General features: G+C 45.8%; 44 protein-coding genes and 1 riboswitch (2 of these 45 running past the window's edge). Of the genes, 5 read left to right on the forward strand and 39 right to left on the reverse strand.

Annotated features, from left to right (window positions below):
* From GJB61_RS18650 to GJB61_RS18675, 6 genes are all read right to left on the reverse strand, one after another.
* On the reverse strand, positions 1–1589 hold the 5' portion of the coding sequence (locus tag GJB61_RS18650; protein ID WP_154120529.1) for a thiamine pyrophosphate-dependent enzyme. The gene continues 703 nt to the left of window position 1, outside the view; only the first 1589 of its 2292 coding nucleotides appear in the window; its start codon is at positions 1587–1589; its stop codon lies off the left edge, out of view.
* A gap of 20 nt (positions 1590–1609) precedes the next feature.
* Positions 1610–2602 carry a 2-oxoacid:acceptor oxidoreductase family protein gene (locus GJB61_RS18655; protein ID WP_154120530.1) on the reverse strand — a complete coding sequence of 331 codons (993 nt, stop codon included), beginning with the start codon at positions 2600–2602 and terminating at the stop codon, positions 1610–1612.
* A 74-nt stretch (positions 2603–2676) separates the two neighbouring features.
* A complete protein-coding gene (gene hydE, locus GJB61_RS18660) occupies positions 2677–3726 on the reverse strand; it encodes a [FeFe] hydrogenase H-cluster radical SAM maturase HydE (protein WP_154120759.1) in 1050 nt (349 codons plus the stop codon).
* A 250-nt stretch (positions 3727–3976) separates the two neighbouring features.
* Positions 3977–4762 (reverse strand): EFR1 family ferrodoxin, encoded by a 786-nt coding sequence (locus GJB61_RS18665; protein ID WP_154120531.1) that lies wholly within the window; start codon positions 4760–4762, stop codon positions 3977–3979.
* 26 nt (positions 4763–4788) lie between these two features.
* Positions 4789–5208 carry an FMN-binding protein gene (locus GJB61_RS18670; RefSeq protein ID WP_154120532.1) on the reverse strand — a complete coding sequence of 140 codons (420 nt, stop codon included), beginning with the start codon at positions 5206–5208 and terminating at the stop codon, positions 4789–4791.
* Positions 5209–5227: 19 nt separating this feature from the next.
* On the reverse strand, positions 5228–6208 hold the full coding sequence (locus GJB61_RS18675) for an FAD:protein FMN transferase (protein ID WP_338115968.1): 981 nt from the start codon (positions 6206–6208) through the stop codon (positions 5228–5230).
* 177 nt (positions 6209–6385) lie between these two features.
* On the opposite strand from GJB61_RS18675, the gene GJB61_RS31270 reads away from it, so the two are divergent.
* The gene (locus GJB61_RS31270; protein WP_195724409.1) at positions 6386–6523 is read left to right on the forward strand and encodes a hypothetical protein; all 138 of its coding nucleotides are present in this window, start codon (positions 6386–6388) and stop codon (positions 6521–6523) included.
* Positions 6524–6610: 87 nt separating this feature from the next.
* Here GJB61_RS31270 and GJB61_RS18680 read toward each other — a convergent pair whose 3' ends face one another.
* The 3 genes from GJB61_RS18680 to GJB61_RS18690 all read right to left on the reverse strand — a co-directional run bounded on the left by GJB61_RS18680 (position 6611) and on the right by GJB61_RS18690 (position 8330).
* A complete protein-coding gene (locus tag GJB61_RS18680; protein ID WP_338115941.1) occupies positions 6611–7192 on the reverse strand; it encodes a TetR/AcrR family transcriptional regulator in 582 nt (193 codons plus the stop codon).
* Positions 7193–7231: 39 nt separating this feature from the next.
* Positions 7232–8002, reverse strand: a complete 771-nt coding sequence (locus GJB61_RS18685; RefSeq protein WP_154120534.1) for a flavodoxin family protein — start codon at positions 8000–8002, stop codon at positions 7232–7234.
* A 181-nt stretch (positions 8003–8183) separates the two neighbouring features.
* A complete protein-coding gene (locus GJB61_RS18690) occupies positions 8184–8330 on the reverse strand; it encodes a hypothetical protein (protein ID WP_154120535.1) in 147 nt (48 codons plus the stop codon).
* A 31-nt stretch (positions 8331–8361) separates the two neighbouring features.
* A riboswitch (cyclic di-GMP riboswitch) is annotated at positions 8362–8462 on the forward strand.
* Positions 8463–8649: 187 nt separating this feature from the next.
* Here GJB61_RS18690 and GJB61_RS18695 point away from each other — a divergent pair.
* On the forward strand, positions 8650–11781 hold the full coding sequence (locus GJB61_RS18695) for a polysaccharide lyase family protein (protein ID WP_154120536.1): 3132 nt from the start codon (positions 8650–8652) through the stop codon (positions 11779–11781).
* Between the two features lie 82 nt (positions 11782–11863).
* On the opposite strand, the gene GJB61_RS31805 is transcribed toward GJB61_RS18695, so the two are convergent.
* The 11 genes from GJB61_RS31805 to GJB61_RS18750 form a co-directional block, all read right to left on the reverse strand.
* Positions 11864–11959 carry a hypothetical protein gene (locus GJB61_RS31805; RefSeq protein ID WP_229522005.1) on the reverse strand — a complete coding sequence of 32 codons (96 nt, stop codon included), beginning with the start codon at positions 11957–11959 and terminating at the stop codon, positions 11864–11866.
* Positions 11960–12229: 270 nt separating this feature from the next.
* Positions 12230–13027 carry an alpha/beta fold hydrolase gene (locus GJB61_RS18705; RefSeq protein WP_154120537.1) on the reverse strand — a complete coding sequence of 266 codons (798 nt, stop codon included), beginning with the start codon at positions 13025–13027 and terminating at the stop codon, positions 12230–12232.
* 43 nt (positions 13028–13070) lie between these two features.
* The gene (locus GJB61_RS18710) at positions 13071–15440 is read right to left on the reverse strand and encodes a glycoside hydrolase family 95 protein (protein WP_154120538.1); all 2370 of its coding nucleotides are present in this window, start codon (positions 15438–15440) and stop codon (positions 13071–13073) included.
* Positions 15441–15628: 188 nt separating this feature from the next.
* On the reverse strand, positions 15629–17761 hold the full coding sequence (locus GJB61_RS18715; protein ID WP_154120539.1) for an RICIN domain-containing protein: 2133 nt from the start codon (positions 17759–17761) through the stop codon (positions 15629–15631).
* Between the two features lie 186 nt (positions 17762–17947).
* Positions 17948–22588 (reverse strand): putative Ig domain-containing protein, encoded by a 4641-nt coding sequence (locus tag GJB61_RS18720; protein ID WP_154120540.1) that lies wholly within the window; start codon positions 22586–22588, stop codon positions 17948–17950.
* A 157-nt stretch (positions 22589–22745) separates the two neighbouring features.
* A complete protein-coding gene (locus GJB61_RS18725; RefSeq protein ID WP_154120761.1) occupies positions 22746–24275 on the reverse strand; it encodes a DUF3502 domain-containing protein in 1530 nt (509 codons plus the stop codon).
* 154 nt (positions 24276–24429) lie between these two features.
* Entirely contained in the window at positions 24430–25347 is a 918-nt protein-coding gene (locus GJB61_RS18730; protein ID WP_338115969.1) for a carbohydrate ABC transporter permease, read from the reverse strand.
* 18 nt (positions 25348–25365) lie between these two features.
* Positions 25366–26343 (reverse strand): ABC transporter permease, encoded by a 978-nt coding sequence (locus GJB61_RS18735; RefSeq protein WP_154120542.1) that lies wholly within the window; start codon positions 26341–26343, stop codon positions 25366–25368.
* A gap of 143 nt (positions 26344–26486) precedes the next feature.
* The gene (locus tag GJB61_RS18740; protein ID WP_154120543.1) at positions 26487–28229 is read right to left on the reverse strand and encodes a sensor histidine kinase; all 1743 of its coding nucleotides are present in this window, start codon (positions 28227–28229) and stop codon (positions 26487–26489) included.
* Positions 28229–29740, reverse strand: coding sequence for a response regulator (locus GJB61_RS18745; RefSeq protein ID WP_154120544.1), 1512 nt, complete (start codon positions 29738–29740; stop codon positions 28229–28231). The genes GJB61_RS18740 and GJB61_RS18745 overlap by 1 nt, the downstream gene beginning before the upstream one ends.
* 110 nt (positions 29741–29850) lie before the next feature.
* Positions 29851–30672, reverse strand: a complete 822-nt coding sequence (locus GJB61_RS18750; protein WP_154120545.1) for an AraC family transcriptional regulator — start codon at positions 30670–30672, stop codon at positions 29851–29853.
* A 197-nt stretch (positions 30673–30869) separates the two neighbouring features.
* Here GJB61_RS18750 and lacZ point away from each other — a divergent pair, with 197 nt between their 5' ends.
* Positions 30870–33983 carry a beta-galactosidase, LacZ type gene (lacZ, locus tag GJB61_RS18755; protein WP_154120546.1) on the forward strand — a complete coding sequence of 1038 codons (3114 nt, stop codon included), beginning with the start codon at positions 30870–30872 and terminating at the stop codon, positions 33981–33983.
* A 79-nt stretch (positions 33984–34062) separates the two neighbouring features.
* Here lacZ and GJB61_RS18760 read toward each other — a convergent pair whose 3' ends face one another.
* The 9 genes from GJB61_RS18760 to GJB61_RS18800 form a co-directional block, all read right to left on the reverse strand.
* A complete protein-coding gene (locus GJB61_RS18760) occupies positions 34063–35655 on the reverse strand; it encodes a peptide ABC transporter substrate-binding protein (protein WP_154120547.1) in 1593 nt (530 codons plus the stop codon).
* Between the two features lie 157 nt (positions 35656–35812).
* Positions 35813–36580: an anti-sigma factor gene (locus GJB61_RS18765; protein WP_154120548.1), complete on the reverse strand. Its 768-nt coding sequence runs from the start codon at positions 36578–36580 to the stop codon at positions 35813–35815.
* Positions 36577–37143: an RNA polymerase sigma factor gene (locus GJB61_RS18770; protein WP_154120549.1), complete on the reverse strand. Its 567-nt coding sequence runs from the start codon at positions 37141–37143 to the stop codon at positions 36577–36579. Before GJB61_RS18770 ends, GJB61_RS18765 begins: the two co-directional genes overlap by 4 nt.
* Before the next feature lie 143 nt (positions 37144–37286).
* Positions 37287–37970, reverse strand: a complete 684-nt coding sequence (locus GJB61_RS18775; protein ID WP_154120550.1) for a cupredoxin domain-containing protein — start codon at positions 37968–37970, stop codon at positions 37287–37289.
* Between the two features lie 13 nt (positions 37971–37983).
* Positions 37984–39270: a plastocyanin/azurin family copper-binding protein gene (locus GJB61_RS18780; protein ID WP_195724392.1), complete on the reverse strand. Its 1287-nt coding sequence runs from the start codon at positions 39268–39270 to the stop codon at positions 37984–37986.
* Positions 39271–39781: 511 nt separating this feature from the next.
* Positions 39782–40747, reverse strand: coding sequence for an oxidoreductase (locus tag GJB61_RS18785; RefSeq protein ID WP_195724406.1), 966 nt, complete (start codon positions 40745–40747; stop codon positions 39782–39784).
* Between the two features lie 77 nt (positions 40748–40824).
* Positions 40825–41136 (reverse strand): MerR family transcriptional regulator, encoded by a 312-nt coding sequence (locus GJB61_RS18790; protein ID WP_195724393.1) that lies wholly within the window; start codon positions 41134–41136, stop codon positions 40825–40827.
* A gap of 154 nt (positions 41137–41290) precedes the next feature.
* Complete coding sequence (locus tag GJB61_RS18795) at positions 41291–45184, reverse strand: discoidin domain-containing protein (RefSeq protein WP_154120554.1); 3894 nt, start codon at positions 45182–45184, stop codon at positions 41291–41293.
* A gap of 390 nt (positions 45185–45574) precedes the next feature.
* Positions 45575–46357, reverse strand: coding sequence for a hypothetical protein (locus GJB61_RS18800; RefSeq protein ID WP_154120555.1), 783 nt, complete (start codon positions 46355–46357; stop codon positions 45575–45577).
* A 259-nt stretch (positions 46358–46616) separates the two neighbouring features.
* Here GJB61_RS18800 and GJB61_RS18805 point away from each other — a divergent pair, with 259 nt between their 5' ends.
* A complete protein-coding gene (locus tag GJB61_RS18805; protein WP_154120556.1) occupies positions 46617–47120 on the forward strand; it encodes an RING finger protein in 504 nt (167 codons plus the stop codon).
* A gap of 213 nt (positions 47121–47333) precedes the next feature.
* Here GJB61_RS18805 and GJB61_RS18810 read toward each other — a convergent pair whose 3' ends face one another.
* Together GJB61_RS18810 and GJB61_RS18815 are read right to left on the reverse strand one after the other, a co-directional pair.
* Complete coding sequence (locus GJB61_RS18810) at positions 47334–47813, reverse strand: GNAT family N-acetyltransferase (RefSeq protein WP_154120557.1); 480 nt, start codon at positions 47811–47813, stop codon at positions 47334–47336.
* Between the two features lie 218 nt (positions 47814–48031).
* Positions 48032–48688 (reverse strand): nitroreductase family protein, encoded by a 657-nt coding sequence (locus tag GJB61_RS18815; RefSeq protein WP_154120558.1) that lies wholly within the window; start codon positions 48686–48688, stop codon positions 48032–48034.
* A 117-nt stretch (positions 48689–48805) separates the two neighbouring features.
* Between GJB61_RS18815 and GJB61_RS18820 the strand changes: the two genes are divergently transcribed.
* Positions 48806–49192 (forward strand): helix-turn-helix domain-containing protein, encoded by a 387-nt coding sequence (locus GJB61_RS18820; RefSeq protein ID WP_154120559.1) that lies wholly within the window; start codon positions 48806–48808, stop codon positions 49190–49192.
* A gap of 101 nt (positions 49193–49293) precedes the next feature.
* Here the strand turns inward: GJB61_RS18820 and GJB61_RS18825 are convergent, their stop codons facing one another.
* From GJB61_RS18825 to GJB61_RS18860, 8 genes are all read right to left on the reverse strand, one after another.
* Entirely contained in the window at positions 49294–50604 is a 1311-nt protein-coding gene (locus tag GJB61_RS18825; RefSeq protein WP_338115970.1) for an amidohydrolase family protein, read from the reverse strand.
* Between the two features lie 38 nt (positions 50605–50642).
* On the reverse strand, positions 50643–51338 hold the full coding sequence (locus GJB61_RS18830) for an NAD(P)H-dependent oxidoreductase (protein WP_154120561.1): 696 nt from the start codon (positions 51336–51338) through the stop codon (positions 50643–50645).
* Positions 51339–51408: 70 nt separating this feature from the next.
* A complete protein-coding gene (locus GJB61_RS18835) occupies positions 51409–52449 on the reverse strand; it encodes an ABC transporter substrate-binding protein (protein WP_154120562.1) in 1041 nt (346 codons plus the stop codon).
* A 106-nt stretch (positions 52450–52555) separates the two neighbouring features.
* Positions 52556–53875, reverse strand: coding sequence for an amidohydrolase family protein (locus GJB61_RS18840; protein ID WP_154120563.1), 1320 nt, complete (start codon positions 53873–53875; stop codon positions 52556–52558).
* A 31-nt stretch (positions 53876–53906) separates the two neighbouring features.
* On the reverse strand, positions 53907–54788 hold the full coding sequence (locus GJB61_RS18845; protein ID WP_154120564.1) for an ABC transporter permease: 882 nt from the start codon (positions 54786–54788) through the stop codon (positions 53907–53909).
* Between the two features lie 6 nt (positions 54789–54794).
* Positions 54795–56144: an FAD-binding oxidoreductase gene (locus tag GJB61_RS18850; RefSeq protein ID WP_154120565.1), complete on the reverse strand. Its 1350-nt coding sequence runs from the start codon at positions 56142–56144 to the stop codon at positions 54795–54797.
* A 102-nt stretch (positions 56145–56246) separates the two neighbouring features.
* Positions 56247–57032: an ABC transporter ATP-binding protein gene (locus tag GJB61_RS18855; RefSeq protein ID WP_154120566.1), complete on the reverse strand. Its 786-nt coding sequence runs from the start codon at positions 57030–57032 to the stop codon at positions 56247–56249.
* A gap of 9 nt (positions 57033–57041) precedes the next feature.
* Positions 57042–57671, reverse strand: the 3' portion of a protein-coding gene (locus GJB61_RS18860) for a creatininase family protein (protein ID WP_338115942.1). The gene runs 183 nt beyond the window's last position; 630 of the gene's 813 nt are visible here — the last part of the coding sequence; its start codon lies beyond the right edge, outside the window; it ends in the stop codon at positions 57042–57044.

Raw genomic sequence — 57671 nt, forward strand, 5'->3', positions numbered from 1 at the left:
ATACCCGCTAATGTAGCTGCACCATTCTGGAACAGGTTGTGCACAAAGCTTTGTTTATGGGATGAGTACGGATAACTTGCTGTTACAACATACGCACAACCCGTTTGGAAGAGGACGACCATGTCGCCTTCGATCCCCTTAAAGAACAGCTCCAGTGCGGAGAGTGCACCACAACCAGGGCAAGCGCCATGACCAGGAGTTAAACGATGTGGTTTTACCGTCAATTGACGAAGGGGCGGAAGTTTAACTTTCAACAGACCGGTTTCTTCATTCTGGGTAACCTGGATCAGACCCGTTTTGAAGGCATCACCATGCAATGGTTCGATCACCGGAACAAGCGCGTCCTTTTCTTCCCCGGGGTAGTATCCATAATAGTCAAACGGTTTCTCCGCATAGCCTTTTTCAGCGGCGTCGATCGCCAGTTGGAAGAACGCTGCGGCATCGTCAGCATAGAAATCTTTACCGCCCAGACCAAAGATACGGCAAAGGATGATCGTCTTGTTCTCTGGATCTACTTGCAGCGCAGAACGAATTTCGTGAGTCAGGTTGCCGCCTTCAGCGCCATAAGAATCAGCGCGTTCACCAACAAGCAGTGCCTTGACGTTCCGCAGTGCCTGGCGCAGCTGTTCCGTAGGGAACGGACGAATGATGTTCGGACGTACTAACCCTGCTTTGATGCCTTTGGCGCGAAGCGCGTCAACGGTATCCTTTGCGGATTCACCTGCAGAATTAAGCAAGAATACAGCTACTTCAGCATCATCCATACGGTACAGATCGAGAACCGGATATTCGCGGCCTGACAAGAGGTCATATTCCCGAGCGACTTCCGTATATACTTCACCTGCTTTATTCAAAGCTTCTGACAGCTGATAGTGATTATTCAAGAGGTCATCGCCACCCATATGCGCACCGATGGTTACCGGACGGGTAGGATCTGATACGTTCGGATAGTTGTGATTTGGATTTGGACCTACAAAATCTTGAACGACTTGGTTGTCTTTGAAGTATTGTACTTTGCGTTTTTGGTGGGAGGTGAAGAAACCATCATAGGCAACGATGACAGGCAGACGAACTTCAGAGTGCTCTGCAATCTTTAGTGCCATGATGTTCATGTCATATACAGCTTGCGGTGTACTGGCAGTCAGAATGACCCAGCCTACATTAAGGCCATAATACAAATCAGAGTGATCGCCACGAATATCAAGCGGTCCACTGATGGCGCGGGTAACCAGGTTAAGGACCATCGGGAACCGTGTTCCGGATTGGGTGGGAAGCTGTTCAAGCATATATAAGAAGCCTTGGGAACTGGTGGCGTTGATCACGCGTGCACCTGCCATTGCTGCACCGTAACAAATCCCCGCAGAACCGTGTTCACCATCAGCTGCGATCAGTTGAATATCGTGCAGACCATTAGTTTTCATTTGATCCAGGTATTGAGCAACTTCTGTAGATGGTGTAATCGGGAAGTATCCCATGATGTGGTAATTGATTTGCGCAGCAGCTGTAGCAGCCATTTCATTACCGGATTCAAAGTGGGTGACCTGCTCAGCAGGCAAAACCTCTGACAATTGATTTTCACTTACAGACATTTTCCGTAACCTCCCTCAATTTACTTAAATACTTGGGCAACGCGATGTTGTTCAGCAAAACCAACCTCTTCACGCAGACTGCTAAGAGCATCAGTTGGACATACTTCGATGCATTTCAGACAGCCTTTACAGTATTGATAATCGATTCCGCGCAGGAACTGCTGCTGGCGACCTCGCTTGTCTTCAGCCGTTTCCCATACAAAACAATAGTCAGGGCATACGTTATCGCAAGCCGCGCAGCTGATGCACTTCTCGGCATTCAGCACCGGCAGCAAGCCTGCACGCGAGCCGCTTAAATCCTTCAAAATGCTGTTTCCTTGAGCCGAAATGACACCGCCAGGCAATTGTGTTTTATAACCAAGCAGAGACTGTGCACGTTTGAAAGGCAGCGCTTCAGTACCTGCTGGCACTTCATAGGTTTTGAATTTCACTTCATTGTACCCGCGATCAAAAGTACGAATGTTCGGCTCAACCAAGTGTGGGTATTTCTTCTCAAAGGTTCTGCGGATCACCGTACGCATCGCTTCCGGATCCAGAAAGTCACACACGCGGAAAATAGCGCCAAGCATCGAAGTATTCACTTTGGTTTTCTCTTCAACGGCAATACCCATGGCATCCACTAAGGCAATCGTTCCGTATTCAAGCTTGAGACTTGCGCGAACTTCCTCGAAGTCCCGTGTGGTGTTAACCAGAACAACCCCATCGGGTTGCATGCCGCTAACAACATTGACATTCTTGTACAGCGCTTCGTGAAAAACCGCAACAAGGTGGGGCTCTTCGATGGGACTGTGGTCGCGAATTTCCACCTCTGGATCACAGAAGCGAACAAAGGTTTTGATGGGCGTCCCTTTTTTCTCGGAGCCGTAAGACGAGAAGTTGGCCGCGTTAAAGCCCAATTCGATCGCACCTGTCTCGGCAAGCATTTTACCTGCGAGATTGGCACCAAGTCCACCGATGGATTCAAGGCGGATTTCGAAAAAGCCAAGCGCATTCTTCTTCGGTAAAGTAGACATCTGGTTTCCTCCTTTGAAATTACGTGAATTATTTCACTTTCACTATTAAAACGAGTTTCACAGTATAGATCTTGCTAAGTCGTGCGAGTGAAGTTGCAGTGATCCCCGCGACTGAGTTCAATCTTGTATCCAGAGGCTGCGATTCTCAGTTCAATACAATTCCGGCAATGGGAAGGTTCGTCGCCCATGCAGATCTTGTTCTCGTACAGGGCGTATTTCTTGCGAACCTTTAGGGGGGACAGGATAGGCATGACCACATTGGCTCCTGCCGAGAGTGCCTTCTCCCGACCTATGGGGTCCAGTGTACCCATAGCTGTGGTGGCTGGCATTAGAGCATCCGGCACCAACAATCTTGCCATCGCAATCATCACGAGTGTGTCCTGGACTGTTCCACCGACTGCATCTTTAAGTGGAGTTGCACTATGCGGAATGAATGGACCAATTCCGATCATTTCCGGATGGAACTCTTTCAGAAAAAGCAGATCCTCTGCAAGATGCGAGTAGGTTTGACCCGGAAGCCCAACCATAAATCCAGTTCCAACCTGATAGCCGATTTCCCTCAGGGTATGCAGGCAGTTCATGCGGTTACCGTACGACATCCCTGGATGCAACGATTCATAGAGCGAGCGCGAAGCCGTCTCATGCCGAAGTAAATATCGGTCAGTTCCTGCTGCGAATAGTGCTCGGAAAAAAGCTTCGCTACGTTCTCCAATAGACAAGGTAATTGCTGCATCGGGGAAACGTAACTTCAAGCTCCTGACAATTTGAATCATCAGATCTTCTGTAAAACGAAAATCTTCTCCACTCTGTAAGACAAACGAACGATAGCCGAGATGATATCCCTCAGCAGCACACTCCAGGATCTCTTCCTCCGATAGTCGGTAACGTTCCACATTAGAATTGGATCTGCGCAGACCACAATACATACAATCCTGTTTGCAGAAGTTGGAGAACTCAATTAATCCGCGTAAGAATACGTTCTCATCATAATGCTTCTTACGGGTTTCTTCCGCCAAGCGAAATAACCGCTTCGTAAGATCTGGAGTCAGATGTTGAAGGAAATAGATGATTTCTTCTTTGGTCAGCACATTTTGCTCATATAGTTGGTTGAGCAATTCTTCCATCATACTTTTCCTCCTTCACATGCAGTGGCTCTATTTTTACAATATGCTATGCTGCAGCCTTACATGCCGATACAATAGACTAATTGTATTAAAAGCAGGCCACTACGAATCAAAAACGAAAACGAGCCAGTCTCCGGGTTTGGAGACTGGCTCGTTTTTAGCTATTACAGCTTTGAAGTGGAAAAAGTTGTCTCGAATTTGATTTCCCGACTCGTCCTCTGTCCATATGGAGAGTTAGTGTGAAATAAAATCAATTCATAATTTCATTTATTCGTACATTGGGATTTGTATATCGTCCTTTTTTTTCAGTTGCTTTCCCATATTGAATAGCTTTCACAGGGCAATAGTGGATACATGCCAGACATAGGGTACAGAGTTGCCCCCACTGTGGGTTGCCATCCACTGTAATGTTATTACGGTTACAAACCTTTTCACATGTGCCACAACCTGTACAATTATCATTGGCATGAAACTTTGTAGGATCAATGGCTTTTTTATTAAACAAAGGATTGATAACGCCGGTTAAGAGCCACGGAAAAAGGCCTTTTTCCACCTTGAATTCTCCTGTTTCTCTTCGCTCAATAACATGGTTGATATAATCCAAGGTTTCATCTGCCACAGTAAGCTTTTGGGTCGCTGCTTCTGTAGAATCAACGTCACCCATTATTATAAAATTATTGGGCATTGTGATGGAGAATCCACTGTCTAATTTAATGCCTTTTTTGCTCAAAGCATCCATCATAACTTTCATCGTATTACCAATGTTACCTCCACATGTTGCAATGGAGAAGACGTAATTTCCCTGGTAATTATTCAGCTTCAGCTTCTCAATAAATTCAAGTACGATTCTGGGAGGTCCCCACGAATAAATAGGATGTACAAATCCAATGATTTCATTGTCTTTCAGAGTATATTCATTAAATGTATTACCTGAGTTTTCGGCGGCAGCTATTGAAACCAACTCTTCGTTCGTATGCTGGGCAATATTCTTAGCGGCATAAAGCGAGTTACCTGTTCCTGAAAAGTAAAATATCATGCTCTAACCTCTCCATTCATTTGTTATTATTCCTGTGCCACTTCAAGCGCCTCTTCTATTGCTTTAAGATAGGCTTTGGAAGTTAGGGTTGCACCACTTATGGTATCTACCTGCAACGACTGCGACTGAATGACCCTGCTAAACAATTCATCCGTAATTCCAGTCGGCTGCTTCTCCGTATGCTCTATTAACTTGATGTCTGTAACCTTGCTTGAGGATACGGTAACCTGAACTTTATTGGCCCTCCATTTGTACATGCCACCCTCATATTTCCCAAGATAAGTCCCGTCATGAAGCTGTTTGAAATTCACATGGCCGATAGGGAGATTTCTGGCTTCACGCCGTTCTCCTGCCGTAAAGAATAACGCGCCTCCCAATCCCACCACTACAACCACCAGAAGAATGATAATGGCAATCAACATTTTCCGTTTCCCCTTTCTTTTCATATTAATCTTCTCCTATCCTTTAAGCTATGAAATTAACCCTTACACCCACATCAATGTGAAAACAGTTTTTCAAGCCTTTCGTAGCGTAAACTACTAGGTCACTATCAACTAGAATGACTTCAGTTCCAGGATAGCCTTTTAGAAGCTCAAGCCCCTTTTCCATACCGGCTACGAAGATTATAGTAGATAACGCATCCGCAACTGTGGCGCTGTCCGCAACTAGGGTCACGCTTATCAACCCTGATTCCGCTGGATATCCGGTATTCGGATTCAGAATATGATGATGCCTCTTGCCCTTACGATCCACAAAGTATCGCTGATAGTCTCCAGATGTAACCACTGCTTTGTCAGCCACAAGCACCGCACCAAGTAATCGGTTTGACTGTCTGGGATGCCGGATACCTACACGCCACGGCGATCCATCAGGTTTAGTTCCTAGAGCGGCTACATTCCCCCCGATATTTGTAAAAGCAGAGGTGATACCGTAGTCTCTGAATAGCTCTAAGAACTTATCGCTGGCAAATCCTTTACCTATCCCCCCTAAATCAATGGACTGCCCTGATTGTTTAAGCCCTGCGGACTTCTTACTGGGATCTAATATCAAATCAACATAGTTCACCAAAGGCAGAATCTGTCTTATACTTGCTTCTTCCGGAATCTCAGACGAATTCTTATAATCCCATAGATTTACTAAAGGGCCGACGGTAACATCAAATGATCCATGGCTGAAGCTTGCGAACTCAGCAGCACATGACAGCAACTCATAAGTATCCAGGCTCAATTCCTCACAGTTTATGCCTGCAGATCTGTTGATCCTGCTAATCTCGCTTTCGGGTTTAAAGTGGCTCAGTATGGATTCCAACCGTATTGCTTCACCATTGACAGCTCTGAGAGCTTCTTGTGTATGCTTGCCAAAGACTCGGTGTGTCATCTCGGTGCCCATCCCAACGTTTGTGGTCTGGGCCCAAACTGCTTTGTTCATCGTCAACTCTCCGTTCACTGTCAATTCAGATGTTTGAGATAGTGAATGAATTATATTATATTCATTCACTATCTGCTAAGAAGAAACGGCTTCACCGCTCTTAATATGGACGTTACCGTTTTCTTCGAGAAGTATAAGGAAAAGTATCCTTATCTATATAAGTTGAACTAGAAAACTTAGCAAAAGGCAAAAGTAATGGAGGGGAATTTTGGAACTGTAGGAGCGATAGCGACCGCCTTTGTCTCCGGATTTCATCCGCTAACGCGGAATAAATCAAGAAATCGGGAGACAACAGCGGCCGGAAGTCCAAACATTCACCGCAGTTACGATTAAAGCCGATTCAGGAAAATCTTAAGTTCAACTTATCTATATGAAATGAATTGGGAAATGATACACTTGTTGAGCCATAACGAGCTCCCCTCATTCTGGCGAATTTGTCAGACCATTCATCACAAACTCCGCCATGTACTCCAGAATCTGTGGAAAATACTGAAGCCCAATTTCTTCCTTATGCGTATCCATATTAATGATCGCTGTAAAAAAGGCCATTATAAGCTCAATATCAATATCATTTCTTATTTTCCCTTCTGTCTGCCATTGTTGGAACAACTCCACAAAACTGCCATATAAGAAATCAACCTTATTTACTCCATTCTCTTCACGGTATTGCTGCTCCAGCTTGCCAAATACGTCTTTGTTATACCATTCTTTTAAGATTGGATTAGAGTTCATGCCATTAATGTTTAATGATATTAACTTTTTGAGCAGCTCCAAGGGAGCATCGTTAAGATCGATGGCTTCCATTATGCTCTTTTTAAGTTTCACGTTTTCTTCCAGGAAAATTTCCAAAAAGAGTGCCTCTTTAGAGGGGAAGTAATTATAAAATGTTCCTACTCCAATCCCGACCACTTTTGTAATGTCTGAGACATTGGTTTTTTTAAATCCTTTGGAACTAAACAACTCTTTCCCGCAATTAAAAATATCCTTTTTCTTATCTTCCACCTAATAGTCCTCCGCTCACTTTATACTTGCTCTAATTTATTATAGACGTTTAGCCATTCGTTTGCCCAAGCGGTCAAACATGAGACCCGCTGTTTTTTTAATGAACCCTAAAGAAACCTGATAATAATAGTCCGATTCAAACCAACCCTGTTCTTTGTAGTGCCGGTAATCCAGGTACTTATCATTGAGCGTAGACTTAATAGTTGTACGGGACATCCGGAACATCAGCAGCCTGAAAAAGGAAGGAACCGGAGGCGTTGTGTGCATAAGCCCTTTGTAAAATCTTGCAGAGGCCTTTTTTATTTCTCGCGTAAATTTTTGCTGCGCAACCTCGCTTCTTGGCTCCAAAGTGTTCAGAACACAACCTTTAGTAACTCGAAACCCGAAATTTCTCCCCATATTGCTTAGGTACTTCACGATAGAGTTACCTCCAAAGATACCTTGATTGACAATAGCCGTAAAGGTCTTTCCAAAAAATCGCGGTCGATGGAACACAAAGGCGAGTCGATCCAACAGGTTCTTCATCGGTGCCGAGACATGAAAGGCATAATTGGGAGTGGCGAAAATGATTCCGTCAGCATGGCTCATCTTCTCAATCAGCACATCGCGATCATCCTTTAAGGGGCAATATTGCTCTCCTTTGTTAAAACACAGCTTGCAGCCACGGCAATATTCAAGCTGATAGTCTTTCAAGAATAAGTACTCAAAATCAATTTCACCATAAGATTTCAAATGATCCCCAAATTCACAAACTGCCTCGAAGGTGGCATGCTTTTGCTGATTCCCAATAAAGGCAATCACTTTTTTCATTGGAGTCCCTCCATGTATAGATCATTTCACTCACTTCATACAATGTGAATGAATATAATTATATTCATTCACATTGTAACATGCAACTGCTTTTCTGTCAGGATTAATGCCAAAATTAAGAGGGAACGTACGTCCTTCAACTTATGATGCTAATAAAATGCCCTAACTGCGCCGATACAAACTATGCAACTGCAATTTCATTTGGCTGTAGTGGCTTTTGCCATTCTGATGCATACTTCGCTCTCGTACCTCTTTCTTCTCTCCCACTTAGCAGCCGCAGCTGTTTTTTTGCAGTGCCTGCCGCCTGCCGCTCTCGCCCCATCTTCAAGGTTCATGCTTCCTATTGTTCGTTTTACCCATTGTGACAAAGGCAAACTTGTCGAAAGACAAGGACGCAAAGCCATAGGGCCTTCTTCGTTTCCAAATTGCGGAAGACGAAGGTGGCAGCCGTGCTGCCGGAAAAAAAGGATGTCTGCTTCACTACGTACGTTTCAGGCGCGTAGATCAGACGTTCCGGGGGAAAAGCTTTTTCAACGAATATAACCGTTTATAAAAAGTTGTTCCTCCTCCGCCCAAACCGGGCGTTACTTTGCGTACCCTAGCAAGGCGACGGCGTAAAGGGATATTTTAACCGAGGAGAGTTAGTTATGAAAACCACCTGCAAAAGATCCGTTCGACCTGCCCCCGATTTATCAAGAACAATCACAAAAATGGCTCCGCGCTCCTGTTTCCGTTTGTTCTCCAAAGTCACCGCCATGCTGTTAACACTAGTGCTTGCGATCGGCGGCCCGTTCAACCCAGTCCGTACAAAATTGGTGTCCGCGCAGCCGGCCACTGAATCCACACCTCAATCCGTTACAGAAAGTGCATATGGGGCTGCGGCTAATAACCTGCAGGAACCATCCACGCCAGTTGGCACAGTCTGGACGATTGGTACCCATGACGGAAGCTCTGCCGAATTTTCCGACTTCAAGGCAATGTCGATTCCTTACACCGTACCTGTGACGGAAGAGGTTTACAGCGACTGGAAGACATTTCCGAAAGGTATGAAAGCGAGTGTGAATAAAACGCTCTCTATCGATTTCACGCTGGAGGCGCTGCCCACTTATGGCGTGGAATTCGACGTGCATATTCTGAACGCGTACATGTCTGTGCCACAGATGGCAGTATACGCGAATGGAAGGCTGGCCGGGCTCCTCCAGATTGCCGGCACAGCTGGCAGCGGTGGTGCCTATCCTTACCGGGACCAATATGGCTTATATATTCCAAAAGAGTTGTTGAATACCGGCGTGAACGAGCTAAAATTCGAGGTGTATGCCGGCTCCTATGCGAATAGCTCTGGAGATGCAAATTTATGGTATGAGTGGGATGAGTTATCTTTGACGGCGCTCTCCTCGCCAGCGTCTGAGCCACTTCACGGTCGGTACGTACATCTTGGCACTGCGATCGCCAATTCGTTTGATTTCAATGATAATGTGACTCGGCTTGTTCCAGATTTGACGAAATGGCTCGGCATTGCCTACAGTGGCAATATGATGCGCGCGGCTCTATGGTCCGATACGAAGCAATTATGGCTGGATGGCATTGATCCTTATTTGCAGACGATGAAGGACATGAATCTGCAGCCAGTAGTCGGCATGTTCGGCACAGATTTCATGAACAGCAGTGAAATGCTAGGCGGCCATATGTCCGAAAGCATGAAGACCTATTACCGGCAATTCATGTCCGATTACGGTTCGGATTTCGCTTATCTGGAAATGGACAATGAACCGGGTGTATTCGGTCATACGCAGTCTTCTCTCGTCGAGCTCGGTAAGTTTTTGCAGGCAGAAAAAGCGGCAACCCCATGGCTCAAGATCGTGGCACCCGGCTGGGCATACTGGCCAACCAAGGGGACACCATACGGTTGGGAGCGCAATCCTGAACAGCGTAAACCAATCGAAGCTGTATCAGACCTGACGAACGGTCATAGCTATTCGCTTACTGGATTGACTCAAGCCCGCGGCGGCGCCCTGAACGAAAACCTGTTAACCTATAACGGGGGTACGGAAGATGGACTGCCCAAGGAAATGATGATGACTGAAGCAGGGGCTAACGATCTGCATGCCGATCCGAGCGGCTTCGGCACATCAGCCTATAAGTTCGCAGCCGCCTTCGACCGCGAGCTGCGCGCAGATATTGGGTATGCCGACCATATTATGCAGCATACAGCTTTTGATACGTCGAACCCGAATTATGCACTTTTTGTTCGACCAGGCAATTGGAACACGCACCGAGTATCCGACACGGCCGCCTGGGCCGCCAAGCCTGCAGAGGGCGGCGAAACCCGATTGCGCACGTTCCGGCGTTTGGCTGCGGCCTATGCGACGCACGGTGCGCCGCTGTCCTATTCCTTTCTGAGCGGCGACGAGTCGGCTGGCCGAAAAATATATGTCCGTGCCGTCGATACCCGTACGCTAGGTGTATCGACAATCGGCGCTTCGGCAGACAAGCAGATTGTCAGCATCGTCAACTTCGAGCCGGCCGGAACCGCGGCGCGACATGTGAACGTCCGCGTGGCGCTTCCAGAGAGCGGTGACTACCGGGTCGAGCAGTACCGGGATGGCAATTCGGTAGGCGCTGCCTATTCAGTGGAGGAGAGAAACGTATCTCCATATCTCGATCTCGACCTCACCGTTGCTGCGGGCGAGGCTGTGCAGCTGTATTTGACCCTCAAGGAAGCACAAAATCCTGAAAAACCGGTCATGACGGGTGCTGCAATGAAAACTTGGAATACGGCTATGATTGACTGGAACGAAGCGGCCGACAACCACCAGACGACTACTTATCGCCTTTACCGTGACGGCGAGGAACTGGCGCTCCTGCCATCTTCCGTGACGCGTTACATTGATACGACGATCGCTTACGACCGCACCTACTCGTACACAGTTCAGGCCATCGATGATTCAGGAAATATGTCCGTTCCAAGCGAGCCTATGCTGCTTGCGGTACCGGATATGCCAATCACACCGGGCGGACTGTTGTATGAAGTCGAAAAAGGGCAGCTTACAGGCATCGCCAAAACCGGAACGGATTCCGCTGCCTCTAGTGGAGGTTATGTACGGGATATGCACGGGAACGGAGCGAGTATAAGCATCATTAACATTATGCCAGGTGCAGGCAACTATACGCTGCGTTTCGCTTACGCCACCGGAGTAGACGCTACATTGAATTTGTACGTAAACGGCATAAAGATCAAGAAGCTGTCGTTCATCTCGACCGGCAAATATACGGGAACCGGAGCTTATAAAAGCATATCGGCAGCGGTAACGCTTGCGGATGAACCCAACACAATCATGCTGCGGCATGACGGCGACAATACCGGTGCCGTGAATCTCGATTATGCGGAATTGACTTCCGTGGTATCTGTATCTCCCGTGACAGACTGGCACGACTATACATTCGACGACGCAGACATCTACTATTCGCCGGGCATTCTGATGAATATCAACGGAAGCTGGAATGAAACGATGGATCAAGGTGAGGTGGCCTCCTTCGGCTTCTCGGGAACTGGCGTCCGCTGGCTGTCGAACGTGCAGGGCAATATGGGCAAAGCAAATGTTTATATCGACGAAGTGCTGCAGGACACAATTGACCTGACCGCCGCCGATCTGGAGGGGTACAGTAAAGTCGTATTTGAGAAAAAGAACCTGAATGACGGCGACCATACCCTACGGATCGAAACCGTGGGGGGCAAAGTAACTTTTAACCGCTATAGTGTTTATGGGATGTTGAAATAAATGGGTTTCTAAGTCTCAATCAAATAGCCTCAGCCCAATATTCTAACGGGCTGAGGCTGTTTGATGTACAACGGAGCTGCTCTTACCAAACTACACGGATAATAAGACCTTTAGGATTGCCAACTTCGAGGTAAGCTGGCTGTCCGTTGACATCACCATACGGGAATCCGTACGCCAATACACTGATACTATGCTCATGCCATAATTTCGCATAATAATTGGCCGGAGCAGCGTTGTACTAGTCGGATACAGTATTCCAATGGTCCCACCTGCTGTAAATGATCCATGAATAGGAGCCACAATGCGGTATGGCGTCTGAACGGTGGCGAGCGATTTAAAGGCGGTTGGCACTCCATTTTGGTATTTAGTAAAAGTTCTAACACGGGTTTCTGATTCCAGTTCCCCGACTGTTTTGTCGTAGGATGATAGCCACTGTCGTTAATACTCTTTATGAGCTTATAAAATTAATCAGAACCGAATTAAAGGCCTTCGGCGATTCCATATTGGAGAAATGCCCCGCTCCTGCTATAAGAACTTTCTCAGCATTTGATATCAAATCCAAAAGTCTACCAGAAGAATTTCTACTCCCTTCTGAATCCAATTCTCCTATAATTACAAGCAAAGGAGGACCCTCACTTTGTTTATGTAATAACGATTCAATTACAGAACCTACCAGTGGACGCTTTCTTTCGTATAGGATCTGCCACGCGGACCATTCGCTGATCATGGTTTCAAGTTCATTATAAATCCTGTCTTTTTGAAGCCCGCTACACTGCATCATTAATGTCATCCACTCTTTCTTAAAATCATCCAGAGCGATGGGTCTCGCAACAAAATCCTGCTCTTGCAACTCAAGTTCGTCATCTGGCCATGGCTCAAATTCTCCTGCGTACAGTCCAGAACTTGCACATGCTGCCGAAAGGACTCTCTCTGGATATAACGCGAGACAATCCAAGGCTACCATAGAACCTAGGGACAGACCGACCAGATGAGCTTGCTTCACGTCCAGTGCATGCATTATGGCAACAAGATCATCCACATGCCGATAATGAACTCTTGGATCAGGCAATGATGATTTTCCATAACCACGCAAATCATAACGAATAACGAAATATTTCTCTGCTAAACTATCAAATTGCGCATCCCACATTCGCGAATCTACTGAATGAGCATGTATTAATATCACTGTCACCCCTGTTCCTTTTGACTCGTAATAAAGATTTGCATCAGATAAAGTGATGTACATTTTGATTTCACTCCAATCCTAAATATGTAACTTCAAACAATTACTATAATGGAATGAGAGTATAGGTCTCACCGATTACCGTTTTGAAATGAATTGTTCCATTATTACTATACTTTGCATCCAATACCCCCCCAGCCATTTCCACTATGAGAGGGATAGCCGAGACAACCTGGCAATCCACTCCTTGATTGGAGCAAATTCGGGCATAGGTTAGCTGATTATTGTTCCAGGTGATCTCGACTTCAAAGCCTCCTCTAGCACAAAGTCCTTTCACTGTTCCCGCTTCCCAGACATCTGGCAGCGCAGGCAACAAATGAAGGATGCCCGTATGGGATTGCAGCAGCATTTCAGCTACACCCGCTGTAAATCCGAAATTTCCGTCGATCTGGAATGGCGGGTGTGCCCCAAACAGATTAGGATATACTCCACCACCCGTTACACTTCCCTTATCGGTATGCACAAGGTTAAATACTTTCCCAATCAGTTGATGTGCTCGGTTGCCGTCACCAAAACGAGCCCAGAGATTTATTTTCCAAGCCAGACTCCAGCCTGTGCCAATATCCGTACGCCGCTCAAGGGACTGCCGGGCTGCTGCGAACAAAGCAGGAGTCTCCTCTGCTGTCAGTTGATTACCCGGATAAACTCCATACAAATGAGAAACATGACGATGCTGCACATCCTGATCTTCAAAATCTTCAGACCATTCCTGAAGCTGGCCATACTTACCGATCTTTAGAGGGAACAGTCTCGCTCTTGCGGCAGCGAGTTCCTCGCGGAATTCGTCTTCCGTATGTAGTACTTCCCCAGCGGCGATACAGTTCGTAAATAATTCCCAGATGAGCGCTTGATCCATTGCTGTCCCTTTGCTAATACCAGATAATTCTCCATTCGGAGTTACAAATTTATGCTCAGGTGAAATGGAAGGAGAAGACATCAAACTTCCATCAGACTCCTCTTGTAGCCAATCAAGGCAGAAGAGTGCAGCCTCTTTCATGATCGGGTAGGCCTCTTCGCGGAGATACAACAGGTCGCCACTAAATTGATAATGCTCCCACAAATGCTGGCACAGCCACGGGCTGGCCATCGGCCAACTGGCCCATACGGGATCACCGTTACCATAATCTCCTACGGGAGCGGAATGGCACCAAATATCGCTGTTATGGTGAGCCACCCAGCCTCTGGTACCATAGTTCACCTCGGCAGTCCGTGCACCCGATTGTGCCAGGTTAGCGATGAAATCCAGCAGTGGCTTATGACATTCGGACAGATTACAGGTTTCAGCCAGCCAGTAATTCATCTCGGTATTGATATTCAAAGTATAATTACTGCTCCAAGGTGGTCGGGTTTCCTTATTCCATATTCCTTGCAAATTGCTAGCTTGCGTTCCAGGTTGAGAGCTGGAAATCAGCAAATAGCGGCCGAATTGAAACAACAGTTCCACAAGTTTGCTATCTTTCACCCCAAACTTCTGAACCCTGACATCCGTAGGTAAAGGCAATTCCGCCACGAATTCGGCTGGGCCCAGATCAAGCTGTACACGGTTAAACAAAGCTGTGTAATCGGAAATATGACGTCCCCATAACTCCGTATAGGACTTTTTAAGAGCCGCTGCCAGCAACTCCTCAGCAATACCTGCAGGTTCAAGCCCCTCCGTCGCTGGATTGCGATTATATCCGTTAAAGCTCGTCGCCGCGCTGAATATCAGGATAGCTGAGGTTGCCGATTCTACATGCAGACCGTCATAATCGGTATAGGAACATCCATCTTGTATCTTCACCCCAACTCGACCATCGAAGCGTGTTCCACCCTCACCATAGACTACGGGTTGGTCGGTCCGATAATAATTAGGATCCACGTGGATCGGTGCGCGTCCCTTCATCACGAACCGTTCTACTTCTGTACTCGTTTGATGGCGAAGTGGACTCCGTAGTTTGGCCGTAAAGTTCAGCATTCCCGGATGATCCGCCTCCAGTCTCATAATAAGCACTTGATCTGGGTTTGATACAAAGCATGTACGTCTATAAGTAATTCCACCAATGCGGTAAGTAACCGAGGTGGTAGCTGTCTCCAAGTCTAGCTGGCGCTCGTAATTAGTGGCCAGACCGCCATGATAGAAATGAATGCTCAGATCACCTAACGGCATGTAGGATTGTGTATAGGGTCCCATTGCTTTTTTGCATAGTGCGTCAACCTCAGCATATTTCCCTTCATCAATTAGACGTCGGATCTCCGGTAGAACTTTTAAGGTGTTGGGATTAGTTCCATCCTTTGGCTCTCCCGACCACAGAGTATCCTCATTCAGCTGGAGCAGCTCAGACTCGATTCCACCAAATAACATGGCTCCGAGTCTACCATTACCGAGCGGCAACGCTTCATTCCACTTGTCTGCAGGTTCTTGGTACATCAGTTTCATTAGGTTTACTCCTCATCTCAATGTCCGGTTGAAGAATTAATTGCCCATTAAAAACGCTCCCACAAAAATCACACATTTGCAAGATTCCTTGTAAATTTAGTGAGAAACAAAAGAAACGGGTGCCGTCTAAATAAAGGACGGTGAAGCCGTTTCTTCTATTTCTTGCAAGAGATGCTCACGCATAGAACTTACTGCTTAACCAGCTTCCACTTTTGCCCGGACAATCCGTTATTCAATAATATCTCTACACTTGTACCAGCGGACGTGCCGTTTCCAATCACATTGAGTATCCTATTACTATTAGAATCTATTAGTTTATAGGTTCCATCTGTATTCATGATAATCTTCCATTTTTGGTTCGCCCCGCCAGAGTATGGCCATATAGACACTTTTGTTCCATCATCTGTGCTACCTCCAAATACCTCAAGTGCTTTTCCACTCGAAACTCCAATGATTTTGTATGTACCATCTTCATTGCGAGTAATGGTCCATTGCTGATTTGATCCTGTGGCATCTTCTGCAATTTGGACAGCTGTTCCGTCTGCTGTGCTTCCGTTGCTCAGATCCAGTACTTTTCCACTATTCGGGTTTAATAGCTTGTACGTGCCGCCAGAGATAATGCCACCGCGTATAAGCTTCCATTTCTGCGCAGCTCCACCGTTGTCCGTCAAAATCTGTACATTTGTTCCATTCGCAGTACTATTCCCACTCACATCTAATACTTTTCCGCTATTGGAGTCGATTAATTTAAAGGAACTATCAGAGTTTGCTGTGATTTTCCATTTTTGATTTGCTGACCCGCTATATGTCCATATTTGAACATTGGTTCCTTCGGCAGTCCCTGCACCATTCACATCCAGCGCCTTTCCACTTTGGAGACCTATTAAACGGTAAGTACCATCTCCATTATCTATGATTGTAAATCGTTGGTTATTGCCAGCGGCATCTTGCCACAATTGTACATTGGTTCCATTGGCGGTGCCACCGGATGCTACATCCAGCATCTTTCCGCTTACCGGATTCATTAGCGAGTAAATCTCTCCGGAAATGATCGGAGTACGCGTGTACAACAAAGTAGTGAAAGGCTGATGGTCCGTGGATACTGATTCCGGCTCGAAAGAAGCGATCAACGATCTGGTATTGTATACAGGGTCCGTACTTGCTGAATCCGCTAAACCTTTGACATAGTGATAGTGATTCCAAACCATATCATATATCGGACGAAGTTTTCCTCTGCCGGATGCTGAAACAACGGGCTCATTTCTCCAATCCACAGTATATATCGGGGTGAAGGGTACGGTTCCGCCACTGTTATATTTAGCTGCATATTCAGTTCCCTTTAATATAAGTCTGTTGGAATATTCATACAAATCCTCAAAGGTCGAATCGCCACTTTTTTGTACATATGAAATTTGCGCCATCGTTGCCAGCAATCCCAGTCCCAATTGGGCATGAGGCTGATCCCGTCCACTCTCTTCAGACTGCGCCAAATTTGAATCAGTGGTCGGAAACAGATAATAAGTTACCCGTCCGTTATGATTTCCGTTCTTGAAATGATTCACCGCTTCAATATAGATGGTTAAATCGTCACACAATACGCCGATAGCCATAATAGTCACCATTGGAGCAATATCCTGATTGCCGCGGTAGTAATACGGATACGATCCATAATCTCCATCGCTGTTATAATGGGTAGTCAGATAATCACGCAGGGATGGCAAAAAATAATTCAGAAGCATGTTCTTTATGGCCGTAAACTTCCCGGCATTATTCCAGGCTGTATCCGATTTCATAATATCTGCCGCAGCTGCAAATTTGTAACCGTTCAGACCTGCCAATAATTGTTTCTCATCGCCGCCAACTGCAGTGTTAACCGTACTAGACCATGCATCCAGAATTTGTTCAGCCTTCAGTCTGGCATTATTCGCTTCCGTGGAATTGCTTGAAACCTTCCAGATAATCGCCTGAACTAAAGCTGCCTCGGCATCATTAAACATTTGGGTATTTCCTGAATTTAAGTCGGGATGCCCTCCCCATCTTGCAGGAGCAGCTACAGGACTCGGTGTATAAGATGAGGATGCATAAGAGGTGAGTTTGCCGGCATTCCATGCATCGATCCAAGGGCTTACACCAGCTGTAACCTGTTGTTTTGCGCGGTCAAAATCAGCCTGTGAGTACAATATTCCACTATGTGTGAAAGAATCAGCGCTTACATGTTTCGGATAGAAAATTGTTCCTAATGAAACAGACATGATGAACAGAACACTTGTTAGTAGAGATAGGAGCGCGTTCTTGATTCTCTTATGCTTTACATTTAACATATTTACCCTCCCCTAGAATAAGTTTGGATTTCGCTTCTTATGCTCAATGACCTTAACGTCCCTCACCTTCTTTTAAACAAAAGCTATCCAGTTTCGTCAAAAGACACCGGATAGCTCTGTTAAACTTCCATCCTTATAACCTCCGAGAAGCTTTGCCTCAGCCACATCCTCTACAAAAGGCTGTGATCAGGACGGAGTTTTGACATAATCAGCCGACGGCTCACTCAACGTTGCACTCGCGACGCCTGCGTTCGTAACCGTAAGGGTTACGTCCAATCTAGCTTCTCCTTCGTGGCTGTCTACAGCTTTGAAGGAAAGAGTGTATGTCCCCGCTACAGACGGTGTCCAGGTAAATTGTCTGCTATTTTCGTCGAAACTCGCTCCTTCAGGCAGCGATAATGCACTGTAAGTCACCTCTTGATCATCTGCATCTGCGGCATACACTGCGAAAGAGACGGTGCCTCCTACTGCCACGGTTATTGGAGCAATCGTTTCAAAAACAGGTTGTTGATTCACTTTTAACAACTCTAGTCTCTCCAGCGATTCCTTTAGCACCGCTGCCGCCGCATCAATCTCCACCTGGGTTGCAGCGGTCGAACCGTTGGTATTTCCGGCTGCTGTAACTGCCGCAGTTAAGTCCGCTATACTTTCCACCGTATATTTTTCAGATTCAATTGCCGCTGCTTCTTGCAACAGAAGGGTCAGCAATGTTTTGTCCTTCGTATTTTTATAGAATTCAAGCTCAGCTATATTGGCAAAGCCATTTGGCGAATAATATCTTAAGTAGCGATAAGCTTTGTCATTGGAAATTACGGTCTCATACCATTTGACGGAAGTGATCCCAGTGATAGTATAGAGATTTTCAAAATTCACGCCATCATTGGAACCTTGAATGATCGCTCCATTCATGCGTACATAATTACCAACTCTCGGCAAAAACTTGATATTTCCAATCGCTGGTTCATGGCCTGCTCCCAGGTCAACACGGACCCAGCCAAGGCTGGTTTTCGTATCGGGAGACGTGCTGCTATTGCCATCGAAGGCGCGCCAGCCATTCTGTGCTGCATCGGCCGTACCATCGTAGGATACCCCGGATGATGTGACCATTGAAGATGTCACTTCAATTTTTTCCGAGTAGATCGTGCTTTTCGACAATAGTATAACCTTAGCTTGAGTCAACTCCGCGAGAAGCATGGTTTTGTTGGCTCCCTGCTGGCCCATTGCTGTCTTAATCCGTTCTACTTCCTTCTGATACAGGTAGTAGCTTCCCGTGGTATAGCCATCCGGTCCAACAACTTTAGAATTCACATACTCCAAATCGTAATCCACGTCACCGTAAAATTCCACTTCCGCTACATTACCACTCCATGCGGCGCTATTATACAATCTTAAATAATGATAGTACTGTTGATCTAATAGCTGACCTTCTCTAATATCGGACCATGTGCCTTCTGTTGATCCCTTTAGAGGCACAGTTAGATTTATCCAGTTCACATTATCATTGGAGCCCTGTACAATAAGCCCATTCATTCTTGCGCTGTTTCCAGTTCTGGGCATGAGTACAATTTCGCTCAGCTTCACAGATGCATGTTCACCAAAGCTAATGGTGTAATAAGAACCGATTGACGTATTCAAATCACCAGCGGTGGCAATATCGCCATCAAACAACAAATAACCAACTTGCTCCTTGGACAACCCGGTACCAGGCCACTGCTTGTCTGACGCGGTAACTGTAGCCAGCGCCTGGACATCTATGAACTTTGAACGATCAACAAGAAACAGCTTGGAGTTGTCGGTTGTCAAGGTTATTGTGTCTCCATTCGTCCCGTCACTCCACTCGTAATCAACCGAAAACTTCACCGTACCTGTCGGCACATTTCCAGTCGTGGCAGCTTCAGCTGTCCAGTTGATATGATCTTGCGTGGTAACCGTTGCAATAACGCCTTGAATTTTAACGTTTACATTTTGAATGACTTCTTTTGCTTTGATTGTTAATTTCACCGTATCACCCAATGTTATCTTGCCGCTAACGCTTTTGGCGGAACCGATTGCAACAGACTCGATCTTATTGCCAATCTCATACCGTTGCCCATAGATTCTGAATTCAGTCATTTCAAACATATTTTGCGACAAATTGTGTATAATATCAGGTTGCGGATCAAGCAATTGGATCTTGATAAAGCGGAATTTTGCATTTTTGTAATCTTCGGCCACATTCAGTGTTTGAAAGCTTTGAGTAAACGCTGTTAGTCCGGGCGTTAGCCGTGTCCAATTCTCCTTGTCATTTGACCCGAATACCGCTGATTTTGCGAGACGATCCGCAAAGATATTGCTTTGCAGACCAAAAGCAGTTGCTGAAACTTTATAATCCGGTCCAAAATCCAGTATATGATATAAGTCTGGATACGGAGCCGTCGTGTAAGCGGTACCAGTATTGTTGTCACCATCTACTAGATTGACGATAACTTTACCTAAGGTCGAAGCTGCAATTATATCGTGATAATCGATACTGCCGTCAAGTTTTAATAAAGGCGTCACTAATTTAAGACTTTCGATTGTACTCCTGAGGGTTTGCAACTGCTGGTTGAACGCCTCATCGGACACACTGTCAATCTGGCTTATTGTATCCGTGTACACGGTTTTATAATGATTTAACGTTGCTGTCACGTAAACACTCGCTGGATCATAGGGTGCAATAGTTGCTTCCACTGCCGAAGCACGTTCATTAGCAACAACAATATTAACATTTTTACTTGTAATCGTAGTGCCGTCAGAAGCTGTAACGTTAAAGGAAATTATACCGGCTTGCGTCGGTTGCCAAGAAAATGCACCGGTACTGGTATTTAGAGCAGCGCCTTGAGGCACAATCGAGCTATCATAAATAACAACATCAGTGCTGTTTGAATCCGCAGCGGATAAATCAATGCTGACAGGTGCTCCTACATAGGTAAATAAGTTCATATCCGAATTCCCTACTGTAAATACCGGAGGTGTCAGTTGTGCTCCTGCCTGTACATTAAGGTGGTCAATATCAACAATCGTGCCAGAACCTTTTACCTTCAAATAAATGATGTCACCCAAACTCTGAAATTCGCCCATGGTATAGGTTACATATCTCCACTGTCCCCTAGTATCTGGTAGTGTCAATGTATCATTAATCCCCGGATTCATTTCTAAAGTGGCTACGCCATTCGTCCGAATTTTGAATCCAATGGTTTTTTTGCTACTGGACGCATTAAGCAGCGCAATTTCACTTCCTGCTTCCGTTACATCAAACCTAACAAAGAAAGTATCTCCTTCTTGTACGGTAGCTGTATTACCATCAAATGACGTATAGCGGTCTTCAATTTCGATCAGTGATGGGCTTGTTTGTGGCTTTGGAACCCACTTAACTGCCTCTCCCTCTGCCTCTTCGGGTAAATAAAGCCAGAAGTCGCCGCCGCCGTCCGAATTATCCCAGTTTAAGTTAAATCCCTCGCCGTAGTAAAAATTGGATGGGAGTTTCTTGGTAAATACCTCATAAAAATAGGGAGCCTTCTCTGCTATGTTAACCCCTTTGACATAAGTATAGTAGGAATAGAGGTCCCAAAAATTAGCGGTATTGAATCTCCCTCTGTAACCGGTTGCTAACTGATTATAGGTATCTCTGGTAGTTCCATCTGGGGCAATGGAGTAAGCCACTGGCGTCCACGGCGTTTCATATCCAAGCATGTACTGCCAAAAATAGTTGGCCGCAGCTAAAATCCGGTCATTCAGAAACTCATAAGGACCTACAGCGTTGGCCTCAGTGGATACTGTCCCTTCTTCTGGGTCAATTAATGTTCCCTGAGCAAGCAGCATCCGCGATACGATTGCTGCATTCGTTAAGTCACCGCCGCCATGCGCCTGATCTCTGCCCATTTCCACATGTTGTACGATCGGTTCGTCCAACACCTCGCCTGTCAGTGCATTAGTATCGATCAATCGAAACAACTGTTTAATCGAACCATTGAAGCCTTGATCGACAGCTGTCTTATTCACACTCCACCACTCGACAGCCTCATTATATCTGTCTCGGTTATCAGTAAAGATATAACCGGCCATGGCTCCTAAGAGCGGATAATTATGCTGGTTCATAAAATGGTTCTGGTCGTGCAAAAAAGTATCGATGACCGGAGTAATCAGATTATTCGTGAAATCAGCTGTATCTTTGTCCGTCCATTGTAGTTCAGCTGTTTGATAACTTGAATACCTTAATATTTCTGCTGCCGTTACCATCCGATTGAGTGGAATCCCCGTATGGATATGCGAATCGGTAAAATATTTGTATTGTACTGGATCCATCTGCGACCAGATACGAATAATAGTCATGGCATTCGCCCGATAAGTCTCGTCACCGGTTATATAATACATCAGGGATTGGGTATACGCTTTCAAACCGTCCGCACGGAATTTTGAATTAAAGCTCTGACTGTCAAAAGCAAGCACCGCCGGCTTCGTTGGATCTGTGGAGCTTGCATTACTGGAGGTAACGGTTTTCGAAGCAGCTGAAGAGACGGTCATAGCCTGATAATAGGAATACCATGGCTCTTTTTGCTCCAGCACACCCACCCTCATCGTTTCTAGTGTAGCTTTAGTTAAGCCAACACCCGGATGAGTAAAACCATTGCTGCTGATTGTTTCATTGATTTCGACTTGATAATCTGTACTGACTGTCCCCCCCGTCGTATCCGCAGCTGAAGCTGACCCATCCGGCATAAGTAATGCTGAAAGCGTATTTACTACAACAAACAATGACAACAAAAGCCTCCATACTTTTCCAAAATGAAATGCTGTTTCCCGCTTCATGTGATTCCCCCTTAGAATAGTGTTCCTCTTTAACAAATGGAATCCCCTAACTTAACTCCTCTATAGCAAATTCCGCTTAACTTATAACGACAATGATAAAAAAAAGGACAGCCGTCCCGACAGATTAAATTCCTGATTAAGACGGCCGGTTTCGTTATTATTTCGCAGCAACAAAAGCATCCACTTGTTTTTGCAATTCAGTTAAATAAGCATCAAATCCTGCACCCTTAAGTTGTTTCTGCACTTTCGCCAAGTCACCGTCGATGTTATTGGTCATCCCTACAGCTAATGGTTGAATATACTGTGTCTTTACTGTTTCCAAATTGGAGAGTTCTGTAGCCAAAGAAGAGGTGTCAAAGTTGAATCCTTCATACGGATCAGTTCCTCCGGCTTCTGCAAGTTTAGCACCTTCGATTTGGATATTGTCATAAATGTCTTTCCATTCTCCCGGATAGTTAACCTCAAGGTTCATGTAGCCATCATTCAATCCTGTCCAAGCCGGTTTAACGTTATCTGTCGGTATGCCGTCATAGTTAATAAATCCCTCAGCATCCACTTTATAATTCTCATCCAAAGCGCCATAAGATAGAAGATTGTAGTAGGTTTGGTCAGTGTGGGCTTTCTCAATAAACTTCAATGCCTGCTCTACATATTGAGAATTGGCACCTACAGAGATAAAGGTCATCGAACCGGCTGACATCTTAGGCATATAGCTTGGTACATTGTTCAGGAAGTAATCATACCATCCATATTCTGAGTCAGGTAATGCTTCTTTAAGAGGATTAATATAATTGCTACTTACTGCACCAAGGTGGTTATTAAACTCAAGCGGCTTTTGATCCGCTTTCATAAGCTCCAATGTTTCAGCAGTAGCATTCCCTTGGGCTGCCAGCACGTCGTGATCTACAATGCCGTCATCATACCATTTCTTAGCCACTTCAATAACCTGTTTATATTCCGGTGTATCATACATACTGATAACTTTATATGGATCATCAACTGGAGCGACTGCATATTCAGCTGCAACCGTAAGATACTTGCCGCCAGCGATCATAGTCCAAAGATTATTCGCAAAACGTTTGTCATTCAGCATTGGGGTAGCCTGATATTCTTCCTTGGCTTTATAAAGGTATTGTTCGGCTGTCTCCAGGCTGTTGATCTCGGGAAGGCCCCATTTTTTGCGAAGATCCTCGCGGTAGAGCATACCCTCACTGCCACCACCAGGCTTGTTGTATTGCGGGATTCCAAACACTTTACCTTCAATCTTTACCCGATCCAGCGCTCCTTTGTAATGCTCAACAAGATCAGGCACTTTACTCAATAAAGGAGTTAAGTCTGCAAAGGCATTCTTGGCTGCGAAGTCTGTGAAATTCGACCAAACACCACCTACATAAAGATCGTATTCTTTTGCAGCAATGGCTCTGCTAATTTGATTTTTTTCATCACCCCAAGGAATAAAATCGAATCTGACCTTGATTCCCAGATCCTTTACAGTTAATTCATCCAGCTGCTTGTAGAAGTTATCCAGTCCGCTTTTGGGCTCACTTCCCATCGTAATCGCTTTCAATTCAACGATTTCTTTAGGCGCCTCCGTTGCAGCTGTATTCCCGGATTTTGTAGGTTCACCACCGACATTGGTATTGCCCGAATTCGAGCAGGCTGTAGATATCCCTAACATCAACGCCATTAATGAAACCAACATCGTCTTTCTAAAATGCCTTCCTTTCAAATGAATCCCCTCCATAGCTATATTTGTTATATGTGGAGTGGAGGAAACTGTAATAAGTATCCTCCAGCTTAACACCAATACTAATAAACCTTGATTTCTGGATGGGTGATGCTTAACCTTTCACACTTCCGACTACCAGTCCACTAACGAAGTAGCGCTGTACAAACGGATAGAACAGGAGAACTGGACCGGTTACCAGCATCGCTGTAGCTAGCTTCATCGTTTCGCTAGGTAACTGTTGAGTAAGAATGATATCCGAGCCTTTGACTGCATCTGTCACCCTAGACAGCATTCTATAGAGTAAATACTGTAGACCCCATTTGTCTTTGTCCGTGATCAGATAGAGACTGTAAGTAAACCAGTTATTCCAATATCCCAGAGCTGTGAACAAACCAATGGTAGCCATTGCCGGCTTGGTCAGTGGAATAATGATCTGCCAGTAAATTCGGAAATCGCCGGCTCCGTCAATCCGCGCCGACTCCATAAGCGCATCCGGGATACCCTTAATAAAGTTTCGGAACAGGAATACGTTGAACGCCGACATCAGACCACCCAATATCACAGACCAGAGCGAATGATTCAGATGCAGCACATTCGCTACGACCAGATATGTCGGGATCAGCCCTCCGCTAAAAAGAGTAGTAAAGTATATAAAGAAGGATATCTTGTCCTTATGCTTAAAGTCTGGACGAGAGAGAACATACCCCCCCATCGAAGTACATAACAAACCAAGAAATGTACCTACTGCTGTAACATAAATGGTAACCATGTAGGCCTTACCGATTGTACTGCCCAAGGAAGTGAATACGACTCTGTAGGCCTCTAATGTAAACCCTTTTGGAAGAATGGAATATCCGCTTCTCACCACCTCCGACTCCGTACTAAACGAACCGGATAGCATAATAAAAAATGGGATCACACAGAGCAGCGCACCTATGGATACAACAACTATAGCTATGAGGTCAAACACTCTGGTTCCGGCGTCTTTGCGAATTTTACTGCTGTGTTTGTCTACAGCCACAGAACTCACGTTCAATCACAACCCTTTCTAGAATAAGGAATTTTCCCGATCAAATTTTCTAACTATGGCATTGACGGTCAGGATCAGAAGCAGTCCGAATACCGATTGATACAAACCCGCCGCAGTCCCCAAATTAATGCTGAAGTTAACAGTCAAGGCACGGTAAACATATGTATCTATAATGTCCGTGGCATTAAGCAAAAGCCCGTTGTTGCCGACAATATTCCAGAAGAGGTCGAATTGACCTTTCAGGATACCGCCGATGGAGAACAGTAGCAGGATGATTACTGTCGGTTTAAGCAGCGGAAGTGTAACGTAACGAATGCGCTGCCATTTTGAAGCACCATCTACATAGGCCGCTTCATAAACACTCTCGTCGATCCCCATAATTGAAGCAAGATAGATTACGGTTCCATAACCTAAGCTCTTCCAGATTTCAACGACAACAATGATGATTGGCCATACCCAAGGCGTCCGGTAAAAATCAAACTTTTCCATTCCAAAGGCAGCGAACATATTATTAAACACACCGTAGTTAAAGTTGAATAAATTGTAAATAATAGAGCCAATGATAACCATGGATACGAAATACGGCATGAACATTAATGTTTGCGAGGTCTTCACAAATTTATTAAAAGCGATCTCTTTTAGTAATACAGCCATCCCAATTTGACATATATTACTCAGCACTATAAAAGCCACATTATAAAGAATCGTGTTGCGGGTCAGCTTCCAGATGATGGAGTCTGCTCCCCCTTTAAATAGAAATTCAAAATTCTGCAGTCCTACAAATGGACTGAATATTCCTTTGCCGAAATCATAATTCGTAAAAGCATTGTACAAACCAAAAAGCGGTAAATAATTGAATGCTATAAAATATACAAACAGCGGAATGAGCATAAAATAATAAGTTTTATGTGCTCTGAAGTCCGCAAATGGCTTCTGTCTCCGTTTAAGCGCTTTCTTATTAAGCGCTTTCGAAGCAGCCGTTGTTACCTGATTCATGCTATCACTTCTCCTTTCACAATTAATATTATCTTTTAACCCCTGCGAGGAATATCGCAAATTCGCAAGATTCCTCGCAAAATATTACTGAATTAACTACATTAAACGAATTAATCACAAAAAAAAGAAGACAGGAATCCCTGTCAACTTCTAACGGCAGGAACGTCGATAATGACGCAGGTTCCTTCGCCTTCTATACTGATGAACTTTATTGCTTTGGCATCTTCTCCAAAAAATAAATTCAAACGTTTATCAATATTCTCAATCCCATATCCGCTGCCTTGATAAGAGGAATGTCGTTCTTCTTGTTTTCGAATTCCTGCTCCATCGTCTTCTACGCTCACAATTAAGCGTCCCTCTATGATTTGTCCGTTAATCTGAATCATTCCTGTTCGTTCCTCGGTTTCCATAATTCCATGCACTATTGCATTTTCCACAAGTGGTTGCAAAGTAATTTTGGGTAGCAGACAGTGTCTGGCTTCCTCCTCTATGGTGATCGCAAGTTTTATTCTGTCTTTGTAACGATTCCTTTGAATGTCCATATATATACTGCAAAGTCGCAACTCTTCATCAAGCGTTACCGAATCTTTGCCTTTGCTAAGTACCAATTTGTAATAATCGGACAAGGCGTAGATGACATTCTGAACTTTTGCTCCCTCCTCCTTTTGTGCCATCCAGTTCACCATATCCAGGGTGTTATATAAAAAGTGGGGATTTATCTGCGACTGCAGAGCTTTCAGCTCTGCGCCCTTCTTTTCTTGTCCCAACCTAAACTGCTCTTCCAGAAGTTCCTGTACACTATTTATCATATAATTATAGCTTGAGATCAAATGCCCCAGTTCATCGGTTCGAGGTTCAAGGTCAAGCGTATTTAATCTTCCCTGCCGAACCTGACTCATCTTGTTCATAAGCAAGAATATGCGCTGAGTGATCGACCTTGTAATAGGAAAGATAAAAATAAAAATAAATAGACAAATAACCAGATAGATAGCAAGCATCTGAAAACGGATTTTATGGATAATAGCCATGGCAGCACTAGAGGGGATAACGGATACCAAATAAAGGTTGGTAGAGTCAATCTGATTCCCCCGTGCCAAATAAGTCCCACTGTCCAGATGAATCTCGGTATAACTTGCGTTGCTGTTCAGTTTATGTGGCAGCCTCATCTTAGCCAGTTCCTCATCACTGCCGCTGCTGGCAACAATTTCTCCTTCTTCGGTCTCCACATAGACCAACTGACCAGGAACGGATTGTCTCAACGCTTGGATGATTTGCTGTAACTCTATATTAATCATCACGAACCCTACGGACTCCATATAGTTATTATCATTCCAGAGTGCTCTGCCCAGCGTGAGGTATTTCTCCGGCTTCAGAGATTTAAAGCTGTCTTCAAAAATTAGCCAGGTGGATCTTCCTTTAGCTTCCAGGAATGTTTCCGTCCACTTTTGGTCCTGAACCTGACTTAGCGGCCTGTACAGGGCACTTTTACCTGCGGTGACGAACCCGTCTTTGACGAAGTACATGATACTATCGAACTGTGAGTCTGACTCCAAGATCTGAGTATATGAGGTAATGTCTTCAAACAGGTCAATTTGTTTCCAAATTTCCACGTTGTCCGGATTCATCGAGAATACCGAGTTGATGGTTTTGTTCACAACGATCATCGAGGAGATCTCTTCGATATGTGACATTCTGCTCGTTAGTACTGACAAAGTCTGCTCATAAGTCTGATTATTGGCATAGCTCTGACCATCAAGAGCATATTTGCGTATTTCGTGCTGGGATACAAAAAAAGTAATAATAAGCGGTATAATACCTACCATCACAAACAGGGTAATCAACTTCTTACGAATCGACAAATTTTTAAAATCTAACCCTATCTTCATTACAGCCTCATCTTTCTATACTCTATCGGTGTTAGATTAGTACAGGTTCTGAACACCTTGGCAAAATAACTGGGGCTGGCAAAACCGCATAACTCTGAGATCGCATTCATTTTATAATGCTCATTAGTAATCAGCTTTTTGGCCAATTCAATGCGATAATCCCTGATGTACTGAGTGATAGTCGTTCCGGTTTCTTGTTTGAACAACATATTGAGATGAGAACAAGACAAATGCATTTGTTGGCCAATTTCCGGCAGATCTAAATCCATTTGGCTTACATGTGAGGAGATATAGTCCATCACCCCAATTACCGTTCGAGAATATTTTGCTTCACTCTCCACCTCCAAACAATAGGCTTTACAGATTTCTTGGATAAACTGTTTGATCTCAAGAATCGTATGAAGTTCGGATATCCGTTGATCTATATCGTTAACATCATAAATAGACTCTAATTTAGCCAAGAGCGTACCTTTCTCCTGAATCATGGCCCGCCCTATGGATGAAAATAAAGCGCACACTTGCTCTCGTGGAGGATGTTCTTTTTCAACGAATACATTGCATACAGAATCTATCCAATCTGCAAGCTGGCCTGGCTGACTCTTCAATAGCTTATAAAAATCTATAAAGAGTTGCGGACTTATCCCTGATTGCGCATTTTGAGGTTTACTGTATTGAAAATAATGAAATTCGGGGTGATAAAAAGAACGTTCCAGTGCTTTTTGAACAGTTCTATAACTTTGCTTGATTTCACTTATGCTAGCAACTTTCTCCCCTATCCCTACATAAATATTCTCATTGAATTTAAACAACTGTTTGGATAGACTCTCTATTCGCTCCATTTTTACTCTGTTCAGAGAAAGAACAAATATGAATCTCCCCTCTCCAAGATAATCTCCCACGGAATAAACCGCTTGATCTTTCCAGAAATTATTCGTATTCTCCAGAAGCTCTTTCCCATTTTCTATGTATGTTGGACTAAAAATCATTAAACACACATAATTTGTGTTCATTGGAAAATCTTCTTCTTCGCATAGTTTTAGAATGGATTCGGAATCCACCGTACTTTCTGTAAGTAAACGTGCTAGCTTTTGGTGTTGCAGAATTTTTTTAATGGAAAGATCAATCTCAAGTTTTTGACTTTTTTGCACGGATTGAACTGTTTTTTGAATGGCCTCTTCTAAATCAGCGATTTTAATGGGTTTCTCAATATAGTCTACTGCAGATAGTTTTATCGCGCTTTTAAGATAGTCAACATCTAAATATCCACTCATAAACAACAATTTGCAATCGGGGCAATACTCACCCAGTTTTTCAGCAAATACAATCCCATTAAGCCTCGGCATCCGAATATCCGTCAGAACAATATCCGGCTTGTACCGCGCTGCCAAGCGCAACGCTTCCTCTCCGTCCCTTGCTTCGAGTATATTATTGATCCCATACTGCTCCCATTCAACGGATTCGATCAAACCTTCTCTTGTGTAATCATCATCATCAGCTATTAAAATTCGCATTGGTAGATTCTCCTTAATCTATTTATGCATTTATACATCAATATTTGATATGGTGCAATCATAGCACATCGGTGGATATTATTTTCTGCGCTTCCCATAATCAGTTGGCGTTAATCCAAACCATGCAGCCGCTTAAATTCCTCGGGTTTCATTCCGGTAACACGCCTAAACACCGCACAGAAATAACTGGCATGATCAAAGCCGACCAACTGCGCGATTTCATATATTTTTTTCTCCCGTCCAGTAAACATTAATTGTTTGCTCCGGTTAATGCGCTGCTTATTAATATAGGTTACAGGTCGATCATGCAGGGTTCGCTGAAAAAGACGGCATAAATACTGCGGAGATACGGAAGCCACCTCAGCTAACTCCTTCAACGGCAGAGCTCTGTGCAGGTTGCGTTCAATATGCTGAAGAACCGGTTGAATGCGTTCCAGCTCATCATCCTCTTTTGATGAGGGCAGCAGATTACGTTTCAAATCAAGGAGCAGCGTATATAACAGCCTGGAACGTTCGAGGTTGGCTCCCGGTTCATTACCATCTGATACCGTGAGCATTTCTCTTAAAGGCTTCAGTAATCGTTCGTCTCTTAATCTTCCAGGACCCGACTCGCGAATCCCTAAGAACTGCAGCATCTGGCTAGCTTCTCTACCATTAAAAGAGATCCATGATAGCCTCCACGCGCGGCTGATCGGAGTATAGGAGTGTGCGATATGCGGATATAGAAAGAAAACATCCCCGGGGCCAACCAAGTACCGTTTATCTTTGATCGCCAGCTCACCTTTGCCATCGAGAATCTGATGGAATTGATAATCTGGAAATCCGGCCGGACGAACCGTTTCCGACTGATGCTCCCAATAACCGATTGTTGTAGCATACAGCGGTAATAATATCGTCTCTTCCGTTTGGCAAAAGATCAATTTGCTCTTCATGCGTCTCCCCCGTTTTTTCTTGATATCCACTGTAAACCTTCATTATTACTATTAAATGGTCTCTTCCATTCTACTCTGCTTCCAAAGATGATTCTAGTTTCATATTGTGCTATAAAAGGAGAAAATCCTTCTATATCCGTTGCAAATGACTCGTCTTATAATATGAATATACTAATAAAGATGAGGAGATGTTACTCATGCGCCACAAGCTTGTCTATCAGCCGCCTGCAAACGGCTACCCCGAATGGAATAACAATCCCGAGATATTTCAACTGAATCGGTTGGATGCACATGCCTCCATGATATCCTATCCAACTGTGTCAGAGGCCTTACAGGATGTTAAAGAAGTCTCCCCGTACTACCAGACCCTTAACGGTTCCTGGAAATTCTCTTTTTCCGAAACACCAGAGCAGCGATGCAAGGATTTTTATAAAGCAGATTTTGACAGCAGTAGTTGGTCCGCTATTCCCGTTCCCTCTCACTGGCAGTTCCAGGGCTATGACTATCCTCAATATACAAATGTGCGTTATCCCTGGGCAGAGTCCGAACCCGAGTTGAAACCACCCTTTGCTCCAACGGTGTATAATCCGGTAGGCTCTTACATACGAAGCTTCACAGTACCGGAGTCTTGGGAAGGACAACCTGTATACCTCAGCTTCCAGGGCGTTGAATCTGCTTTTTATGTATGGGTAAATGGAGAATTGGTTGGTTATGGCGAAGATACCTTTACTCCGTCCGAGTTTGATATCACCCCCTACTTGAATCCTGGAGAAAACAAGCTAGCCGTTGAGGTGTATCGTTGGTGCGATGCCAGTTGGCTAGAGGATCAGGACTTCTGGCGTCTTAGTGGTATTTTTCGTGATGTTTATTTGTACACAGCTCCTCCAGTTCACGTTGCTGACTTTTTTGTCCGCACCGATCTGGATAACGAATTCGCAAATGCAGAACTGAACGTGAACATACAAGTAGAAAATTACTTTAACCGAGATGTAAGTGCTCATGCGCTCCAAATGCAGCTCTATGATGAACAGGGCCAAGCGGTATGGACTGCTCCAGTTTCCGCGAGTATTTCGTTTAATGAAAGTGGCATGCAACAACTCCAGCTAGCGGCACTTGTCGATCATCCGTATAAATGGAGTGCTGAGAAACCGTATCTGTATACTCTGGCACTCTCATTAATCGACGATCAAGAGCATCTATTGGAAGCTGTAAGTAGTAAAGTCGGATTTCGTTCCTTCGAGATCAAAGACGGTCTTATGAAGATTAACGGTAAAAGAGTAGTGCTCAAAGGCGTTAACCGGCACGAATTCTCCTGCGATACCGGCCGCGCGCTGGCCAAAGCTGATATGATTCGCGATATTCAATTGATGAAATCTCATAATATTAATGCGGTCCGAACCTCTCATTATCCTAATCAGTCCGTTTGGTATGAGCTCTGCGACGAGTATGGAATCTATGTCATAGATGAGACGAATCTGGAGACACACGGTTCTTGGCAGTATGGGCAACAGAATCTGCATGAGGGGAACATCCCCGGTAGTAAACCGGAATGGCGCGCCAATGTGCTGGACCGCTGTAATTCCATGATGCAACGGGACAAGAATCATCCATCTGTTGTGATTTGGTCGCTGGGCAATGAGTCTTTCGGAGGCGATAACTTTATCGCCATGCATGACCAACTGAGACAAGCCGATCCGACGAGACCTGTTCATTATGAAGGCATCTTCCACTATAAACCTTCGGAAGCAGCTAGTGATATTGAGTCTACAATGTACGCTAAACCGGACGATATTGAAAAATATGCGCGGAACCATCCGCAGAAGCCTTATATCATCTGCGAATATAGTCACGCTATGGGCAATTCCTGTGGCGGCCTGCATCTGTACTGCGATTTATTTGACCAATATGACATTTTTCAAGGTGCTTTCATTTGGGATTGGGTGGATCAGGCCATTCGGACCCACACCGCCGATGGGATTGAATATTTGGCTTATGGTGGCGACTTTGGAGAATCTCCGCATGATGGTAATTTTAGTGGGAACGGATTACTATTTGCAGACCGAACGATAACTCCTAAACTGCTTGAGGTCAAAAAATGCTACCAAAATATAAAAATAACCGCTGTAGACATTAACAAGGGACTCTTCTCGTTCCGCAACAACTTCTTATTTACGAATATTGAAGAGTATGATCTGAGATGGGATATTCGCTTGAACGGAGAAATAGCGCTGGAAGGTGTGCTGCAGATTGCAGTTCAACCTGGAGAAAGCGCTGAATGTACTATTCCGTACGAACTGAATTCTTTTGTAAATGACAAAGAAGCCATTCTGACTGTATCTTTTGTGCAGCGGGCAGCAACTTTCTGGTCTGAGGCCAATCATGAAATCGCTTGGGAACAATTTATTGTATCTCCGCGTATGGTTACCAACAGTACCGATCCACTAGGAGAAGAGCTGCGGGTTACTGAAGAAGGAGATGCTTTAACGGTTATGGGCGGTGCCTTTGCTCTGACTTTTAATATGACTACAGGAGATTTATTCTCTTACCTTTCCTCGGGAAAAGAACGCTTGCTTGAGCCTGTAAGACCCAATTTCTGGAGAGCGGTAACCGACAATGATCTTGGTAACGGATTGCAGAAGCGTTGCGCGGTCTGGAAGGAAGCTTCTTACAGCCGGAATATCGCCCATTTCTCATGCCGAGTTGAAGGTAATCGTTGTTACGTCTCTATCGCTTATCTTTTGGCTACGAATCCTGATTCCACATTGCTGCTCCATTATGAGATTCGCCCCGACGGGTCCATGGAGATTACGCAGGAACTGAATCCGGGGGGCAGTTCACTCCCGGAAATCCCTGAATTCGGTATGCTGTTCGTGCTTGATGGAAGTCTGGATACCCTTTCCTGGTATGGTAGAGGACCTCATGAGAACTATTGGGACAGACAAACGGGTGCGAAACTGGGACGATATAGCGGCAAGGTTAGTGAGCAATTTATACCTTATCTTAGACCTCAGGAGTGCGGCAACAAGACAGATGTCAGATATGCCTCCCTCACAGAGAGCGCGAATGGTTCTGGGCTTTATTTTGAAAGCTCGGCTACTCTGGAAATTAATGCCCTTCCTTGGAGCCCTGAAGAATTGGAAGCAAATGATCATATTTATAAATTACCCGTTTCCAATAAAACCGTACTGAGAGTCAACTACAAACAGATGGGTGTCGGCGGGGATGACAGCTGGGGAGCACGGACGCACGAACAGTTTACACTGCCGGCTAACCGGCCTTATACCTTCCGCTTTATCGTGTCTCCACTCTAAACTCATATTTGCAGCAAATGCGAGATCCCGAATTCGGAGATCTCGCATTTTTTTGTACTACTTTACACTCCATAGAAACTTATTTTAGATATCCTCTTGCAAAGACTACGGAACTATCATAGTCAACATACACATTTTCAATATTAGATTTATGCAACACATCAGCTACATAATAATACAGTGGGATAATGACCATCTGATCTATGAGCAGTTTTTCAGCTTTTGCATAAGCTTGAATACGATCACGAGGTTCAGTCGTTTGCCGTGCTTTTCGGATATAACTGTCATAAAGTTTATTGCTCCAGCCTGTATCGTTGTCCGTACTCCAAGATGTGAAATATTCCAGCATAGCCGCAGGATCGTTATAGTCCGCTGCCCAACCCGCTCTGGCCATGGTAAAGTTTTGACTGTAACGGTTATCGAGCAGTTCTGCCCAAGGTTGGAGTTCAAGGGTCGCTTCGACACCCAGATTCTTATTCCAACTGGATATGACGGATTTTGCAATAGTGGAATGATTGGAATTCGCATTCACAATAATCGAAAAGCTTGGAAGCTTCGTAAATCCTTCTTCCTGCAAGCCCTCCTGCAGCAGCTTCTTAGCCAACACCACATCTTCACTAAAATAATGCGTATCTTGGATCTCTGCACGAAAGTCTAGTTTTGCACCAGGGATGTTCCAAGGAACAAACCCATATGCTGGCGTGCCATAATGGATAGATTCGCGGTCGACGGCCATAGCTAACGCTTTGCGAATCTTCAGATTATTAAAAGGGGCTTTGTTTAGATTGAATTGGTAATAATAGGTAGAACCAATAGGGAATTCACACATATCCTGAGTGGAAGCTGAATCTAAAGAAGCATAGTCTATAAGTTCGTTCCCCCCAACCCAATCTACCTCATTATTTATGTAAGCAACCGTCGTTGTTGACGTTCCAGCTTTGGGCCGAAGTAGCTGAACCTCTGTAAAATGAATTTCTTGGGCCGCATAATAATTGGAGTTTTTAACTAATGTAACGATATCTTTATCCCATTGCTTAAGTTTGAAGGGACCATTAGTCACTATGGTTTTAAGTTGGGTTGCCCACTTTTTGTCTGCTTTCGCGATCAAAGCATTGACTGGCAGATAGGTGTTTTCTGCGAGAAGTTGAATGAAGTATGATGTTTTTTCGGACAGTGTCACTTGAAGCGTAGTGTTGTTTAATGCTTTCACCCCCACTTTCGAGGAGTCCTTTAGTTTACCATTATGGTAAGTTTCTGCGTTAGCAATCATGAACATTTTAAAAGCATTGGAGTTACCCGCTTCTGGGGCAAGTGCCCTTTTCCACGCGTACTCAAAGTCCGAAGCTTTCACCTGCTGCTGATTGCTCCATTTCGCGCTAGAACGAAGGTTAAACGTATAGGTTTTGCCATCAGTTGAAATTTTCCAGTCCTTGGCTATACCCGGTACGGCTTGTCCAGCTTCATTCAATCGAACCAGACCTTCGAACAATCCTTTAATGACTGTAGTTGTGCTATCGTCAGTAGCCATGGAAGGGTCAAGGAGTACAGGGATACTCTCAAAACCAATACGCAATACCTGTTTAGCCGGATCAGCAGATACAGCATTCCCTTGTGTGATATTTAAACTCAGAAGCAAACCAAAAACTAAGAGCACAGGTAACAACCTTTTCATCGACACTTCCCCTTATTTAGCAAATATTAGAATTATCATTATATTATCACAAATGTTTATCTGTACGGTGCAATAGGATCGCTCAGCACGCAAAACAGCCTGATTCCCATATAAAACGGAATCAGGCTAGCTGTGTATATCTACATCTACCTAACTTCTAGACAGAACCGAGAATCTTCTCCCCACGGGGCTGATCGCCTTTATCGTCAGGCTCGAGTGTGATACCTATTGTGTCGAAGCTTAGGGTATCCGACTGGATCGGCATCGCCAACACGCCAACTCCCTTGCCTTCATCGCTCACCCGGAAGGTGCCGGCACTTCTACGGACACCATCCTTGATAAGCCATACCTGATAGGCTTGAGTACCGATTGTATCAGGCGCTCCGTATACATATACAACAAACTGCTTGCTTTTTCCATTATCAATAATACATGCGATGCCAAAGGCTTGGGATTCTGCAGGGAATTGGGGCTGCAAGGAGACAACCTTCGATACTTGTGAGGCTGAAACCGATAAGGCTTGTTCTATCGGCAACGGTCCACTTGCCCGCTTCTGATAAAGGGTTATGTTCCAGGCAGAGCCGAGGATTAACAAGGCTAGAACAAGAGCTGCGGATGCTGTAAACAGCCATCGTCTCCTAGGTTTGCGTCGGCTTATGGTGCTGACGGTCTGAACTGCCATTGCCGTATCTGCAGCAAAGGCAGCATCCATGACCTGCTGCTTCAAATCCATTGGCGGTTCGATCGGTTCCATATCGGCGTAAAGCGCCTCCCATATGAGTTGCAGTTCATCCTTGTCGGCTTGGCAGGCCTCACAGCTCGGGAGATGACGCTCGAAAGCAACACGCTCTTCATCAGTGCACACTCCGGACAAGACGTCCAGTGACAGGTCACATATCGATGTCTGCTTCTTATTGTTCATCATCCTTCCCCCTCCAGCTGCAGATGTCTGCGTAAGATTTTCAAAGCTTGATGCAGCCTGTTCTTCACGGTGCCTAGCGGCTCCTTATAATGAGCAGCCAGTTCTTTCAAACTATAGCCTTGCCAGTAAAAATGCTCCAGCAGCTCGATCTGCTGCTTGGATAAGAAATGATAGGCGGAACGTATTTGTTCCTTAAGTGATTCCCGCTCTGCCCGAGCTTCGGGGGAAGCCCCGTTGTCCGGGATGCTTTCCAATTCCTCAGGTAAATAAGGCACTTGTCCATCCGTGTCTCGACGCTGCTTGCGCAGTAAATCCATCGATAAATTCCGGGTAATAGTTATAAGCCAACTCGTAAACCGTCCTTTATCTGGGTTGTACTCCGATTCTGTTGTCCACAAACGGACAAATACGGATTGTACGATGTCCCGCGCTGCCTGCTCGTCCCGCAGTGCTTTCCAGGCAAAGGAATAGACTAGCGACACATACCTGTCGTATAAGACAGACAATGCTTCTTGCCGCTTTTGTTTTACGAGCAGCATCAATTCGTAATCAGATAGATTATGCATGTGACGATGCCTCCAGGGTTGACTTGGATAAATAACCCGAACTAATCATACTCGAAGGGTACAAATTTAGCGAGATCGGCAAGGCAAAAGCAGGAGGAACCTGAATTCGGTCACCCTGCTTTTGTCGACAGATTCCAATTGTATCAGTTGGCCGTGACAATAATCGAGCCCTTCATGCCCGGATGAGGCTTGCAAGCGTAATTGATCTCTCCCTCTTTATTGAAGGTAAACGTCTTGGATTCATCTTGCCCTAGCAAGTCACTGTCAAACGACATGTCGGTTGCGGTGGCCGTATGTCTGATCGAATCCCGATTCACAAATTTAACGGTATCACCGACATGAATTTCGATTTTGTTAGGCGAAAAGTTGAAATTAACGATTTCGACTACATACTCCTTACTTGCTGGTTTCTCCGCTACAGGGGAGCTTTTACTGCTTTTGACAACTTTATCCCCGCTTTTAACCGGAGGCGGTGTTGGGGCAGGAGTGGGCGTTTTGCTATCCTTTCCACTTGACTCAGACGGTTCGCTGCCAACATCGTTCATAGCCTCATTCATGTTATTATTAGCAGATGTAGTGGCTGTGGCGCTGTTATCAACTACATCGTTTGCCACTTTAGAGTCAGCAACGCCTTCAGTCTTTACAGGTTCAGTCGACTGGGTGCTCTCAACTGCTACTGGCTGATTCTGCGTTCCAGCCGTGGAAGTTTGTTCAGTTTGCTTCTCACTATAACCGTTATTACTTGATGTACTGCAAGCTGAGAGTGCGACTACTCCAATTAGAAGAATTACTATCATGTTCAGAACCTTCATAATTAGAAACTTCATATTCAGTTCACCTTCATTTCACGATAATTTGACCAGTCATAAAGCTTTTATGCGGCTGGCAATAGTAATCATAAGTACCTGGCTTATCCAGTGTGATTGTGTAGGTGTCTCCCTTGGAGAGTAGCGGAAGCGAGAAGCTGCCATTCACTGCTACCGCGTTATGTTGCATATCATCAAAGTTGGTGAAGATGATTGTCGATCCAGCCTCAACCGTGAGTGGTCCCGAGCCGAACGAATAATCCTTGATATCGATATGATATGTTTTGGAAGCTTCGCTCGGCTGAGACATGGCCTGACCGGCTTTTGTCCCCTTTATTTCAGTTGGATTTACGACGAACCAGACTCCGTTTACACCATCACCAAGCGTATCGCCAGCTTTGGCATCCTTCACAAAGGTATACAATGGCCACCCTTTGTACATCCACTGTGTAGTGCCGTCCGCATGCGTCAACTTTGTGAAATCTGTGGCGTTTAACGTAGCCGGAATTTGGAGCTGATCAGAGGTCAGGAATGGCCAGTTGGTAATGCATTGGCCCTGACAGGCATCCAGGTTCTGTGCGTCATTCGAGAAATAATACAGTGTACGGCCCTCTCCATTTGTGAAGAATGTACCCAGTTTGGAGTCGGTTCGAAGTTCAATCCGCTCACCTGCAGGCAATGCTGCGGAAGCCGCGACTACACCTTGTTCCTTCAGCATGTCAAACAGTATATGACCTGCGGACATTTGCTCGGACAACGTCTCTATCAACGCTGAAGCGATATGGGCGTTTGTCAGCTTGGAAATACCAGCGATTTGCGTCAAGCCTTTGCTGGCTGCGAACATTTCTGTGTTTTTATAATCAAAGTCTACATTCGATTTGAAGCCTAGCACTTCAAGCAGCACTTTATACAATTGCTGTGAACTGATAGGTGCAAGTGGATCAAAGCGGTTTGCACCTGCACCACTCCAGCCGAACTCGGGGTGATTGTGCAGATAGGCGAGAATCGCTTGATTGCTTTTGCCTACGAGGTTAGAATCAGCGAAGCTTGTGGTCCCTAGAAACACGGTCGCCTCATCTAACTTACCCTGTAACCGGAGTGAAATAATTGCCGCTTGAATTCGTGTCGATCCTTTGGCTAAATATGCGATATTGATGCCGTTTCCGTCCCCACTGAGTAAACCAAGCTCAGCAGCAGTCTGCGCATCTGTCTTCACGGCTGCACCTGCTTGTCCCGGACCTGCTTCAGCAAAAGCAAATACAGGCATCAGCAGCGTTGCCATGAGCGAAAATAATAACAATAAATGTCCAAACCTCTTCATCCACATCAACCTCCTCTATAATTGGCTGTTATTAATAGGTAACGCCTAGAAGAGCTAGAAGGTTTGAATTTGAAGAAATATCTTTTTGCGGTTAATATCTTAAACGATTTTAAACTTAACTCCTGTAAGCTTTTCACTAAGCTCCCACAGCCTAGGTGATATTACAGTCTTCACAATAAACGCCTCCCTATCCATCCAATTCCTCACTCGTTGCACACCAAATGGATGTGGCTGCGCCTTGCTTAATCGTTTTTATTATTCAGCTTATTCATTAGAGTTAGTGCCAGACTATTCAAGCTTTCACCATTTTCGATGCTTTTTCATCGAGACTAAATCTGCCAATGCCTGTGAAAGAGAATCGAAACGAATGGCGCAGCACAAAAGAACGTATCCTACTGATCGTTATTTACTAGATTTCCACCACAAAAAAGCAACTGAACCTAAAACTCAGGCTCAATTGCTTTTCAATTTAATCATCCACATTACAATGTTGTTAATAGTAGTGTTGTGCTTAACTTTTAAACTTCACACCAGTCATTTCCTCACTAAGCTGCCACAGCTGCTCAGCCAATTCAGGATCAATCGCCCAGGGTAATACTCCCGATAATACTTGAGCCATCCCCTGCAGATCAAGTGCCGGAATAGCCTCGGCAATATCGACATCTAAGCAGTTCACGCCACCTTTGCCCTCCAACTGAGGGCTAGTCGCACACCACACGCTTGTTGCCGCTCCTTGCTCCGTAGTCTTGAAATCTGTACCTGTTGTACTCTTCTCGTCATCGGACATAAAACGGACCAAATCCGTCATGATTCTGCCAGGATGGACAGAGAATGCGTGGATGCCGTGTGCCTGGCCGCGTCTATCCAGTGCAACAGCAAACAGCGCGTTAGCAGACTTGGACTGGCCGTAAGCTTTCCACTTGTCGTACTCCCGGCGTTCAAAGTTGGGATCGTCTATATCTACACCTCCAAAGCGGATTCCCGTTGAAGAGACCGAGACCACTCGTGCGCTTCCCACTTGTTTCAAGGCCGGCCAGAGCCGTTCAGTCAACTGAAAGTGACCTAAATGATTGGTGGCGAATTGAGATTCGTAGCCACGTGCATCCCGCACCAATGGGGGAGCCATGATGCCGGCATTATTAATGAGGATATCCAGTTGTCTTCCAGAGTCGAGAAACCGCTGCGCGAACGCATCTATGGACGCAGGATCGATAAGATCCAGCTCCTCCAGCTCAACTTGGGGAATACCAGCGATCGCAGCGCGGGCTTTCTCTGATGTACGTGCGGGTACAATAACCGTCGCACCTGCTTCGGCCAAAGCGCGAGTTGTCTCCAGGCCAACTCCAGAATACCCACCGGTAACGATGGCGATCTTCCCGCTTAGGTCAAGACCAGCAAGTGCTTCATGTGCCGTAGTATGTGGTCCGAATCCCGATGGGATCGGAGCTTGAGGTGTAATTTTATAAACGTTATCCATGTCCATTATTCAATCCCCTCCTAATCCTGAACGCTTCATCAGGTCCTGAAAGTGCTCCATCTTATAGTTCATGATTTTTAAAGTCGTTTGTATTTCCTCATTTGCGTCTCTATTTTGAGTTTGTGTTCATAAAGTACGTTGTAGCAGCTTACGTAATTTTGATCAGATGCCCAAGTCATATATCGTTCAATTTCCTTCAACGGCATATTGGTTTTTTTTAGATGAGTAATAAAGATCAAACGATCAAGATCACTCTTTTCGTATTCCAGCTGTCCGTTCTCCTTGCGACTCACCGGAGGCAAGAGGCCGATTTTCTCATAATAACGTATCGTGTCATAACTGAGACCTGTACTTTTGGAAATCTCTGCGATTGAAAATGTTGGCTCCATCCGCTCCATCCTCCCTATTTATTGCTATCCGGATAAACTGAAGCTTATCGTATGGAGTAGACTCCATGTCAAGCGAATCTCTTTTCAAGGATTTATGAAAACACAAAAAGGGAGGAGTTCCGAAGAACTTCTCCCCATGGGTATACCCGAATACTTACTGGATGATCAGACCAAAACCCGTCTGGATGAAATTCAGATTGGGGTTAGCGACGTTCCGGGTTATCAGGTTGTTGAACGTCGCGGAGCCATTACCCGTATAGGTGTAAATAGCCGAGCCCTTATGAGGTCCCGAGAACCGTGAGGTTGTTACTCCATCAAGACCCGTGCCATCGATGGTGATGTTGTTAAATACGATATTTTGAAATCCACCACCATAACCAAACTGAATAGCGTCGCGTTGCGTGTTAATGATATCGATGTTGGTAAACGTTACGTTTTTGATCCCGTCGCCAGAAGCTTCCAGATCGATTGCCCCACGTTCACCATCATAAAGATCCCTACTGGTACCGCTGTTAATTATGGTAGTATCCGAAAATAGAATGCCGGTATTGTTGTTGAAATGGGCTCCGGGAAATGTGGTGTTCAATCTGATGCCGGAACCGCCGACAGTGTCTATAATTACGTTGTGGTCAGCTTTATGTCCACTCCCCCCAAAGAACGCAATTCCACCTGCACGCCAGTTATCCTCAACAGTGTTATACGAGAAAGTATTGTTTACACCATCAGGGGCACCAAAAGTATTACTCGGCCATACGGCTAGACCATCATCACCGTTATTTCGCACATTGGTATTTCGTACAGTCGAATTACTGGTACCTTGGGAGAAGTTGATGCCATCAGCAAGGTTATTCCGAATTCGGCTGTTCTCAACAAGCAACCCATTCGCAAAGATCGCTGGCGTATGGCCATAATCCCCTACCCACATCCCGCACTCAAAATGCTCTACCCAGACATTGTGGATCACGGAATTGGTTCCAAAATTGTCCATGAAGCCTTTATAGATTGCATTTTGGCTATAACGCGACCGCAAATTCGAATTCATATACACATTGCTGAAATCAAGCTTGCCTGTGATGCGAAGCGAGATCCCGCCGCCCGCCGCATTGGGGTTGGTAAACTGGAGGTTCGTGTACCAGAAACCAGCACCTGTGACCGTAAAGTTATTGATCATATTGCTGATTGAACCGATTTGCCACATGCTGCTAAGGTTGAACGTTCCTTCCGGAATATACAAAGTCTTACCAGATGAAACTGCTGCAGATACAGTAGCATTAAAAGCCGCAAGGTCATCCTGGCTATCGTTCGCAATCGCACCATAATCGGTTACTGAAACCGAGTTAGCTGGACGAGCGATAGCGGCAGGAAGAGGCTCTATTTCGATGAAATCGACACCATATTCCAGGTTATCCCCATTGTTCTTCTGGATACGGATCGTATCACCGGGCTGAAGTGGAGTATTCAGTTTCCAGTGTACTTCATCAAAACGGAAGAGTGGACGCCCTGCACTAGGAGCATCTCCAGGCTGATCACCCGAGAAATACTGCCAGCTGTAGTAAGATGTCAATGGTACTGTCTTGGTATTGACACCATTAACGTAAACGTCAAGTGAACCATTAAGTCCCATACCGTCTGATGAATCGGGCATGGTAAATCTCATAGTTACACCTGCACCACCTTCACCCGGTCTGACAGTCCATTGAAGATTGGAGCCATTCGAAGGAAGTGCCACATAGCGCTGACCGGAAGCTTCCGATGCAATCAGTGCTTGATCGAATGTCAGTGCAGTCTTCAGAGTGGCTGAACCACCGCGAGTAGCGTCATCGGTATCATATCGGCTATATGGAACGCTCGCTCCTCGTAGGGCATATACAACCAGGCTAGTTGTACTAGCGTTGTTTGCTTGCTTAGTTGTAACTTCGTTAGCATCTACTGCAACAGTTGTGTTCACAGTATAGTTGCCGTTTACCGCTGTCCACGTTCCGGGAACAGCGACATTAACAGATGATCCCGCAGCTATTGCGCCGCTATAGGCTCCATTAAAGGTTTGAATCGTTGAACCTGCAGAATTCTTAAGAACTACTGTGACTCCATGAGAACCGCTTGCCGAAGCTATGGTTCCTTGGTTCTTAATATTTACCGTGAAGCTAACCATATTATTGGCAACTGGATTACTTGGCGACCATGAAACAGTTCCTACGAGGTCAGAACTGGAAACAGGTGCGACAACGAGTGAAGCGGGGTTCGTATAGCTGTTGTTCGCATCATTCTGTTCGATGATCGTGTTGCTCTCATCTACCTTGGCGCTAATCGAGTACGATGCAGCGGTTTTGGTTCCGGCATTTAGTGATACCGTCGCCGAAGCGCCTGCTGCTAGTAATCCTACCGGAGTTGAGCCAGCGAGCTCGTTGTTCAGGTAGAAGTTGACCGTAGTCGCCGCGGAATCGGCATTGCCGTTGTTCTTAACGGTTGCATTCAGCGTAATTGCACTTGTTTCGATCGGAGCAGACGGTAACCAAGATAGGCTTGTAATCGTCAGGTCCGGATTCGGAGCAGGTGTGCCAAATACTTGGAACTCAGCAATTTGTCCGGCAGAAGCACCTGAGTTCGACGTAATGTTCAACTGCAGACGTTTAACCGTCGCCGTAACCGGAATTGTAACCGTATTGCCGGAAGCAGGGTTGAATGTGTAGGTTTGCGCCGAAATCAGATTGCTGAAGGTCGTTGTGTTTTGGTTGCTGCCGAGTACTTGTATGTTTTGCGTTCGTGTACCCCATGCAGAAGACGGGTTCAGCTTCAGTACAATGGATGTAATGTTCTGGTTCGCTCCGAGATCTAGCGTCAGTGTACTTGGATTACTGCCACCTTCCCAGTACGTATTGATATCGTTATCGTTAGCATTGGTTGCCACGAACGATAATGTGCTGGAAGATGCAGTAATCGATTTGCCGATTGCGATATTGCTGCCCGGAGGCGGCGTCGGTGTTGCTGTAGGAGTCGGTGTCGCCGTTGGTGTTGCTGTTGGTGTCGCTGTTGGTGTTGCTGTTGCTGTTGCTGTTGCTGTTGCTGTTGGTGCCACCGTAGGAGTCGGTGTTGCTGTTGGCGTAGAGATCGTCGTCGCCATCGTGATTTGGTCAAGGTTGATGTTGCCGGAATCTCCAGCGTCGTATTTATATGCTATTGTGTTGTTTCCGGCATTCAGGCTAAGTGTTTCCACCACGGTACTCCATGTATCCCAGTTTGCCAGATTAGGCAGCGTGGACTGGCGGATTTTCGTACCATTGACATAGATACTTATGGTCTTCGCACTGCCGCTCGCGTTGGCATATTTCAGCGTTACGCCCCTGCTGCCTGCCTCCGTTACATTAACAGTGAAAGTCGTCGATGGACCTTGCGACAAATAGCCGTCAACAAAGCCCGTGCCTGCATAGCCAGTGTGGTCTGTGTTTACTTTGGCTCCACCGGAGAGTACAGCGGACTCGGCCTGGTAGGTACCTGAGGGTGCTGGTGTTGGTGTTGGTGTTGGCGTAGAACCGCTAACGCCATAAATTTCAAATTCCGAGAATTGTGCTGCCGGCCAGATCGTGTTGCCTGTTACGTTCAGCCGAACGTAGCGCGTGCTTGCTGCTGCAAAGTTGATCGTGACTGTGTTGCCCGCAACTGATGGATCGAATACATAATCCGTGGATGCGATAATGTTCGTGAACGTTGTGCCGTTCGTGCTACCTTGAATGGCTAGTGTTTGTGTCCGCGCTCCCCAGCCCGCAGGTATTTTCAACACGATCTGATCAATATTCGTATTTGCTCCCAAATCGACTTGAAGCCATTGTGGGAACGCATTGTTCGTGCTCTCCCAATAAGTATCTTGATTGCTGTCTTTCACATTGTCAGGACTATAAGTTTGAGATTGACCACTCGCCGTTATGCTTTTGCCTAGCGTCAGGTTCGGTCCGCCTGCGGCAAATGCAGGAACGAGAGATCCGACTGCCAGGAATATGCTTGAAATCAGCATGGTTACTATAAGTGACCATACAACATACTTGTTGCGCATTATATTCCTCCTCAATAATATGTGGTGCGAGAAAAGGTGTAAACCTCCGAAAGTGCTTCGAATGGTAGCGTTTACAAGTCGTGATGTTTCATTTTCCAGCGCTTTCCTAAATCCAGTCTTTTCTCACCTTCCTTGCCGATCGTAGAAATGCAGACGTTCCCCCTCTCAAAGTAATACATCCCCATTATAGAGACAGTGCAACGCAAACTATAAGAGGCAATTCTACGGAAAAGGTATGCGATTCCATCGAGAAATATAAGGATAATCCATCGTGCTGGGTCATTCCCAAAAAAGTTCAGCCTGTGATCTGGTGTTCCATTAGGAACACACAGATTCACAGGCTGAGTTCTAAAAACCAAGAATTCAATTGAAATAATGATTGAAATAATGTTACTTAACAGGAGCAGGAGGTGGGACTGGTTTCATGACGGTAAAATTGTAATTTTCATTCATGGTAATGGTTGAAGATAGTGGTTGCATTAAGGGATATCCTGTTCTACGAAAATTCATTGTAATTCTTGTCTGGAACGTAGGGGGTCCAATTAAAGGGTTGTCCGCAATTTTTAATTCCCACATCGCATTAACAGTTGGTTGGAAATTAGTTATGGAAGAAGTCGTTGCATTCGATCCGTCAGCATATTCCATGTCGTTATTATTAAAGCTAAATTTCCATACAGCATTATTCCCAAGTGTTAGCGAGTTGTTCTCTATACTAATGTCTGGGATGTTTACTGTTGTAGAATTGGAAACCGTATAGCTCTCCGAAACACTTGCAGTTAGTTGATCACCCATAACGCCAATACTTCCACCAAATGTGTAAGAAGTCGATGTAGTATATGATGTGGAGCCAACGGTTGTTGATGGAGAGCTAGATAAAAGCGGTAACATGTCGGGTTGATCTTCAAAGTTGGGCGAGATAGTTTCAATAGTAATATCCGCTATAAAGTACCCCTTTACTCTATCATTGAGTTGATACATCTGCGAGGGATTAATATTGAAAACCTGTTCAATTATATAAAATTCTGATATGGATGAGACGTTTTCTTGAGTGTGGCAGGATACCGAAAGTCCAACTACAGTTGACTGCCCGTGAAGTGGACCTTGATCGCTTTGAATTAGATAAGGTTGTGTCAAAATCGTATTCGACCTTTCTTGCCATAAATCATCAGACATAACCACACCACCTCAATTAGTATTCACTTCTTATTAATATCGTACATCCAGTCGATCCTACAGAATCAATTGTGTTCTTGTTGGCTACTCCTCAGCTCCAGTCTTAGATCAGTCGTAAAATATGTATTCGTCAAAATTTGGTAAATACCTTCTTTTTAAACTAAAATTCCACTTTATTTAATAGAATTCCATTTATATCAAGTAAATTTATGATATATTAAATTTGCATTTAAATATTCTTAAATTTGGAGGAAACTGTATGCCTATACCCATTTACCCAAGCACAGATCACGAATGTATCATCTGCAATGAGAGCAATCGATACGACCTTATCGCGTTGGATTGTGGTCATGGCGGATTACAATTCGAAGGATCTGAAATGCATTTCGAGTGCGTCGTTCAGCTCTTCCAGCATGTTAATGAGGATGCCAATGCCAGTTGCCCGATATGTCGTGCAGATATCGAAAGAGACCCCTTTATGGAACGGTATAACTGGGAAGCGGTTAATAATCCTGGATTTTTATTCGATGACCCCGCCGCCGCAGCGGATCCCGGTCCCGGTGATATTCCGGATATGCCTCCAGGTGAACATTTTGTTCTGGATGGAGACTTACCTGCCCCTGGCATACCAGGAGCTCCGGGTGATCCCGGCGCACCCGGAGCTCCCGACGTTCCTCCGGCAGATCCTATAGAACCAGTAGAACCCCCCGCCGATCCAGATATCCCCGGAGGAAACCCCGAAGGTGGCGGAGAACCGGATTGATAGGTTTAAATATCAAGCTAGCCTTTAAAAAATGATACTTATATTGAACGAGGCCACAAAAAGTAGTGAATTGAAAAAAACGTCAAATAGAATAGCCACCAGATGATCTGATGGCTATCTTTTGGGATTTTGATTCTTCTGTGGTTTCTTATTGGTAACAACTCAACACGGTGATCGAATACCGCCAGTCTGGAGCTTCCTTGGTTATGTACTTCATTCTCCTAAATCTTTAATATACCAAGCATCACAGGCAAAATGCTCCGAACCTGCAAGTGGTGCCTCTAAAAGTTCAAACCCATATTTCGTATAAAAGCGGTTAGCCGCATGCATGTTTTGCAAAGTCTCCAAATAACACTTTTTGTAATGGAGTTTGGCGAAGTCCAAGGCTACCTGCAATAGTTCAGCTGCTGCTCCGGTTCCTCTACTCTTCGAGGATAAGTACATCTTCTGCAGTTCACAAACATTACCTGTATCGGCAAAATGAGCAATACCACACCCGCCCAACACTTCTCCCTCCTCTTCAATAATCCAGTAAGCACGGTCTTTTTCATTATTATAATAATGATATAGATCATGCAGGCTGTCATCTTCCCAAGCAAGGCCGGCTCTGTTACCGCCAAACTCGATCAAGCAGTTCCTGATGATGTGTTCGATAGATGCATTATCTATGATTTGTATTTGTCTAATATTCATGATTGAACTCTACCTCCCGCTGGTTCGGATTTAATCTTTTATAATTATACATGTTTGTGTGCAGGCAGCCTAAGTATTTGTGTGGCTAAAATAGTGCGATTGATGAGTAATAGTCCACCGATAAAACCGGTGGACTATTACTCGCTCTTTTTCTTAAGCATTGCCAAGTGCTAATACTACATCGGCTCACTATCCACTTTAATTTTTGCTCTTAAGAGTTAAGCCCAAGTTGTGATCGTTTCAACAGGCAGGCGGTAGGAAGGATAGCTCTCTTTGGCTGCTTTTCCTATCGAGATTAACATGACCGGTTGAAACCGGGCTTTATCCATTCCAAAAGCTTCTGCGATCTGTTCCTTCTCATAACCAGCCATCGGGTTGGTATCATATCCGTGAGCACGGGCAACCAGCATCAACTGCATCGAAATGAGACTCGAATCAATCAGGTTCACATCACGCAGGTCGGATGCGGATATATTCGCATAATAAGGTTTTACTTGTTTCAATTGCATATCCATGATCTCCTGTGGCATGTATCCAAGTTCCACTGCTTTGCCGAAAATTTCGTCAATATATTCAATGTTATTTGCATCGTAAAATACCGCAATAACAGCCGAGGATGTTAGAGCTTGCGTCTGGTTGAAGGAGGCCAGCGGTGCCAGTTTTTCTTTGCCTTCAGCGCTGTCGATGACAAGGAAACGCCACGGCTGCATGTTAATGGCAGAGGGGGCAAGGGAAGCTTCCGCCAAAATTTCAGTCATTTCCTCCCGGCTGATTTTCACTTCAGGATCATAGACTTTAACGGAACGGCGCTCCAAGACGATTTCATTGAAATCGTTTGTTTTGTGAAATTTTCTGGTGAGTTTTAAAGATGTCATATGATTAACTCCTTATTTTATATTTGTGAGATTGTGCTGTATGCCACTTATCTTCACTATGAGGATTGTAAACTATGAAGTATACTTTATAGCAAGAGAAAAAACGAGGTGATTCATATGAAGATTAGTGAAGTAGCGGAAATGGTTGACTTACCGATATCAACCATCCGTTATTATGAGAAAATTGGCATTATCACTGAGGAGTATATATTGAGAGAACAGAATAATTATCGGAATTATACATTGGAAATCATTCATCATCTAGATGTTGTTAAAAATTGTTTAGCTGTTGGTTTTTCAATTAATGATATAAGATCAATGATCTCGAAAAATGGCATTTCAAAAGATGAACAAACAAAAATTATTAAAGAAAAAATAGCAGGAATTGAAGACGCTCAAAAAAAATTAGAGGATTCCAAACAATCTCTTTACGACATTCTTGAATTGGATATAACTTGTGAGGATGGGTTCGGAAAATATTCCGAGCTTGTCCCAGAGGATTAGACGTCAGTGCTGCTGATAGCGATAGTTTGATACAAGACTTCTTTTATCTTTTATTCAAAAAAAAGGATTGAACAGATTCTCTCTGCTCAATCCTTTCTACCTTACGATACATTAGGGGAAGCCCCCATTTTCATTGCGAGTGGAATGACTAAATCAGCTCTTCCATTATCCGCTGTATCTAACAGGTTTGTGACTGCTGGCCGCGTCTCAGCGATGACGCGGCCGCTGCGGAATACGAACCGTGGTGACAGGCGCTGGCGGATCAGATCACTGGAGTCCTTGGCGTCGAACAAGAGAAACGAAGCTGGAGCTCCATCCCTGAGTACACCACCTTGGTAATTATATTCCTCCAGACCCATCGCTATTGCTCCACCTTCTGTTATCATCCCAATCAAGCTTCGCATTTCGGCACGTCCACTCATATGAGCCAGATGGGCAGCCATATGGGCGGCATCCAGCGGATTGCCTGTTCCTAGGGGATAGAAAGGTGAACGAATATCATCATGGGACAACGCGACGTTAATACCTGCCTGCTGGAATTCCTTGATGCGCGTAATTCCTCTTCCCTTGGGGTAACTATCATAGCGACCTTGCATAACACTGTTAATCAACGGACAAGCGACGATCGAGAGTCCGGATCGTTTGACCAGCCCCATAATCTTCTGGAAGTACGATTCGTTATAATAAGCCGCGGCGTTTGCATGTGCTGCCGTCACCCGAGAACCAATCCCAGAGGATAGCGCCAAGGAGGCGCAGACCTCCAGATATTTGGAATTCTCGTCATCGGTCTCATCACAGAATACATGAACATACGTACCGCTGCGTTCCGCCAAATTGAACGCCTTGCGTAAGGATAGTACTCCCTCCTCACGGGTATTCTCCAGATGTGGAACCGCAGACACTCCGTCCGCGCCCATACGCAGCGCTTCCTTCATCCGCTCTTCATTGGCTGGACAACCTATGATTCCATCTTGGGGAAATGCAATAACTTGGATGTCTATCAGCCCACGATAGCGTTCCTTGATCTCCAATATGGCTTCCAGCGCCATCAGCTTCGGGTCTCCTATGTCTACCATCGTTCGCAGATGAAGTACACCGTAACCGAGATACAGTTGAATCGTGCGCTCCGCTCTTGCGATAATATCCTCTCTTGTGAGCATCAGCTTACGTGAAGACCAGATTCCGATCCCTTCCGCCAGCGTACCGCTTTCGTTCCAGACCGGATTCCCTGCAGTTAGTGCCGTATCCAGATGGACATGCGGCTCAACGAACGGAGGTACCAATAGTCTGCCTTCCGCATCGATCGTCTCCGCAGCCTCCGCATCTGCCAACTGGCCCATCCCAGCAATTAACCCGTCCGTTATCCCAATATCGGTAGATGTGTCGTTACCAATTAGTAGGGCATTTCTCACTATCAAATCATAAGAGCTCGTCATCTCATCCCCGCCATTCATTTGATGCCTTTGGTCGCTTCGGCAAATCTTGCTACACGAGCGCCCAGCCTGCCCGCCATAATCAACTCGCGCTCATCGGGTGTTCTCGAACTATCCGGACCCGCCAGGGTAGAGGGCCCATAGGGAGAACCACCGATAGCATCCGCTGTCAAGTATTCAGGATTCTGTGAATAAGGAAGACCGATATAAATCAGACCGAAATGAAGCAGTGGCACGATAGAGGTGAGAATGGTTGCCTCATGACCCGTATGGATCGAACCGGCGCTCGTTATGACTCCAGTCGGTTTGCCCTCCAATTCTCCACTAGCACACAGATTGCCTGACATATCGAGGAACGACTTGACCTGAGCTGGCATCGATCCGTAATAAGTAGGAAAGCCCCACACAATGCCTTCCGCCCAGCGCAAATCGTCATGAGACACTTCTGGAACATCCTTTTGCTCTTCCTGAGAGGTCTCATACTTCTCCCATCTTGCAACAACACGGAACTTGCCGGACATCATATCCTCCCCACGGTCTTGTCTGTGGCTCGGATGGTCGAGCAGTGCCGTTACGTTGTCAGGAGAACGAAACTCCGGTATGCGTCTAATCCTCACCTCGTGCTCTTCGTCTGAGGCTCCTTTTGCAGCCGCCTCAGCCATCCGATGAATATGTCCGTAAGCGCTGAAATAGATGATCAAGACCTTCGCCATTCTCGCCCCGCCCTTCGTCAGTTAAAGAATCGAATACGCTGCAATCAGCGTCCAGAACGGAAATAACTCATTATTTTGCGGGAAGAAACTCGTTGGTGAACGCTTCATCGATCGGGGCAGTCTTCTTCAGAATGCCGATATCGACCAGTTGCTTTTGCAACCCTTCCCAGATTTCTTTGTTCATGTAGCCGACTCCGTTAGTCTCCGCGTCCCCGCCGTAGACCAGTGCTTCCTGAGCCTTCGTGCCGAATGCCATCGCTTCCAGCTTAAGATCCGGGTTTTTTTCCTGCATTACCTTGTTGATTTCTTCAGAATTATCTTTATAGTAATCCCAGCCCTTGATGGAGGCCTCGACGTAAGCCTTGACGATATCCGGATGGTCCTTAATGTAATCTTCTGTGGTGAACAGGATGTTGCCGTACTGCTTGTAGCCAAGATCATAATTAAGGAAGTAGTCAACATCCACGCCTTCCTGCTGCATCGTGAACGGCTCCGAAGTGACATATATTTGGGTGGCGGATTCCGGGTCGGCAACGAAATTCGCAAGAGAACCGGTATACTTCATCTCTTGTACCGTGTCCAACTTATAAGCCTTTTTGAGATATTCCCAGAAGGCTACACCGCTGCCCACGTAGACCTTGTGACCGTTCAACTCAGAGATGTCCTTGTATTTGTCTTTATGGTACATAATGCCTTGAGGATTTTTTTGGAAGGTTGCCGCGATTGCTACCAGCGGAATACCATTCTCACGTGCCAGCAGGATCTCATCCGCCTGCCCCATGCCGAATTCAGCTTTGCCGGAAGCCACGATCTGTGACGCAGAGACACCGGGACCGCCAGGTTGAATCGTCATGTCAAGACCTGCATCTTTGTAAAATCCCTTCGAGAGCGCAGCATACTGACCACCATGCTCTGGCTCCGCAAACCAGTTCGTCACCTGTGTGACTTTGGTTACCTTGACTTCCGCCGGTTGGTTACCCGCCGATTCGCTACCCTGAGAAACGTCTCCATTCTTGTCGGACCCGCAGGCCGACAGTGCCATGACAGACGTGACTATTAGAGACAGCCCCCATAACCTGAAATGCTTACCTCTTGTAGTTTTTGTGAGCATGTTTCTTCCTCCCTTATCCTATTAATGATATCTATAGGTGCATCCGCTTCTGGGCGGACAGGCACTCAAAACTAAATGAGCAGGTTAGCGACGGTTAACTTAACACTTAAGGTAGAAATGCTGCAATCGGGTTCGTCCACTGCTGCTTCAGCTCAGACGCATAAATCCAACGCTTCTTGTTGTATACCCAGCGTGTGGCGGGGAGCTCTTGTAAGAGTTCTTCTCCAGATCCTGCATCCAGAACGACGAAGCTTGCTGGATTGCCGGTAGAAACACCGTATTCCGGAACACCAGCGATAGCCGCTGGAAGATGCGTCAGCATCCGTAGTATCGTATCCAGATCCTCTTCACTAGCCAGATGTGCAGCATAGGCAGTCATAAGTCCAATCTGCAGCATATCTCCCCGACCGAACGGGTGGAACGGGTCTTGAATATTGTCGGAGGCCGCCGCAACGGGAATTCCGGCTTTCAAAAGTTCCTTGACGCGCGTGAGACCACGTCTTACGTTCCCATGATCACCACGGCCCTGCAGATACAGATTGACTACGGGAAGCGTGACTGTGCCAATACCCGCATCTGCCATTTTGCCAATCAGCCGGTCGGCTTCCTTCTGGGCCATCGCGGAGAGTGAACATAGATGACCCGCCGTTGCCATTCCCCCATAGCCGTGCAACAGGACTTGGTCGCAATAGAAATCGATCGTCTTGACTTCAGGATCGTCAGATTCATCGCAATGCAGATCAATCGGCCGGTTAAATGCTGTCGCGAGCTCGAACGCCCAACGGATTCCAGCTTCTGGGTCAGGTGCAAGATGGGGGGCTCCGCCGACGCCGTCAATACCCATTCGCAACGTCTCCTCAGCAAACTCAGTGATCCCTCGGTGGTTGGCGGAATCATAGAAATACATGGGAAAATACTGAATGTCGACGAAATCCTTCACCGTCTCCCTAGCTTCTAGAGCTGCCTCTACCGTACGGAATGCAACCTCACGTCCAAGATGAAAGGGAACGTCGAGATGACTACGAAGTGTGAGACTACCGAAGGAAGCCGCTCGAAGTGCCGACTTAATGATCCGTTCTCTGATCAATTCTTTACTGAACGACGGAACGACGGAGCGATAATTCTCGATCGCTTCCAAGAGTGTTCCCGAACGATTGCGGACATGGGCGATAGAATATGCTTTGTCTAGATGCATATGGACATCTACAAATCCGGGCAGGAGCACCCGCTCCTGCAGATCGATTTCCCGGGTTGTCCGAAGCTCATCGAAATTTAGCTTGGAGATCGGCAGGTGCCGATCTGAGATAACAAGCCCTTCCTGAGCTTCAATGGAAGACCACTTCCCATCTTTGATCCTTAACTTGAACAACCCGCCGCCCGCCGCAAGGGGCAACCTTACGTTTATGACTTCCAGATCATCCAGCATGATCGCCACTTCCTTTCGAGTTGTCGTTTCTCTATCCTTCTGACGATTTCATCTCGGATTCATGCCAAGAGCTAAGCATCCACTTGGAGAAGGCGTTGACCAGAAGGAAAAAAGTGATACCGAGCAGAGATGCCGAGAATCCACAAGCGAACAAGTATGGAGTTCGGAGACGGGAGGCGGCGACGGTAATTGCATAACCTAAGCCTCCCTGCCCACCACCAATGCCAGCGATATATTCGCCAACGATGGCTCCGATGACAGCAAGTGTACAGGAAATCTTGAGTCCGGCGACGATGTAGGGCAGTGCAGACGGCAAGCGCAGACGGAACATGGTTTGAAAAGGTGAGGCGTTATACAGGTAGAACAGGTTCTTCATATTGTGGTCGGTTGAGTTAAGTCCAATTAATGTATTGGACAGCATGGGGAAAAATCCGATGAGGAATGCGATAATGACGATTGCATTGACCCCGGCACCAAACCAAATGACGATGATCGGTGCGATGGCAACGATCGGTATCGTTTGCATAATAATGGCATACGGGTAGATGCTTCTCTCGACAAGCTTGGAACTTGCCAAAATGATCGCAAATCCAACTCCTAGCACGACACTCAGCAGAAAGCCAATTACCGATTCGATGATCGTCGTCCATACTGATACCCACAGATTCGCGGCGTTCTCCGTTGCAGCAAGAACGATATCGGACGGTTTGGGCAGTAAATAAGGTTTAATGTCGGCCAGCCGGCAGAACAGTTCCCACCCTCCAACAAATATCACGAATGCGATGATGGGAGGCAGCAGCGTTTTCCACCATGACCACCCGAATTTATAAGCTTTCCTCTCCGCCGCGACTCGCGGGTTTGTCTCTGATAGAGAGTACATACCAGGATCTGCGGTAATGACTTCTTTCCTCATCTCACATCACTCCTTTATCGTTTCCTGTACAGCGGGAATTTGCAGTTTGCCAGGGTTAAGTAGTGAATGCGGGTCGTTCGCTCGCTTGGCTGCAAGCATAGCGTCCATTTGTCCTCGTCCGCCCATTTCGAGTCTCCATGTATGGGGATCGTTAATTCCGACGCCAATAGAAAGGAAGAACGTAATGATCTCGTATAACCGTTCATTAGTCGTATAGCGAATGATAGGCAGCGCAGCTGGGACAATTATGCCCGCCGAACGCATGAATTCGAGGTGCAAAAGAACTTCATCACCAAATTCAGCCTTGATTTGACTGATTTGCTTAGGGAAATCAACCGGATGGAAGCCCGCCTGGAGATAGGTAAGCGTTGGGTCTGTCTTTAGAGCCCATAGGGTGGTGTGGTTCCATGTAAAATCAGATAGACCAATGGTGGTGTGGTATAGATCAGAGGGGATGACATAGCCGATTCGTCCGCCTACCGCAGTGGCATGAGCTGCAAGTGCCTGCTCGGTGCCATCCTCGGTCTCTAGTAAGCACGCGCTCGCCCCTGGCTCAAGGTGCTTCACGATCGGTTTGAAGAATGAAGGTATTGGCCATTCAACGGGAGTGACCAACCGCTTGCGGATGGAGTCGTCCATAGCAACTGCATGAGAGAATTGGAAAGCTGCTTCAAAATCATCAAATTGCACAACCGTCTGCTTCCAGGACACCTTCGTTGAGATTGGAATCTTCAGCTCCGTCAGGATGCCATTAGTTCCATAATTATGAATGTATGCAACCAGATCTGACCCACTGATAACAAGTCTCCGGGGAGTCTCCTCCATCGTGTACACGATGGCCTCCAGCACGTTACCATCCCATAGGTTCCCCCAGGTAATGGAGCCGATGCCGCCGGAGCCACCGCAGACGAATCCGCCTACCGATGCCTTCATGAATGTACTGGGATAAATCCGCAGCTCTTTGTTTTGCTCACGAAGAAGTTTCTCCAGTGCTCCAAGGCGAACACCTGCCTGAACTCTGGCGTACTCGTTCGTCACTTCCTGTACGGTATTTAGTCGGCTGAGATCTAGCACAATACCGCCTTCTAGAGGTACCGACTGACCATAATTCCCGGTTCCCGATCCACGCGTTGTGATGGGAATTCCGTGACGGTATGCGAATCCGAGTACCAAGGGCACCTGTTCCTCTGTCTCCGGAATGACGATAGCATCAGCTCGCTTGTCTCGGAGTAGCGGCTCTAGGACGGGGGAATACCAATAATAATCCTTCGAGAGTTTTTCACGCTGGTCGAAATCGAGGAGCAGCTTTTCCATTCCGACTAAATCCACCAATTCCTGTATCCATCCAACTGTCATCAGCTGATCCTCCTCTCCCTATTTGTTCAAATATTTCTCGAAGAAGCGGGTACCGTCCATAAAAGGACGACGAAACCGTTTCTTCTTGTATGAGTCAGTGACTCAGTGCTTCAGCGCATCTGAAACGGAGCGGACGATCTGCCCAAATTCTGGGGTGGTTCGGAAAGATTCGCTACGTGGAAACGGGACAGGTACGTCAATTACTGCGGCTATCTTTCCAGGTCTAGGTGTCATGACAGCAATTCGAGTAGACAAAAATACAGCTTCAAAAACATTATGCGTGACGAACAATACGGTCATTTCCTGATCTTGGCTCCAGAGGTCAAGTAGCTCAAGCTGAAGTGTCTGCCTAGTAATCTCGTCCAGTGCGCCAAACGGTTCGTCCATCAGCAGTAGCTTCGGTTTGGATATAAGCGCTCTGGCAATCGAGGCCCGCATCTTCATCCCCCCGGACAGCTGTCTGGGCATGGATTTCATGTAATCCTTCAGTCCCACTAACTCAAGTACGCGTTCTGCTTCCAATTGACGTTCCTTACGCGATAAACCACGTATCGCCAACGGAAGGGATACGTTGTCAATAACAGAGCTCCAGGGCAACAACGTATGGTCCTGGAAGACAAAGGCCGTATCACTCTGCTTGCGGGCCTGCTTGGGAGTAGTTCCCATGACCTCAAGTGTTCCATCCGTTGGTCCAGACAAGCCGGTGATCATCTTGAAGATCGTCGACTTGCCGCAGCCAGAGGGGCCGACAAAGCTGAGAAACTCGCCTTCGTTAATGGAGAGATTCACGTCTTTAACAGCGACGGTTCCGTCGGGATACACTTTGGACAGTTGTCCCATGCGCACCCTTTCTTTTCTAACCGCAGTCAATTCCATATGTTGTTGCATCTCCTCTCCTTATTCCTTCAAAGATTCCATGTCAAATGTTGCAATCTCCAGCAGAGCCTCTGCCAGAAGCGGTCCCGCCTTGTTCAGCATGGCCTCTCCCCGCTCAGGGCTCGCTTTGGTTGCATCGCCAGCGATTCCGCTGAGAGAGATATCTTTCATCACCCAAGCAAAAGATTTGGAACGGAAGGAGAATGATGTCGACTGGGGAAACCTCGGCATCTCCCGTAGAGCCAATTCAGGATGAACCCATTCCGGGCAGACTGCCATGACTAGAGAGGTCTCCACGTCTCCCGCGTGAATGCCGCTTGCCTTCTCTTCGTCGTCAGTAAATGAATCACTGTAATGGACCGAACCCGGATCAAGACGATACACGGCAAGTCCAGTTGCGATACGAATCTCCCTCGCCATCATGCCAAGTAAGTCAGCGTTGCCGCCATGCGTATTAAACAGCAGCAGCTTCTTAAATCCGCTGCTGGCGACGGATGCGCTAATATCCTGAAGCACCATCATTAAAGTTTGGGCTGACAATGTGAACGTACCTGGAGATTCAGCGTGCTCGGTACTTTTACCGTAATTAATAGAAGGAAGTAGCCAGATCGGGGCATCCTCGGGAAGGTATTTGAAAGCTTCCGCGAGCAA

Source organism: Paenibacillus monticola, from assembly GCF_009664975.1.
GTDB classification, from domain to species: domain Bacteria; phylum Bacillota; class Bacilli; order Paenibacillales; family Paenibacillaceae; genus Paenibacillus_AQ; species Paenibacillus_AQ monticola.

Coding starts and splice junctions, on each gene's coding strand:
- GJB61_RS18820 (WP_154120559.1), top strand. CDS start 48,806: ATGAAGATTAGTGAAGTAGCGGAAATGGTTGACTTACCGATATCAACC.
- GJB61_RS18735 (WP_154120542.1), bottom strand. CDS start 26,343: ATGAATCAGGTAACAACGGCTGCTTCGAAAGCGCTTAATAAGAAAGCG.
- GJB61_RS18790 (WP_195724393.1), bottom strand. CDS start 41,136: ATGGAGCCAACATTTTCAATCGCAGAGATTTCCAAAAGTACAGGTCTC.
- GJB61_RS18830 (WP_154120561.1), bottom strand. CDS start 51,338: ATGGCGAAGGTCTTGATCATCTATTTCAGCGCTTACGGACATATTCAT.
- GJB61_RS18665 (WP_154120531.1), bottom strand. CDS start 4,762: ATGATATTTTACTTTTCAGGAACAGGTAACTCGCTTTATGCCGCTAAG.
- GJB61_RS18835 (WP_154120562.1), bottom strand. CDS start 52,449: ATGCTCACAAAAACTACAAGAGGTAAGCATTTCAGGTTATGGGGGCTG.
- GJB61_RS18705 (WP_154120537.1), bottom strand. CDS start 13,027: ATGTACATCACTTTATCTGATGCAAATCTTTATTACGAGTCAAAAGGA.
- GJB61_RS18805 (WP_154120556.1), top strand. CDS start 46,617: ATGCCTATACCCATTTACCCAAGCACAGATCACGAATGTATCATCTGC.
- hydE (WP_154120759.1), bottom strand. CDS start 3,726: ATGGAAGAATTGCTCAACCAACTATATGAGCAAAATGTGCTGACCAAA.
- GJB61_RS18770 (WP_154120549.1), bottom strand. CDS start 37,143: ATGCATAATCTATCTGATTACGAATTGATGCTGCTCGTAAAACAAAAG.
- GJB61_RS18840 (WP_154120563.1), bottom strand. CDS start 53,875: ATGCTGGATGATCTGGAAGTCATAAACGTAAGGTTGCCCCTTGCGGCG.
- GJB61_RS18695 (WP_154120536.1), top strand. CDS start 8,650: ATGAAAACCACCTGCAAAAGATCCGTTCGACCTGCCCCCGATTTATCA.
- GJB61_RS18655 (WP_154120530.1), bottom strand. CDS start 2,602: ATGTCTACTTTACCGAAGAAGAATGCGCTTGGCTTTTTCGAAATCCGC.
- GJB61_RS18685 (WP_154120534.1), bottom strand. CDS start 8,002: ATGAAAAAAGTGATTGCCTTTATTGGGAATCAGCAAAAGCATGCCACC.
- GJB61_RS18720 (WP_154120540.1), bottom strand. CDS start 22,588: ATGAAGCGGGAAACAGCATTTCATTTTGGAAAAGTATGGAGGCTTTTG.
- GJB61_RS18815 (WP_154120558.1), bottom strand. CDS start 48,688: ATGACATCTTTAAAACTCACCAGAAAATTTCACAAAACAAACGATTTC.
- GJB61_RS18785 (WP_195724406.1), bottom strand. CDS start 40,747: ATGGATAACGTTTATAAAATTACACCTCAAGCTCCGATCCCATCGGGA.
- GJB61_RS31270 (WP_195724409.1), top strand. CDS start 6,386: ATGGAGGGGAATTTTGGAACTGTAGGAGCGATAGCGACCGCCTTTGTC.
- GJB61_RS18750 (WP_154120545.1), bottom strand. CDS start 30,672: ATGAAGAGCAAATTGATCTTTTGCCAAACGGAAGAGACGATATTATTA.
- GJB61_RS18725 (WP_154120761.1), bottom strand. CDS start 24,275: ATGGCGTTGATGTTAGGGATATCTACAGCCTGCTCGAATTCGGGCAAT.
- lacZ (WP_154120546.1), top strand. CDS start 30,870: ATGCGCCACAAGCTTGTCTATCAGCCGCCTGCAAACGGCTACCCCGAA.
- GJB61_RS18710 (WP_154120538.1), bottom strand. CDS start 15,440: ATGAAACTGATGTACCAAGAACCTGCAGACAAGTGGAATGAAGCGTTG.
- GJB61_RS18855 (WP_154120566.1), bottom strand. CDS start 57,032: ATGCAACAACATATGGAATTGACTGCGGTTAGAAAAGAAAGGGTGCGC.
- GJB61_RS18670 (WP_154120532.1), bottom strand. CDS start 5,208: ATGAAAAGAAAGGGGAAACGGAAAATGTTGATTGCCATTATCATTCTT.
- GJB61_RS18850 (WP_154120565.1), bottom strand. CDS start 56,144: ATGACAGTTGGATGGATACAGGAATTGGTGGATTTAGTCGGAATGGAA.
- GJB61_RS18760 (WP_154120547.1), bottom strand. CDS start 35,655: ATGAAAAGGTTGTTACCTGTGCTCTTAGTTTTTGGTTTGCTTCTGAGT.
- GJB61_RS18795 (WP_154120554.1), bottom strand. CDS start 45,184: ATGCGCAACAAGTATGTTGTATGGTCACTTATAGTAACCATGCTGATT.
- GJB61_RS18740 (WP_154120543.1), bottom strand. CDS start 28,229: ATGAAGATAGGGTTAGATTTTAAAAATTTGTCGATTCGTAAGAAGTTG.
- GJB61_RS18800 (WP_154120555.1), bottom strand. CDS start 46,357: ATGTCTGATGATTTATGGCAAGAAAGGTCGAATACGATTTTGACACAA.
- GJB61_RS18810 (WP_154120557.1), bottom strand. CDS start 47,813: ATGAATATTAGACAAATACAAATCATAGATAATGCATCTATCGAACAC.
- GJB61_RS18775 (WP_154120550.1), bottom strand. CDS start 37,970: ATGAAGTTTCTAATTATGAAGGTTCTGAACATGATAGTAATTCTTCTA.
- GJB61_RS18765 (WP_154120548.1), bottom strand. CDS start 36,580: ATGATGAACAATAAGAAGCAGACATCGATATGTGACCTGTCACTGGAC.
- GJB61_RS18715 (WP_154120539.1), bottom strand. CDS start 17,761: ATGTTAAATGTAAAGCATAAGAGAATCAAGAACGCGCTCCTATCTCTA.
- GJB61_RS18845 (WP_154120564.1), bottom strand. CDS start 54,788: ATGAGGAAAGAAGTCATTACCGCAGATCCTGGTATGTACTCTCTATCA.
- GJB61_RS18745 (WP_154120544.1), bottom strand. CDS start 29,740: ATGCGAATTTTAATAGCTGATGATGATGATTACACAAGAGAAGGTTTG.
- GJB61_RS18780 (WP_195724392.1), bottom strand. CDS start 39,270: ATGAAGAGGTTTGGACATTTATTGTTATTATTTTCGCTCATGGCAACG.